42 protein-coding genes and 2 pseudogenes are annotated in these 40,594 nt (G+C 72.4%); 23 read left to right on the top strand and 21 right to left on the bottom strand.

Features of this window, described 5'->3' with window-relative positions:
- The 6 genes from ACZ7C5_RS37550 to ACZ7C5_RS37525 form a co-directional block, all read right to left on the bottom strand.
- Positions 1–157: biotin carboxylase N-terminal domain-containing protein (locus ACZ7C5_RS37550; RefSeq protein ID WP_470324422.1), on the bottom strand; the 157-nt coding region annotated here is incomplete at its 3' end.
- Positions 158–315: 158 nt separating this feature from the next.
- Complete coding sequence (locus ACZ7C5_RS37545; RefSeq protein WP_401091395.1) at positions 316–1,050, bottom strand: hypothetical protein; 735 nt, start codon at positions 1,048–1,050, stop codon at positions 316–318.
- Positions 1,051–1,108: 58 nt separating this feature from the next.
- A complete protein-coding gene (locus ACZ7C5_RS37540) occupies positions 1,109–1,711 on the bottom strand; it encodes a nucleoside triphosphate pyrophosphatase (protein ID WP_470324418.1) in 603 nt (200 codons plus the stop codon).
- A 34-nt stretch (positions 1,712–1,745) separates the two neighbouring features.
- Positions 1,746–1,886 carry a morphogenic membrane protein MmpB gene (gene mmpB / locus ACZ7C5_RS37535; RefSeq protein WP_316523819.1) on the bottom strand — a complete coding sequence of 47 codons (141 nt, stop codon included), beginning with the start codon at positions 1,884–1,886 and terminating at the stop codon, positions 1,746–1,748.
- 129 nt (positions 1,887–2,015) lie between these two features.
- Positions 2,016–2,237 (bottom strand): acyl-CoA carboxylase subunit epsilon, encoded by a 222-nt coding sequence (locus tag ACZ7C5_RS37530; protein ID WP_401091399.1) that lies wholly within the window; start codon positions 2,235–2,237, stop codon positions 2,016–2,018.
- Between the two features lie 30 nt (positions 2,238–2,267).
- Positions 2,268–3,857, bottom strand: coding sequence for an acyl-CoA carboxylase subunit beta (locus tag ACZ7C5_RS37525; RefSeq protein ID WP_401091401.1), 1,590 nt, complete (start codon positions 3,855–3,857; stop codon positions 2,268–2,270).
- Positions 3,858–4,104: 247 nt separating this feature from the next.
- Here ACZ7C5_RS37525 and ACZ7C5_RS37520 point away from each other — a divergent pair, with 247 nt between their 5' ends.
- From ACZ7C5_RS37520 to ACZ7C5_RS37510, 3 genes and pseudogenes are all read left to right on the top strand, one after another.
- Positions 4,105–4,998: a biotin--[acetyl-CoA-carboxylase] ligase gene (locus ACZ7C5_RS37520; protein WP_470324417.1), complete on the top strand. Its 894-nt coding sequence runs from the start codon at positions 4,105–4,107 to the stop codon at positions 4,996–4,998.
- Between the two features lie 185 nt (positions 4,999–5,183).
- On the top strand, positions 5,184–6,308 hold the full coding sequence (locus ACZ7C5_RS37515; RefSeq protein ID WP_317620270.1) for an adenylate/guanylate cyclase domain-containing protein: 1,125 nt from the start codon (positions 5,184–5,186) through the stop codon (positions 6,306–6,308).
- Between the two features lie 398 nt (positions 6,309–6,706).
- A pseudogene (locus ACZ7C5_RS37510) lies at positions 6,707–7,864 on the top strand (GGDEF domain-containing protein); the annotation flags it as partial.
- Between the two features lie 715 nt (positions 7,865–8,579).
- Here ACZ7C5_RS37510 and ACZ7C5_RS37505 read toward each other — a convergent pair.
- Positions 8,580–9,200, bottom strand: a complete 621-nt coding sequence (locus ACZ7C5_RS37505; RefSeq protein WP_401091406.1) for a TetR/AcrR family transcriptional regulator — start codon at positions 9,198–9,200, stop codon at positions 8,580–8,582.
- A gap of 98 nt (positions 9,201–9,298) precedes the next feature.
- Here ACZ7C5_RS37505 and ACZ7C5_RS37500 point away from each other — a divergent pair, with 98 nt between their 5' ends.
- Positions 9,299–10,489: a macrolide family glycosyltransferase gene (locus tag ACZ7C5_RS37500; protein ID WP_401091408.1), complete on the top strand. Its 1,191-nt coding sequence runs from the start codon at positions 9,299–9,301 to the stop codon at positions 10,487–10,489.
- Positions 10,490–10,601: 112 nt separating this feature from the next.
- The gene (hutH, locus tag ACZ7C5_RS37495; RefSeq protein WP_470324416.1) at positions 10,602–12,185 is read left to right on the top strand and encodes a histidine ammonia-lyase; all 1,584 of its coding nucleotides are present in this window, start codon (positions 10,602–10,604) and stop codon (positions 12,183–12,185) included.
- A gap of 28 nt (positions 12,186–12,213) precedes the next feature.
- Here hutH and ACZ7C5_RS37490 read toward each other — a convergent pair whose 3' ends face one another.
- A complete protein-coding gene (locus ACZ7C5_RS37490) occupies positions 12,214–12,639 on the bottom strand; it encodes a hypothetical protein (protein ID WP_401091412.1) in 426 nt (141 codons plus the stop codon).
- A 242-nt stretch (positions 12,640–12,881) separates the two neighbouring features.
- Between ACZ7C5_RS37490 and ACZ7C5_RS37485 the strand changes: the two genes are divergently transcribed.
- Both ACZ7C5_RS37485 and ACZ7C5_RS37480 read left to right on the top strand, forming a co-directional pair.
- On the top strand, positions 12,882–13,751 hold the full coding sequence (locus tag ACZ7C5_RS37485) for a MurR/RpiR family transcriptional regulator (protein WP_401091414.1): 870 nt from the start codon (positions 12,882–12,884) through the stop codon (positions 13,749–13,751).
- Positions 13,752–13,818: 67 nt separating this feature from the next.
- On the top strand, positions 13,819–14,139 hold the full coding sequence (locus ACZ7C5_RS37480; protein WP_401091416.1) for a hypothetical protein: 321 nt from the start codon (positions 13,819–13,821) through the stop codon (positions 14,137–14,139).
- 1 nt (position 14,140) lies between these two features.
- Here the strand turns inward: ACZ7C5_RS37480 and ACZ7C5_RS37475 are convergent, their stop codons facing one another.
- Complete coding sequence (locus ACZ7C5_RS37475; protein WP_401091418.1) at positions 14,141–14,713, bottom strand: Uma2 family endonuclease; 573 nt, start codon at positions 14,711–14,713, stop codon at positions 14,141–14,143.
- A 181-nt stretch (positions 14,714–14,894) separates the two neighbouring features.
- Between ACZ7C5_RS37475 and hutU the strand changes: the two genes are divergently transcribed.
- The 4 genes from hutU to hutI are packed head-to-tail and all read left to right on the top strand — an operon-like array spanning position 14,895 to position 20,323.
- Positions 14,895–16,565, top strand: a complete 1,671-nt coding sequence (gene hutU, locus ACZ7C5_RS37470) for a urocanate hydratase (protein WP_401091420.1) — start codon at positions 14,895–14,897, stop codon at positions 16,563–16,565.
- 17 nt (positions 16,566–16,582) lie between these two features.
- Complete coding sequence (locus ACZ7C5_RS37465) at positions 16,583–17,764, top strand: allantoate amidohydrolase (protein ID WP_470324421.1); 1,182 nt, start codon at positions 16,583–16,585, stop codon at positions 17,762–17,764.
- Entirely contained in the window at positions 17,761–19,113 is a 1,353-nt protein-coding gene (locus ACZ7C5_RS37460) for a formimidoylglutamate deiminase (RefSeq protein WP_470324420.1), read from the top strand. Before ACZ7C5_RS37465 ends, ACZ7C5_RS37460 begins: the two co-directional genes overlap by 4 nt.
- 34 nt (positions 19,114–19,147) lie before the next feature.
- Positions 19,148–20,323 (top strand): imidazolonepropionase, encoded by a 1,176-nt coding sequence (hutI, locus tag ACZ7C5_RS37455; RefSeq protein WP_470324415.1) that lies wholly within the window; start codon positions 19,148–19,150, stop codon positions 20,321–20,323.
- Positions 20,324–20,478: 155 nt separating this feature from the next.
- Here the strand turns inward: hutI and ACZ7C5_RS37450 are convergent, their stop codons facing one another.
- Both ACZ7C5_RS37450 and ACZ7C5_RS37445 read right to left on the bottom strand, forming a co-directional pair.
- Complete coding sequence (locus tag ACZ7C5_RS37450) at positions 20,479–20,646, bottom strand: hypothetical protein (protein ID WP_363588048.1); 168 nt, start codon at positions 20,644–20,646, stop codon at positions 20,479–20,481.
- 49 nt (positions 20,647–20,695) lie between these two features.
- On the bottom strand, positions 20,696–20,884 hold the full coding sequence (locus tag ACZ7C5_RS37445) for a transposase (protein WP_188295866.1): 189 nt from the start codon (positions 20,882–20,884) through the stop codon (positions 20,696–20,698).
- A gap of 254 nt (positions 20,885–21,138) precedes the next feature.
- Between ACZ7C5_RS37445 and ACZ7C5_RS37440 the strand changes: the two genes are divergently transcribed.
- On the top strand, positions 21,139–22,359 hold the full coding sequence (locus ACZ7C5_RS37440; RefSeq protein WP_470324414.1) for a helix-turn-helix domain-containing protein: 1,221 nt from the start codon (positions 21,139–21,141) through the stop codon (positions 22,357–22,359).
- Positions 22,360–22,533: 174 nt separating this feature from the next.
- On the opposite strand, the gene ACZ7C5_RS37435 is transcribed toward ACZ7C5_RS37440, so the two are convergent.
- On the bottom strand, positions 22,534–22,734 hold the full coding sequence (locus tag ACZ7C5_RS37435) for a DUF397 domain-containing protein (protein WP_470324413.1): 201 nt from the start codon (positions 22,732–22,734) through the stop codon (positions 22,534–22,536).
- A complete protein-coding gene (locus ACZ7C5_RS37430; protein ID WP_470324412.1) occupies positions 22,727–23,590 on the bottom strand; it encodes a helix-turn-helix domain-containing protein in 864 nt (287 codons plus the stop codon). Before ACZ7C5_RS37430 ends, ACZ7C5_RS37435 begins: the two co-directional genes overlap by 8 nt.
- A 285-nt stretch (positions 23,591–23,875) precedes the next feature.
- Between ACZ7C5_RS37430 and ACZ7C5_RS37425 the strand changes: the two genes are divergently transcribed.
- The 4 genes from ACZ7C5_RS37425 (at position 23,876) to ACZ7C5_RS37410 (ending at position 25,601) form a co-directional block, all read left to right on the top strand.
- A complete protein-coding gene (locus tag ACZ7C5_RS37425; protein ID WP_401091428.1) occupies positions 23,876–24,241 on the top strand; it encodes an ATP-binding protein in 366 nt (121 codons plus the stop codon).
- Complete coding sequence (locus ACZ7C5_RS37420; RefSeq protein WP_401091430.1) at positions 24,238–24,489, top strand: hypothetical protein; 252 nt, start codon at positions 24,238–24,240, stop codon at positions 24,487–24,489. Before ACZ7C5_RS37425 ends, ACZ7C5_RS37420 begins: the two co-directional genes overlap by 4 nt.
- Positions 24,486–24,608: a hypothetical protein gene (locus tag ACZ7C5_RS37415; RefSeq protein ID WP_470324411.1), complete on the top strand. Its 123-nt coding sequence runs from the start codon at positions 24,486–24,488 to the stop codon at positions 24,606–24,608. The genes ACZ7C5_RS37420 and ACZ7C5_RS37415 overlap by 4 nt, the downstream gene beginning before the upstream one ends.
- 180 nt (positions 24,609–24,788) lie before the next feature.
- Entirely contained in the window at positions 24,789–25,601 is an 813-nt protein-coding gene (locus ACZ7C5_RS37410) for an alpha/beta hydrolase (protein ID WP_470324410.1), read from the top strand.
- Here the strand turns inward: ACZ7C5_RS37410 and ACZ7C5_RS37405 are convergent.
- Positions 25,529–26,152, bottom strand: coding sequence for a hypothetical protein (locus tag ACZ7C5_RS37405; RefSeq protein WP_470324409.1), 624 nt, complete (start codon positions 26,150–26,152; stop codon positions 25,529–25,531). The genes ACZ7C5_RS37410 and ACZ7C5_RS37405 overlap by 73 nt on opposite strands.
- Before the next feature lie 132 nt (positions 26,153–26,284).
- On the opposite strand from ACZ7C5_RS37405, the gene ACZ7C5_RS37400 reads away from it, so the two are divergent.
- Positions 26,285–27,151 (top strand): aKG-HExxH-type peptide beta-hydroxylase, encoded by an 867-nt coding sequence (locus ACZ7C5_RS37400; protein ID WP_470324408.1) that lies wholly within the window; start codon positions 26,285–26,287, stop codon positions 27,149–27,151.
- Here the strand turns inward: ACZ7C5_RS37400 and ACZ7C5_RS37395 are convergent.
- From ACZ7C5_RS37395 to ACZ7C5_RS37385, 3 genes are all read right to left on the bottom strand, one after another.
- The gene (locus ACZ7C5_RS37395) at positions 27,148–27,819 is read right to left on the bottom strand and encodes a pentapeptide repeat-containing protein (RefSeq protein ID WP_401091444.1); all 672 of its coding nucleotides are present in this window, start codon (positions 27,817–27,819) and stop codon (positions 27,148–27,150) included. The genes ACZ7C5_RS37400 and ACZ7C5_RS37395 overlap by 4 nt on opposite strands.
- A 187-nt stretch (positions 27,820–28,006) precedes the next feature.
- On the bottom strand, positions 28,007–30,040 hold the full coding sequence (locus ACZ7C5_RS37390; RefSeq protein WP_470324407.1) for a prolyl oligopeptidase family serine peptidase: 2,034 nt from the start codon (positions 30,038–30,040) through the stop codon (positions 28,007–28,009).
- A gap of 171 nt (positions 30,041–30,211) precedes the next feature.
- Entirely contained in the window at positions 30,212–31,735 is a 1,524-nt protein-coding gene (locus tag ACZ7C5_RS37385; protein ID WP_470324406.1) for a peptide MFS transporter, read from the bottom strand.
- A 330-nt stretch (positions 31,736–32,065) separates the two neighbouring features.
- Between ACZ7C5_RS37385 and ACZ7C5_RS37380 the strand changes: the two genes are divergently transcribed.
- Both ACZ7C5_RS37380 and ACZ7C5_RS37375 read left to right on the top strand, forming a co-directional pair.
- Complete coding sequence (locus tag ACZ7C5_RS37380; protein ID WP_030058577.1) at positions 32,066–32,740, top strand: response regulator transcription factor; 675 nt, start codon at positions 32,066–32,068, stop codon at positions 32,738–32,740.
- A gap of 55 nt (positions 32,741–32,795) precedes the next feature.
- Complete coding sequence (locus ACZ7C5_RS37375; protein ID WP_401091450.1) at positions 32,796–34,040, top strand: ATP-binding protein; 1,245 nt, start codon at positions 32,796–32,798, stop codon at positions 34,038–34,040.
- A 42-nt stretch (positions 34,041–34,082) separates the two neighbouring features.
- Here ACZ7C5_RS37375 and ACZ7C5_RS37370 read toward each other — a convergent pair whose 3' ends face one another.
- A complete protein-coding gene (locus tag ACZ7C5_RS37370) occupies positions 34,083–34,598 on the bottom strand; it encodes a GtrA family protein (RefSeq protein WP_401091452.1) in 516 nt (171 codons plus the stop codon).
- 291 nt (positions 34,599–34,889) lie between these two features.
- On the opposite strand from ACZ7C5_RS37370, the gene ACZ7C5_RS37365 reads away from it, so the two are divergent.
- The 3 genes from ACZ7C5_RS37365 to ACZ7C5_RS37355 are packed head-to-tail and all read left to right on the top strand — an operon-like array spanning position 34,890 to position 37,852.
- A complete protein-coding gene (locus tag ACZ7C5_RS37365; protein ID WP_470324419.1) occupies positions 34,890–36,083 on the top strand; it encodes a 5-(carboxyamino)imidazole ribonucleotide synthase in 1,194 nt (397 codons plus the stop codon).
- Entirely contained in the window at positions 36,080–36,604 is a 525-nt protein-coding gene (gene purE / locus ACZ7C5_RS37360) for a 5-(carboxyamino)imidazole ribonucleotide mutase (RefSeq protein WP_401091454.1), read from the top strand. The genes ACZ7C5_RS37365 and purE overlap by 4 nt, the downstream gene beginning before the upstream one ends.
- A 33-nt stretch (positions 36,605–36,637) precedes the next feature.
- Positions 36,638–37,852, top strand: coding sequence for a dipeptidase (locus ACZ7C5_RS37355; RefSeq protein ID WP_401091455.1), 1,215 nt, complete (start codon positions 36,638–36,640; stop codon positions 37,850–37,852).
- A 7-nt stretch (positions 37,853–37,859) separates the two neighbouring features.
- On the opposite strand, the gene ACZ7C5_RS37350 is transcribed toward ACZ7C5_RS37355, so the two are convergent.
- The 3 genes from ACZ7C5_RS37350 to ACZ7C5_RS37340 form a co-directional block, all read right to left on the bottom strand.
- Positions 37,860–38,273, bottom strand: a complete 414-nt coding sequence (locus tag ACZ7C5_RS37350) for a CoA-binding protein (RefSeq protein ID WP_470324405.1) — start codon at positions 38,271–38,273, stop codon at positions 37,860–37,862.
- 40 nt (positions 38,274–38,313) lie between these two features.
- Positions 38,314–38,766 carry a hypothetical protein gene (locus ACZ7C5_RS37345; protein ID WP_470324404.1) on the bottom strand — a complete coding sequence of 151 codons (453 nt, stop codon included), beginning with the start codon at positions 38,764–38,766 and terminating at the stop codon, positions 38,314–38,316.
- Between the two features lie 152 nt (positions 38,767–38,918).
- A complete protein-coding gene (locus tag ACZ7C5_RS37340; protein WP_401091461.1) occupies positions 38,919–40,256 on the bottom strand; it encodes a UDP-glucose dehydrogenase family protein in 1,338 nt (445 codons plus the stop codon).
- 219 nt (positions 40,257–40,475) lie between these two features.
- On the opposite strand from ACZ7C5_RS37340, the pseudogene ACZ7C5_RS37335 reads away from it, so the two are divergent.
- Positions 40,476–40,594, top strand: a pseudogene (locus ACZ7C5_RS37335) (acyl-CoA dehydrogenase); the annotation flags it as partial.

The raw sequence follows: 40,594 nt of genomic DNA, 5'->3' as shown, positions 1-40,594 counted from the left end.
CACCGCCCAGCGCGTAAGCCTCGTCGGCCGCGCGGACGTGCAGCGCATCCCGGTCCGGCTCGGCGTAGACGGCGACGCTGGCGATACCGGCGTCCGAGCAGGCCCGAGCGACGCGGACAGCGATTTCCCCGCGGTTGGCGATGAGCACCTTGCGCACTGTGGCTCCCTTCTTGAACCTCGTCGAGTTTATGGATTCGAGGGCAGTACCGGCGAGTAGCCCCGGGTTGTGAACTATCCCACACGCTCGGTGATGCCTGGTGCGGCCCGGTGGACGGGTTCGCCGAGTGGCCGGGGCCACACTCTCGTCCGGGCCGCTCAAGCGGCGCCGGAGCGGGCGCCGGGCCGTTGCAGCGCCTCGGCCGTCACGTCCGCCACCGGCTCGACCATGTCGGGCCCGTACGCCTCCGGGTTGACCACCCGCAGGACGAGCGCGAAGGTGCCGTCGCGCCCGTACGTCCGGGCGAGTTCGCGGTGGTGCGCGACCAGGTAGCGCACTCCCGCCTGGTTGGCGATGCCGGTCTGGCCGGAGACCAGGAACACCGGGCGGCCGCCGTCCGGGGTGGCGATCCGGGCCAGCAGGGTGTGCGCCTGGTCGCGGTCGGCGGTGAAGTCGCGCCCGCCCACCACGATCACGTTGCTGCCCGGCCCCGGGCCCGAGGTGACGAGCGCGCCCGGCAGGCCCCAGGCCAGGTGCGCGGCCGTCCGCTCGTTGCTGACCGGACCGCCCAGGCACAGCTCGGTCTTGGCGCCCAGGCCGCGGTGCGCGGCGTCGTGGGCGACCAGTTCGGGCCGCGCCCCGCACTCCTCGACCAGGCCGGCCAGCCACATCAGCGCGTAGGCGTCACGCCGGGTCACGGTGTGCGCGTGCGAGCCCGTCCCGATGCTGCGCGGCACCACGACCAGGCACTCGCTGCCGCCCGGCAGCCCGAAGAACTCCCGCACCCGCTCGACCCTGCGCCGCCGCCGCAGCACCTGGGCCAGCCAGCCGAGGCCGGCGCTGATGGCGCTGGCCACCAGGCCGAGCACCACGTTGAGCACGCTGTCGGTCATCTGCCCTCCCCGTCCGAACGCCCGTCAGCTTAGGGGTGCGGGGCAGGCGTGCGGCAGGTCAGTCGGTCCACAGATCCGTGATGCGCAGATCCAGGTCGGCGAGCAGCCGGCGCAGCAGCGGCAGGGACAGGCCGATCACGTTGCCCGGGTCGCCGTCGATGCCGTCGATGAACGGCGCCGAGCGGCCGTCCAGGGTGAACGCCCCGGCCACGTACAGCGGTTCACCGGAGGCCACGTAGGCGGCGATCTCCGCGTCGTCCGGGGTGCCGAAGCGGACGGTGGTGGAGGCGGTGGCCGAGGACTGCCGGCCGCTCGCGGTGTCGATCACGCAGTGGCCGGTGCGCAGCACGCCGGCGCGCCCGCGCATCGACTGCCAGCGGGCCAGTGCCTCGGTGGCGTCGGCGGGCTTGCCGAGGGCCTGCCCGTCCAGCTCCAGGACGGAGTCGCAGCCGATCACCAGCTCGCCGCCGGTGAGTCCGGCGGCGACGGCCTTCGCCTTGGCCTCGGCCAGGACGAGCGCGAGCTCGGCGGGCGTGGCGGCGGTGATCGCGTCCTCGTCGACGCCGCTGACCACCACGCGCGGGTCGAACCCCGCCTGGCGGAGCAGCCCGAGGCGGGCGGGGGAGGCGGAGGCGAGGACGAGGGGGCGCTGGTCGGTCATGCCCACCAGGGTAGGGGGTGCCGGTGTCCGCCGTTCAGGTGAACGATCGGGAGATCATCATCAGTACGGCGCCCACCAGCACCAGGGCGGCGAGGACCCTTCCGGCCCGTTGCATCCGCTCCTGCATCCGACGGGCCTCGGGCGAGGGCTCGTCGCGGGGATCTGACCAGAGCACCCGTCCAGAGTGCTCCCGCGGGGGTCCCGGCGCCTGAGTATCCGTACTCATGTTCCGGGCAAAGCGGGCGGAGCGGGCCGTGCGGGGGGGCGGGCCGACGGACCCGCCCCCCCACCCCGCACGGGGGCGTCAGCGCGCCCAGCCCGAGGTCCGCCAGGCGTTGACGCCCGGGCGGACGGCGGGGCGGAGCAGCCGGACGCGGTCGTTCCAGGGGGAGGCCGGGCCGGCACCGGCCGGGCGCGCCGTCTCGGCGGCGGCCTGCGCGGCGGCGGCCCGGGCCTGGACCACCGCCAGGACGGTGGCCAGCTCCTCGGGGGTCGGCTGCCCGTGCAGCACGTGGATCGGGGACATGGCTGGTTTCTCTCCCGACAGGGACGGGGCCTACAGGGGGATGTTGCCGTGCTTCTTCGGCGGCAGCACCTCGCGCTTGCCGCGCAGCGCCCGCAGGCCGCGGACGATGTGCCGGCGGGTCTCGCTCGGAGCGATCACCGCGTCCACGTAGCCGCGTTCGGCCGCCAGGTACGGGTTCAGCAGGGTGTCCTCGTAGGAGGCGATCAGCTCGGCCCGCTTCTCCTCGGCGGTGCCGGCCGCCTCGGCCTCGGCGATCTCGCGGCGGTGCAGGATGTTGACCGCGCCCTGCGCGCCCATCACGGCGATCTGCGCGGTCGGCCAGGCCAGGTTGAGGTCGGCGCCCAGGTGCTTGGAGCCCATGACGTCGTACGCGCCGCCGAAGGCCTTGCGGGTGATCACGGTGATCAGCGGGACGGTGGCCTCGGCGTAGGCGTAGATCAGCTTGGCGCCGCGCCGGATGATGCCGTCCCACTCCTGCTCGGTGCCGGGCAGGAAGCCGGGCACGTCGACGAAGGTCAGTACCGGGACGTTGAAGGAGTCGCAGGTGCGGATGAAGCGGGCGGCCTTCTCGCTGGCGGCGATGTCCAGGCAGCCGGCCAGGTCCATCGGCTGGCTGCCGACGATGCCGACGGACTGGCCCTCGACCCGGCCGAAGCCGGTGATGATGTTGCCCGCGTACAGCGGCTGGGTCTCCAGGAACTCGCCGTCGTCGACGATGTGCCCGACCACCTTGCGCATGTCGTACGGCTGGTTCGCCGAGTCCGGCACGATGGTGTCGAGTTCGAGGTCCTCCGGCGTGACCGTGAGATCGGCCTGGTCGGGGTAGGACGGCGGGTCGCTCAGGTTGTTGGAGGGCAGGTACGAGAGCAGGCTCTTGACGTACTCGATCGCCTCCTTCTCGTCCGCGGCCAGGTAGTGCGCGTTGCCCGACTTGGCGTTGTGGGTGCGCGCGCCGCCCAGCTCCTCCATCCCGACGTCCTCGCCGGTGACGGTCTTGATCACGTCCGGGCCCGTGATGAACATGTGCGAGGTCCGGTCGGCCATCACCACGAAGTCGGTGATCGCGGGGGAGTACACCGCGCCGCCGGCGCAGGGGCCCATGATCAGCGAGATCTGCGGGATGACGCCCGAGGCGTGCACGTTGCGGCGGAAGATCTCGCCGTACAGGCCGAGCGAGACCACGCCCTCCTGGATCCGGGCGCCGCCGGAGTCGTTGATGCCGATGACCGGGCAGCCGGTCTTCAGCGCGAAGTCCATCACCTTGACGATCTTCTCGCCGAAGACCTCGCCGAGTGAGCCGCCGAAGACGGTGAAGTCCTGGGCGAACACGGCGACCTGGCGGCCGTCCACGGTGCCGTAGCCGGTCACCACGCCGTCGCCGTAGGGCCGGTTCCGCTCCTGGCCGAAGTTGGTCGAGCGGTGCCGGGCGAACTCGTCGAACTCCACGAAGGAGTTCTCGTCCAGCAGTTCCACGACCCGCTCGCGGGCGGTCAGCTTGCCCTTGGCGTGCTGCTTCTCCACGGCCTTCGCGGAGCCGGAGTGCACCGCCTCGTCGAGCCTGCGCCGCAGGTCGGCGAGCTTGCCCGCGGTGGTGTGGGGGTCGTACGGCGCCTCGGTCATCCGGTGGCTCTCCCTGCTCCATGGCCGCGACCTGTTCGAGTGCGCGCGGGCCGGGTGGCGGGCCCGCGCCTGAGGGCAGGGCGGCGCTACGAACTACCGCTGGGTAGCGTAGCCAGCGCGGAGGGCGATGCGTCATGTCCTGGCGTTATGGTCATCGACACAGTTTTGCCGGCGGGCGTTCTGCGGGACGATGGGTCGGCCTGCGTCCTGCCGCCCCGGGCCGTCCTCCAGGCCCTAGGGTTTCCCCATGACCGCACCCGACACCCCTCGCCGCAGCGGACTGCGCGGTTTCGGCCACGCCGGACCTTCGCCCTGGACCGACCTGGACCGTCCGCCGCTGGACGAGGAGGCGCTGCGTCACGACCTGCTCGTCCCCGGCGGCCTGTGGACCTCCCTGGACGTCGTGGCCGAGACCGGCTCCACCAACAGCGACCTCGCCGCCCGCGCCAGGGCCGGCGCCGCCCAGGGCGCGGTGCTGGTGGCGGAGGCGCAGAGCGCCGCGCGCGGCCGGCTGGACCGGCGGTGGACCGCCCCGGCCCGCTCCGGGCTGTTCCTGTCCGTGCTGCTGCGCCCCGAGGAGGTGCCGGTCGAGCGGTACGGCTGGCTGCCGATCCTGGTCGGGGTGGCCGCGGCGAGCACGCTCGACCGGGTCGCCGGGGTCGAGGTCGGGCTGAAGTGGCCCAACGACCTCCAGACCGAGATCGACGGCGCGGAGCGCAAGCTCGGCGGCATCCTCACCGAGCTGGCCGGCGGTGCCGTGGTGGTCGGCATGGGCCTCAACGTCTCGCTGCGCGCGCGGGAGCTGCCCGTCCCCACCGCCGCCTCGCTCGCGCTGGCCGGCGCCTCGACCACCGACCGGGGCACCCTGCTGCGCGCCCTGCTGCGGGAGTTCGCCGGCCTGTACCGGGAGTGGACGGCCGCCGCCGGCGACCCGCACGCCAGCGATCTGCTGCGCGCCTACGCGGACCGCTGCACCACGCTCGGCCGCCAGGTGAAGGTGCACCTGCCGGGCGACCGGGAGCTGGTCGGCGAGGCGGTCGCGGTGGACGGCGACGGACGGCTGGTGGTCCGCACGCCCGACGGCGCACGCCGGGCGGTCGGCGCGGGGGACGTCGTCCACGTGCGCCCCGAGCCCCGCTGAAACGGCCGTCCGCGCCTCTCCTTGCCTCCCCTTGACCCGGGCTGATGCCCCGGATCCGGCGATTCCGTGCGAACATTCCACCTGGCAGCGGTGTGAGGCGCGCCACTGCCCGCCCGGGTGGCGGACGGCGTGCCCGGACAGGTAGGACACGAGACGAGTGCGGCGGATCGCACGGGGACGGACCGGTGGCAGAGGACGGCAGCAGCGGCGCGACGGCGAGCGACGACGACCCCACGGTCGCGCTCGAACTGGAACGCCTGATCCTGGACGCGCCACGCCGCTACACCCCGTACCAGGCCGCGCGTGCCGCCGACGTCCCGATGGAGCTGGCCACCCGGTTCTGGCGGGCCATGGGCTTCCCCGACATCGGCCAGTCCAGGGCGCTCACCGACGGTGACGTGATCGCGCTGCGGCGGCTGGCCGGGCTGGTCGAGTCCGGGCTGCTCAGCGAGTCGATGGCGATCCAGGTGGCCCGTTCCACCGGCCAGACCACGGCCCGGCTGGCCGGCTGGCAGATGGACACCTTCCTGGAGAACCTCACCCAGTCCGCCGAGCCGGGGCTGACCCGCGCCGACGTCGCGTACCCGCTGGTCGAGCTGCTGCTGCCGGAGCTGGAGCAGTTCCTGGTGTACGTCTGGCGCCGCCAGCTGGCGGCCGTCACCGGCCGGGTGGTGCAGGCCGCCGAGGACAACGAGATCACCAGCGGGCGGCTCGCCGTCGGCTTCGCCGACCTGGTCGGCTTCACCCGGCTGTCCCGGCGGCTGGAGGAGGAGGAGCTCGGCGAGCTGGTCGAGACCTTCGAGAACACCTGCTCGGACCTGATCGCCGGCCAGGGCGGCCGGGTGATCAAGACGCTCGGCGACGAGATCCTCTACGTCTCCGAGGACCCGGCGACCGCCGCCGAGATCGCGCTGAGCCTGATCGAGGCGCTGGCCGGGGACGACACCATCCCGCCGCTGCGGGTCGGCATGGCCTTCGGCACGGTCACCTCGCGGATGGGCGACGTCTTCGGCACCACCGTCAACCTGGCCAGCCGGCTCACCTCGATCGCGCCCAAGGACGCGGTGCTGATCGACGGCGAGTTCGCCGCCGCGCTGGAGCAGAACGGCAGCGTCGCCCCGGCCGACTCCGAGGGGCCGGGGCTGGCCGAGGCGCTGTCGGCCGCGGCCGGGATGCCCGCCTCCGGGCTGCCGATACCGGGCCCGGACGCCGGGGCCAGGTTCCACCTCCAGCCGATGTGGCGGCGGCCGGTGCGCGGGCTCGGGCTGGTCGAGCCGTGGCTGCTCACCCGGCGGCCGAAGGCCGAATAGCGCCCGGCGCGCGGGGCAGGCGCGTGTGGAGAGCCGCGCGCCGACGGGCTTTCCGGTGCGGCGTTTCCCCGGGTCGTCCTCCTTCGCGGGCGGTACGGCGTTTCCCGTGGCCGGCAGGGCCTTCCGGGTTCCGAACGGTTGAAACCCGTACGTTCTGGTGGCGGGTCCGCCCGGGCAAACGGGGCATAACCGAATGAAACCGCCATAGTCTTGGTGCAAGCGGCCGGTCGGGTGCGGCCGGTCGACGGAGGTCTGGCAGGACCGGGCACAGGGAGCGAGGCGAGCCGGTGAGCAGTGAGGCGATCATGACGGACCGCGGCTGCGTCTGCGGCAGCCCGCGGCAGCCCGACCCGCTGCCCGACCTGAGGCTCCAGTCCGTGGTCGAGCTGGCCCAGGACATGGCCGCCGCGCTCACCCCGCTGGAGGCCGTCCGGGCCGCCGCCACCCGGGCCACCGAGGCGCTCGGCGCCACCATGGCCGCCGTCTCGGTCTGGGACCGCGAGTCCGGCCGGCTGCGGGTCCTGGTCAACCACGGCGACCTCGCCCCCGGCGAGGAGGAACTGCCCGAGGACGAGTCGTACCCGGTCGCCGACTTCCCCGAGATCGTCACGTACCTGGAGGAGCGCTGGACCACCGGGCGGCTGCCGCGCGCCTGGCTGCAGAGCGCCGAGAACAGCGAGCCGCACGCCGGGCACGCGCACCCGACCGCCGGCGCGTACTGCCAGGAACGCGCCGCGGCCCTGCGCCGGCGCGGGCGGGCCTGCTGCGTGGTCGCGCCGGTCGTGCTGCACGGCCAGGCCTGGGGCGAGCTGTACCTGGCCAGGTCGGCCGGGATGCCCGAGTTCACCGAGGCCGACGCCGACTACGCGACGCTGCTCGCCGCCCAGGTCTCGGCCGGGCTGGCGCAGACCGAGCGCCTCGCCGACCTGCGCAGGCTCGCCTTCTCCGATCCGCTCACCGGCCTCGCCAACCGGCGCGCGGTCGACGCCCGGCTGGAGAGCGCGCTGGCGGCGCACAACCGCGACGGCACCGTGGTCTCGCTGGTGGTCTGCGACGTCAACGGGCTGAAGCGGGTCAACGACCAGCTCGGCCACGAGATGGGCGACCGGCTGCTGGAGCGGTTCGCCCACCAGCTCTCGCTGGCCGCCGCCAAGCTCCCCGGCAGCCTCGCCGCCCGGCTCGGCGGCGACGAGTTCTGCCTGCTGGTGGAGGGGCAGAAGGCCGACGAGGTGGTCTCCGTCGCCGAGGAGCTGTGCGCCAGGGCGCTCGCGCTGTCCGAGGGCGAGGGCGTGGCCTGCGGGGTCGCCTCCACCGGGGACTCGATCGGGCCGGTCACCACCCCCGACCGGCTGTTCCGGCTCGCCGACGCCGCCCAGTACCGGGCCAAGGCGGCCAGGGCCGCCCACCCAGTGGTCGCCGGACGCAGCCACGGCCCCGGCTTCTCGCCCGACCCCACCGTGCTGCTCGCCGACGCCGCCGACCCGCACCACCGGGCGGACGGGCGGCGCGGGCCGACCGGCCGGGCCGGCGCGGCCGACCGGCGGCGGTTCCGCGGCGCCGCCCACAGCGCCGACCCGGGGCAGCTGCTCACCGCGGTGCTCGCCTCCCTCGACCGGGCCGCCGCCGCCAGGGCCGTCCACCCGGCGGACACCCTCGGCAAGCTGGTCGTGGTCGCCGAGGCCTCCGCCCGGCTGCTGGACGCCGTCGGCTGGTGGGTCTCGTACGTCCCGCCCGGCTCCCAGCTGATGCGCACCGCCCAGCACGCCGTCTACCGGATGACCAGCGGCCCCACCAGCAGCCGGGCCGAGACCCAGCGCGCCCAGATCGAGGCCCCCGACGCGGTCTTCGACCTGCGCCACTACCCGACGACCCGCCGCGCCGTCCGCGGCGGCGCCTTCACCCTGCGGGCGGGCGCGGCCGGCAACGACCCGGCGGAGGAGGCGATGCTCGTCGTCTCCGGCTACCGGGGCATGGTCGCCGCCGGCGGCCAGAACCCGGCCGGCGGCTGGCTGGTGGAACTCTTCGCCGACGACGCCACCCTGCCGCTGGGCCAGGCCGCCTGCGCCATGCGCGCCCTGGTCTCGGTCGCCCTGGCGGGGCCGGCCTCGCCGCCGGTGGTCTGAGGCGGCCGTTCCGTCCGGCGGCCCGTCCGGCGGCCCGGCCGCCCGCGCCGTGCGCGGATCCGGTGACCGGGGTGTCCCGGGTGGGTCGCGTGGTCCGCCGTGCTCCCGCTGCTCGGCGTGCTGGTCGCGGTACCGGCCGTGCTCTGCTTCAGGCGCCGGAACCGCCGTCGGCCGCAGGCGGGTTGAGGGCCCGCAGGACGGCGTCGACCAGGCGGTCGGCGTGCGCGTGGGTGAGCGGGCCGAGCCGGTACTGCCAGCGGTAGTAGAGCGGGCCGTAGACGAGTTCGAGGGCCAGGTCGAGGTCGGCGTCGGGGGCGATCTGCCCGGCCTCGCGGGCGCTGCGCAGCCGGTCGCGGGTGACCTCCAGCAGCGGGTCCAGCAGCCGGGCGCGGTAGTCGGCGTGCAGCGCGGGGTCGGTGATGATCTCGGCGATCATCATGCGGTAGGTGCGGTCGGTGGCCGGGTCGGCGAGTTCGTCGCTGGTGGGGCGCAGCACCGTCCGCAGGTCGGCGGCGAGGTCGCCGGTGTCGGGGAGCGCGAGGCTGCCCTCGTACTCGCTGCCGGCGAGGAAGGCGTCGAAGACGACGGCGCCCTTCGAGGGCCACCACCGGTAGATGGTCTGCTTGCCGACGCCGGCCCGGGCGGCGATCGCCTCGATGGTCAGCTTGCCGTAGCCGACGTCGGCGACGAGTTCGGCGGCGGCGGCGAGGACGGCGGTGCGGGCGCGCTCGCTGCGGCGGGCGGGGTCGGGAGCGGTTCTGGAGGCCATGGGAAAAAGTCTAGGCGAAATGGCGAGACGAGACGTATTGTCTCCCAAGACATCGCGAGACGGTCCGTCTCGTCTCACTCGCTATTCCGGAGGTGCCCGTGAACCGCCCCGCACACATCCTGATGGTCTCCATCCCGGCCCACGGCCACGTCAACCCCAGCCTCGCCGTGATCGCCGAGCTGGTCGCCCGGGGCCACCGGGTCAGCTACGTCAACGACCCCTCCTTCCGGGAGCCGGTCGAGTCCACCGGCGCCTCCTTCGTCCCGTACCCGACGAAGCTGCCGCTCGCCGACGATCCGGACGGCTGGATGGAGGACCCGGTGGCGATCCAGGAGGTCTTCCTGGACGACGCGCTCTCCATGTGGCCCGTCCTGCTGGAGGCCTTCGCCGACGACCGGCCCGACCTGGTGCTCCATGACATCGCGGGCTTCGCGGGCCGGGCGCTCGGCGAGCGGCTGGGGGTGCCGGTGGTGCAGCTGTCGCCCACCTACGTCGGCTGGGAGGGCTTCGAGCAGGACATGCCGGAGGTCTTCGAGGCGATCCGCAAGGCGCCCGGCGGGGCCGGGCACTACCGCCGGTTCGCCGACTGGCTGGCCGAGGCCGGCGCGGTGCAGCGCGACGTGGACGCCTTCAAGGGCCGCCCCGAGCGGGCGATCGCGCTCATCCCGCGCGCGCTCCAGCCCAACGCCGACCGGGTCGACGAGCGGCGGATCAGCTTCGTCGGGCCCTGCTTCGGCGACCGGGCCCACCAGGGGGAGTGGGAGCGCCCCGCCGGGGCCGAGCGGGTGCTGCTGGTCTCGCTGGGGTCGGCCTTCACCCACCAGCCCGCCTTCTACCGGGCCTGCGTCCGGGCCTTCGGCGAGCTGCCGGGCTGGCACACCGTGCTGCAGATCGGCAAGCACACCGACCCGGCCGAACTCGGTGAACTGCCGGAGAGCGTCGAGGTGCACCGGTGGGTGCCGCAGCTGTCGGTGCTCGCCCAGGCGGACGCCTTCGTCACCCACGCGGGCATGGGCGGCTCCAGTGAGGGGCTGTTCCACGCCGTGCCGATGATCGGGGTGCCGCAGGCCGCCGACCAGTTCGCCAACGCGGACGCCCTGGTGGGCCTCGGTGTCGCCCGCCGCCTGGACACCGAGCAGGCCACCGCGGAGGCGCTGCGTGCCGCGCTGCTGGAGCTGGTCGGCGATCCGGCGGTGGCCGGGCGGCTGCGGGAGCTGTCCGCGGCCGGCCGGGCCGAGGGCGGCACCGTCAGGGCGGCCGACCTGATCGAGGCCGAGCTCGTGAAGTGAGCGAGGGGGCGGGGCCCGGGGGCCGCGGTGTGCGCTGCCGGCCCGGAGGGCGGAGAATCCGGAGGGCGGACACCTGTTGTCATATCTTCATTCACCTGATGTGATGGTGTATATGGATATGCACAGTGCTGTGGCCCCCGACGCTCCGCTGGTCCTGGTCGGCAAGGCCGACGTCAGCGCCGACGACGTCCTGGCCGTCGCCCGGGGCAACGCCCGGGTCGAGATCGGCCCCGACGCCCAGGCCGAGATGGCGGCCTCCCGGGCGCGGATCGACGCCCTCGCGGCCGAGCCCCGCCCCGTCTACGGCGTGTCGACCGGCTTCGGCGCGCTCGCCGTCCGCCACATCAGCCCCGAGCTGCGCGCCCAGCTGCAGCGGTCGCTGGTGCGCTCGCACGCCGCCGGCATGGGGCCCGCGGTCGAGCGCGAGGTGGTCCGCGCGCTGATGTTCCTGCGGATGAAGACGCTGGCCTCCGGCCGCACCGGCGTCCGGCCGCTGGTCGCGCAGACCATGGCCGCCCTGCTCAACGCGGGCATCACCCCGGTGGTGCGGGAGTTCGGCTCGCTCGGCTGCTCCGGCGACCTCGCGCCGCTGTCGCACTGCGCGCTGGTCCTGATGGGCGAGGGCACCGCCACCGGCCCGGACGGCGAGGAGAGGCCCGTCGCCGAGCTGCTCGCCGAGGCCGGGATCGAGCCGGTCGAGCTGCTGGAGAAGGAGGGCCTCGCCCTCATCAACGGCACCGACGGCATGCTCGGCATGCTGGTGATGGCCATCGCCGACCTCCAGCGGCTGTTCACCACCGCCGACATCACCGCCGCGATGAGCCTGGAGGCCCTGCTCGGCACCGACAAGGTGCTCGCCCCCGAGCTCCACGCCCCGATCCGCCCGCACCCGGGCCAGGCGCTGAGCGCCGCCAACATGCTGGCCGTCCTCAAGGACTCCGGCCTCACCGGCCACCACCAGGACGACGCGCCGCGGGTCCAGGACGCGTACTCGATCCGCTGCGCCCCGCAGGTGGCCGGCGCCGGCCGGGACACCCTGGCGCACGCCCGGCTGGTCGCCTCGCGCGAGCTGGCCGCCTCGGTGGACAACCCGGTGGTGCTGCCGGACGGCCGGGTGGAGTCCAACGGAAACTTCCACGGCGCCCCGGTCGCGTACGTGCTGGACTTCCTCGCCATCGCCGCCGCCGACCTCGGCTCCATCTCCGAGCGCCGCACCGACCGGCTGCTCGACAAGGCCCGCTCGCACGGCCTGCCGGCCTTCCTGGCCGACGACCCGGGCGTGGACTCCGGCCTGATGATCGCCCAGTACACCCAGGCGGCACTGGTCAGCGAGAACAAGCGGCTCGCCGTCCCGGCCTCGGTCGACTCGATCCCGTCCTCCGCGATGCAGGAGGACCACGTGTCGATGGGCTGGTCGGCCGCGCGCAAGCTGCGCCAGGCGGTGGCCAACCTCGGCCGCATCCTGGCCGTCGAACTCACCGCCAGTGCCCGCGCGCTGGAGATCCGTCAGCAGGCCGACGGGGCGGGCGGGCCCGCCCCGGCCACCGCGGCCGCGATGGCCGTCGCCCGGGAGGCGGGGGTCGGCGGCGCCGGCCGTGACCGCTTCCTGTCGCCGGACCTGGAGGCGGCCGCCGCGCTGGTCGCCTCCGGCGACCTGGTGCGGGCGGTCGAGCGGGTCACCGGACCGCTGGCCTGAGATGGCGCCGCCGCGGGGTGACGGGGGTTCAGTCCCAGTCGCTCCGCGGCGAGCGCTCGGCGCGGGTCCGCCGGTTGCGCAGCTCGCCCAGGGCGGCGGCGAGGTTGACCCCGACGATGCCCGCCCAGCAGACCACCAGACCGGCGAAGCCGCCGTTCTCGGGGCTGCCCGCGATCGCCGTCAGCGGGATGCCGAGGGCCAGCGAGGTCACCGCGAGTCCGGTGTTGGAGCGCTTGCCGAAGCCGGGGCGGCGGGAGTGGCCCCGCTGCCGGGACGGCGACTCGTAGTCGTCCATCCGCTCGGCCACCGAACGTTCGACCCGGGCGTTCAGCCGGGCGTCCAGCCGCTTCATGAAGGAGTCGACGAGTTCGTCCTCGTACTCCTTGCCGAGCTCCTTGCGGGCCTGGAGGGTGGCGTCGAGGTCGCGCCGCAGTTCGTCCTGACGAGTGTCCATGGACCCAGAGTGGGGCCCGACGGGGTGTCCGGTCCATCCGTTCGCGGAGGAATCCGGGCCGGCTCAGGGACAAATCAGGGTTTCCCCGACCGGGAGCGGCCTCCCGAACCGCCCGAACAGTCCGAACCGTCCGATCCTCGGGACGTCCTACGGGGCGTCCCGCCGTACGAGACGTCTTTGCCAGCCGCGGCGCGCTGCTGCACAGTCGTCGTCCGAACCGCTCGCACCCGGAGGTACCGCTGATGACCGCCACTGATGAGACCGGCAGCGTCGGCCCCTCCGCCCGGCTGCTCCAGCTGTTCGAGGGCCACCGGCTGACGCCGACCCAGCGCCGGATCGCCCACTCGCTGGTGCGGCACGCCACCGAGGCGCCGTTCCTGTCCAGCGTGGAGGTCGCCGAACTCGCGGGCGTCAGCCAGCCGTCCGTCACCCGCTTCGCCGTCGCGCTCGGATACGACGGCTACCCGGCGCTGCGCAAGCAGCTGCGTGAACTCGGCGGGGGCGAGCAGGCCGCGCCGGAGACCCCGGACGACGCGGTGCGCAACGAGCACCAGCAGGCCGTGCTCGCCGAGATCGCGCACCTGCGCCACCTCGCCGAACTCCTCGCCGACCCGGAGCCGATCACCCGGGCCGCCCGGCTGCTCGCCGCCTCCAGCCCGCTGCCGGTGCTCGGCCTGCGGGCCGCCTCGGCGCAGGCGCGCGGCTTCGCCTACTTCGCCGCCAAGGTGCACCCGGACATCCGGCTGCTGGACGAGGGCGGCAGCATGCTCGCCGACCGGCTGGAGCAGGCCAGGGCGGCCGGGGCCAGCGCGCTGCTCTGCTTCGCGCTGCCGCGCTACCCGCGGGAGCTGATGGACGCGCTGACGGTGGCCAGGGAGTGCGGGCTGACGGTGCTCACCGTGGCCGACAGCGCCTTCGCGCCGGTCGCCAAGCTGTCCGACCTGATGCTGCCGGCCGCCGTCGGCACCGGGCTGGTCTTCGACACCGCGTGCGCGCCGATGATGCTCGGCCGGGTGCTGCTCCAGTCCATGTGCGACGAACTCCCGGGTGCGGAAGCCAGGTTGGAGGCGATCGAGCACTCGGCGGCGGCGCGCGGGCTCTTCCTGGAATAGAGCCGGCCCGGGGCGGGGGAGTACTCGCCACAGACCCGGGCATCCCCTACGGCAGGGGGTGCCGCCCATGCGCGTGATCCACGAGATGAAGTTCGTCGCCCGGCTGTCCTCGGGTGCCGACGAATGGTCCTGCCCCGCCTGCGGACGCCGCGTCACCCTGCGGCGGCTGCCCGAACCCGAACTGACCGTCCTCGACCCGGGGGACGAGTCCGCCGTCCACGTCGGCGTCATCGAGCCCGACGCCCGGGCCGCCGCGGCCGCCGAGAAGTACGGCCTCGGCCCCGTCCAGAACATCCCCCGCCCGCCGTCCCCGCCCGCCCCCGACGCCGAGGACCGCCGCTGGCTCGCCGAGATCGGCATCGACTGGGACGGCGGCGAGGCGGCCTGATTCAGTTGCGGGGCGCGTACAGCGGAAGGCCGGAGGTGTCCAGCTCGGCGGGCAGCGGCGCGGGCAGCGGGACGGGCTCGCCGTACTTGCCGTGCAGGATGCCCTGGTACGCCCCCTTGCGAGGGTGGGTGTAGAACGTCCAGGTGCCGTTGCGCGGGTCGAGCGCGAGCAGGGCCACGGCGCCGGCGCTCGCGTACCAGTCCGTCTTGGTGGCGACGGCCTTCACTCCCTCCGAATTGGAGATCACCTCGACGACGAGGGCTGCCTCGTGGGGATCGGCGAGCCATCGGTCGTCGTTCTCCCAGTCGACGGGGAGGACGATCAGGTCGGGTGTGGCGTAGTCCTCGTCGTTGCCCGGCATGTAGATGGACGACACTTCGTAGGTGCCCAGGTCGGCCGGCAGGCGGGGGTCCAGCTGGATGCGCAGCCGTCGCACGGTCCCCGCGTGCTTGCCGCGGGGTGTCGGGGACATCACCAGGGTTCCTCCGATGATCTGGGCGCGAAGTCCCGTGCTCCGCTCGATCTCCTCCGCCACATCCCGGAGTCTGCCGGGCCGCACGGTGATGGCCGTCATCGTGTCCTCCGCTCCCTGGTGCTGGGCCGAGTGGCTGGTGTTCGCCGGGTTCAGGCTAGCGCGCCGAGTCGGCCGGTGCGGTGGCTGATCGGATTGGTCCGGGGTCTGGTCGAAACCTCTCTGTTTAGTTATATTCAGTCGAACAAAGCTTGAATGAATTCATCCGCAGGGAGGCCGGGACATGGTGCAGCAGCAGGCGAGCGGGCCGCGTGAGGTGCGCGCGGCGCGGGGGACGGGGCTCACGACGCAGGGGTGGCAGCAGGAGGCCGCGCTGCGGATGCTGATGAACAACCTCGATCCGGAGGTGGCCGAGCACCCGTCGAAGCTGGTGGTGTACGGCGGCACGGGCAAGGCCGCGCGGGACTGGCGCTCCTTCGACGCCATGGTGAGGACCCTCCAGGGGCTGAAGCAGGACGAGACCATGCTGGTCCAGTCCGGCCGCCCGGTCGGCGTGATGCAGACCCACGAGTGGGCGCCGCGGGTGCTGATCGCCAACTCCAACCTGGTCGGCGACTGGGCCAACTGGGAGGAGTTCCGCCGGCTGGAGAACCTCGGGCTCACCATGTACGGGCAGATGACCGCCGGCTCGTGGATCTACATCGGCACCCAGGGCATCCTCCAGGGCACCTACGAGACCTTCGCCGCCGTCGCCGGCAAGCGGTACGGCGGCACGCTGGAGGGCACCATCACCCTCACCGCCGGCCTCGGCGGGATGGGCGGCGCCCAGCCGCTGGCCGTCACCATGAACGGCGGCGTGGCGATCTGCATCGACTGCGACCCGTCCCGGATCTCCCGCCGGATCGAGCACCGCTACCTGGACGTCGAGGCCAAGGACCTCGGCCACGCCATGGAGCTCGCCACCGCGGCCCGCGACAAGCGGCAGCCGCTCTCCATCGGCGTGCTGGGCAACGCCGCCGAGCTGGTCCCGCAGCTGCTCGCGATGGACGCGCCGATCGACATCGTCACCGACCAGACCAGCGCCCACGACCCGCTCAGCTACCTCCCGGTCGGCGTGGCCTTCGAGGACATGGCGGACTACGCGGCCGCCGAGCCCGCCGAGTTCACCCGGCGGGCCCGCGAGTCGATGGCCGCGCACGTCGAGGCGATGGTCGGCTTCATGGACCGCGGCGCCGAGGTCTTCGACTACGGCAACTCGATCCGCGGCGAGGCCCAGCTGGCCGGCTACGACCGCGCCTTCGCCTTCCCCGGCTTCGTCCCGGCGTACATCCGCCCGCTGTTCTGCGAGGGCAAGGGCCCGTTCCGCTGGGCGGCGCTGTCCGGCGACCCGCGGGACATCCACAAGACCGACAAGGCCGTCCTCGACCTCTTCCCCGAGAACGAGTCGCTGGCCCGCTGGATCAAGCTGGCCCAGGAGAAGGTGCACTTCCAGGGCCTGCCGGCGCGGATCTGCTGGCTCGGCTACGGCGAGCGCGACAAGGCCGGCGAGCGCTTCAACGACATGGTCGCCTCCGGCGAGCTGTCCGCCCCGATCGTGATCGGCCGCGACCACCTGGACTGCGGCTCGGTCGCCTCCCCGTACCGGGAGACCGAGGCGATGCTGGACGGCTCGGACGCGATCGCCGACTGGCCGCTGCTCAACGCCATGGTCAACGTCGCCTCCGGCGCCTCCTGGGTCTCCATCCACCACGGCGGCGGCGTCGGCATCGGCCGCTCGATCCACGCCGGCCAGGTCACCGTCGCCGACGGCACCGAGCTGGCCGGGGAGAAGATCCGCCGGGTGCTCACCAACGACCCCGGCATGGGCGTCATCCGGCACGTGGACGCCGGGTACGACCGGGCCGTCGAGGTCGCGGACGAGCGCGGCGTCCGCGTCCCGATGGGTGAGCTGTGACGGCGTCCTTCGAGGAGATGTGGGCGGAGCTGCTCCCGGTGGGCCGCGCCGCCTCCTCCGGCGGCTACCGCCGCTTCGCCTGGAACTCCGCCGACGCCGAGTGCCGCGCCTGGTTCGAGCAGCAGGCCCGCGACCGCGGCCTGACGTACGAGCTGGACCGCAACGGCAACCAGTGGGCCTGGCTGGGCGACCGGAACGCGCCGGGGGCGGTGGTCACCGGCTCGCACCTGGACTCCGTCCCGGACGGCGGCGCCTTCGACGGCCCGCTCGGCGTGGTCTCCGCCTTCGCCGCGCTGGACGAACTGCGCGCCCGCGGCGCCGAGTTCGGCAAGCCCCTGGCGATCGTCAACTTCGGCGACGAGGAGGGCGCCCGGTTCGGCGTGGCCTGCATCGGCTCCCGGCTGACCGCCGGGGTGCTCTCCCCGGAGCAGGCGTACGGGCTGCGCGACGCCGACGGCGTCCGGCTGCCCGACGCGATGGAGAAGGCCGGCTACGACCCCACCGCGATCGGCGCGGACGAGGACCGGCTGGCCCGGATCGGCGCCTTCGTCGAGCTCCACGTCGAACAGGGCCGCTGCCTCGCCGAGGGGCAGCCGGTCGGCGTGGCCGGCGCGATCTGGCCGCACGGCCGCTGGCGGTTCGACTTCCACGGAGAGGCCAACCACGCCGGCACCACCCGGATCGAGGACCGCCGCGACCCGATGCTGACGTACGCCAACACCGTCCTCGCCGCCCGCAAGAAGGCGAGGCAGGCGGGCGCGCTGGCCACCTTCGGCAAGGTCGCGGTCGAGCCCAACGGCACCAACGCGATCGCCTCGCTGGTGCGCGGCTGGCTGGACTCCAGGGCGGCCGACGAGCGCACCCTCACGGTGCTGGTCGCCGAGATCGAGCAGGCCGCCGCCGAACGCGGCGACCGCGACGGCGTCCGGGTCGAGCTGACCCGCGAGTCCTACACCCCGGTGGTGGACTTCGACGGGCCGCTGCGCGACCGGCTGGCCAAGCTGCTGGACGCCCCGGTGCTGCCCACCGGCGCGGGACACGACGCCGGGATCCTGGCCTCCGCGATCCCGACCGCCATGCTGTTCGTGCGCAACCCCACCGGCGTCTCGCACTCCCCGGCCGAGCACGCCGAGCAGGACGACTGCCTGGCCGGGGTCGCCGCCCTCGCCGACGTACTGGAGGACCTGGCGTGCCACTGACCCCGACGACGTACTGGGCGCAGCACGCCTGGCTGCCGGGCGTGAACGGCCCGGCGGTCGAGCGCGAGGTGCTGATCACCACCGGCCCCGGCGGCACGATCGCCGCCGTCACCCCGGACAGCGGCCCCTGCCCGCCCGGCGCCGTCCGGCTCGACGGGCTGCTGCTGCCCGGCCAGGCGAACGCCCACTCGCACGCCTTCCACCGGGCGCTGCGCGGGTACGTCCAGGTCGGCTCCGGCACCTTCTGGACCTGGCGGGACACCATGTACCGGTTCGCCGGCGCGCTGGACCCGGACAGCTACCTGGAGCTCGCCACCGCCGTCTACGCCGAGATGGCGCTGGCCGGCATCACCGCCGTCGGCGAGTTCCACTACCTGCACCACGCGCCCGGCGGCGCTCGCTACACCGACCCGAACGCGATGGGCGAGGCGCTGATCGAGGCCGCCGCCCGGGCCGGCATCCGGATCACCCTGCTGGACACCTGCTACCTGTCCTCCGGGTTCGGCGCCGAGCCGACCAGGCCGCAGCAGCGGTTCAGCGACGGTGACGCCGAGGCCTGGGCGGTGCGGGCGGACGCGCTCAAGCCGCGCGAACACGCCCGGATCGGCGCGGCCGTCCACTCGGTCCGGGCCGTCCCGGCCGAGCAGCTGTCCACCGTCGCGCAGTGGGCGGCGGCGCGCAGGGCGCCGCTGCACGTCCACCTGTCCGAGCAGGCCGCCGAGAACGACGCCTGCCTCGCCGCGCACGGCGTCACCCCGACCCGGCTGCTCGCCGACCACGGCGTGCTCGGCCCGCGCACCTCGGCCGTGCACGCCACCCACCTGACCGACGAGGACGTCACGCTCCTCACCGACTCCTCCACCACGGTCTGCATGTGCCCCACCACCGAGCGGGACCTCGCGGACGGCATCGGCCCGGCCCGCCGGCTCGCCTCGGCGGGTTCCCCGGTCACCCTGGGCAGCGACAGCCACGCGGTGATCGACCCGTTCGAGGAGGCCCGCGCGCTGGAGCTGGACGAGCGGCTGCGCACCAGGACCCGTGGCCACTGGACGGCGAACGCGCTGCTGCGGGCCGGCTCCGAGGACGGTCACGCCTCGCTGGGCTGGCCGGAGGCCGGCCGGATCGAGGCCGGGGCGCTCGCCGACTTCACGGTGATCGCGCTGGACTCCGTCCGCACGGCGGGCCCGCCGCCCCGGCTGGGTGCCGAGATCGCGGTCTTCGCGGCCTCGGCGGCGGACGTGCGCCACCTGGTGGTCGGCGGCCGGCACGTGGTCCGCGACGGCGTGCACCTGCTGGTGGCCGACGTGCCGGGTGCGCTGCGCTCCGCGATCGGCGCGCTGGACTGCTGACCTGTTCCCTGAAACCCCTTCGGAAGGCCTTGTCTTGAGCTCCAGGACCACCTTGATCACGGGCATCGGCAGCCTGGTCACCAACGACTTCGGACAGGGCAACGGGCCGCTCGGCCTGCTGACCGACGCGGCCGTGGTGGTCGACGGCGGCACCGTCGCCTGGGTCGGCCCGGCCGCGCAGGCCCCGGCGGCGGACGAGCGCTTCGACGCCGGGGGCCGGGCCCTGCTGCCCGGCTTCGTCGACTCGCACGCCCACCTGGTGTTCGCGGGCGACCGCACCGCCGAGTTCAACGCCCGGATGTCCGGGCAGTCGTACACGGCGGGCGGCATCAGGACCACGGTGGCGGCCACCCGGGCGGCGAGCGACGCCGAACTGGACGCCAACCTGGCCCGGTTCGTCCGGGAGGCGCTGCGGCAGGGGACCACCACCATCGAGTGCAAGTCCGGCTACGGGCTGACGGTGGAGGACGAGGCGCGCGCCCTGCGGATCGCCGCCGAGCACACCCCGGAGACGACGTACCTGGGCGCGCACGTGGTGGCGCCCGAGTACGCCGAGGACCCGGCGGGGTATGTGGATCTCGTCACCGGCGAGATGCTCGACGCCTGTGCCCCGCACGCCCGTTGGGTGGACGTGTTCTGCGAGAAGGGCGCCTTCGACGGCGACCAGGCCCGGGCGGTGCTGACGGCGGGCATCGCGCGCGGCCTCACCCCCCGGGTGCACGCCAACCAGCTCACGTACGGGCCGGGCGTGCAGCTGGCGGTGGAGCTGGGGGCCGCCTCGGCGGACCACTGCACCCACCTGACGGACGAGGACGTGGCGGCGCTGGCGGGTTCGGCGACGGTCGCGACGCTGCTGCCGGGGGCGGAGTTCTCCACCAGGGCCGCGTACCCGAGCGGGCGCCGGCTGCTGGACGCGGGAGCGGTGGTCGCGCTGTCGACGGACTGCAACCCGGGCTCCAGCTTCACGAGTTCGATGGCGTTCTGCATCGCGGTCGCGGTGCGGGAGATGGGGATGACCCCGGACGAGGCGGTCTGGGCCGCGACGGCGGGCGGCGCCCAGGCGCTGCGGCGCAGCGACGTCGGCGTGGTCGCCCCCGGCGCCCGGGCGGACCTGCTGCTGCTGGACGCCCCCTCGCACGTCCACCTGGCCTACCGCCCGGGTGTCCCCCTGACGGCCGCGGTCTGGCGCGCGGGGGTTCGGGAGGTCTGAGCCGCCGGGTGGTTCGCGTCGCCCCGTCGAGCGGTGCTCGACGGGGCGACGCGCTCAGGCGCTGGTGATTCGGGGGGGCGGACATCGAGAGTGGCTCGCTCCCTGCGCACAGGGAGCGAGCCACTTCGGTGTGCCTGTGCCTGTGCCTGGGCCTGTCAGCCGAAGCGCAGGACCTGGGTGCTGCCACCGGCCAAGACACGTTCGTAGTCGCACTCACCGTTGAGCGAGCGGTAGTTGATGACCGGATCGCCGGCTCGTACGAGGGTGGTCGCGCATCCGAGGCACCAGGGCTGTGGCGGGTGTACGTCGAGATCCTCGATCACTGCGGGAGCAGAGCACTGCGTGCAGTCCGCCATCGGATCCTCCCCGGGGTCAGGCCCAGGTGGAGCCGCACGCGGTGCAGCCCCATCGGCCGTCCATGGTCTGGTAGGTGGCGCTCGATCCGCAGACCGGGCAGGCGCGGGCACTCGGCTCGTCGGCCCGCTCCAGCAGCGTACTGGGCGTCGGGGCAGTGGTGGGCTCAGTCTCGGTGACGGGCTTGTCGAGCAGGGCGCTGCTCATGACGTCTCCCTCAGGATGGAGTGGCAGAAGTGCGCCGGCCGGGCACCACCCAGGAAACCCGGCTGCGGGTCCGGACACGGATGCCGGCGGGGGCTCCCGCACGCCGTGTGCGTGCCCCGCACACCTCGTGCACGCCCTGCCTGGCGGCGCTGGCCTGTCGATACGGTGGACACTCCGCGCAGTCGAAGGGCAATGCCATGTCACGGCAACGTCAGCTTGGGGCGGTCATCAGGGCCGCTCGGTGTGCGCGGCGGATGACACAGACCCAGCTGGGCCGGGCGTGCGGCTACTCCGCATCCGCGATCAGCCGGGTCGAGGCGGGCGCGCTCCGGCCGGCCGAGCAGGCGCTTCTGCGGATTGCCCAGGCGTTGGACCTGCCTCTTGACGCCATTGGGCTGGGCCGACCGGCTACGCTGGCGCGGGATGTGACCCCGGATCAGGAGGACGCCATGCTCCGCAGGCAGCTGCTCGTGGCCGGCATGGCGGCAGCTGGAGTGTCCGCGCTTCCATCCGCCTCGGCTGCTGCCGCGCGCCCGGACGCGTCGGCCCGGATCGTTGGGGCCCTGTACGAATCCGAACCGTCCGCACCCATGTCGTTGCAGCAGCTCAAGGCGTCGCTGATCTCGGCGCGCGCACATTTCACGGCGGCGCGCTACCAGAACCTCGGCGACTTCCTGCCCGGTTTGCTGGGCTCGGCGCACGCGACCCGTGAGGCCTTGTCCGGCCGGTCCCGTGAGGAGGCCCATGCTTGTGTGGCCCGCGCCTGGGTGCTGGCGACGGAGCTCGCGCTGAAGGCTCACTCCGATGTCGCGTGGCCGGCAGCGGACCGGGCTTTGGCGGCGGCCCAGGCCAGCGGGGACCCGGTGGTGCACGGAGAGGCGGCTCGGGTTCTGGCGATCACGATGCGGCGTTCCGGACGCCCGGCCGCCGCTGTCGATCTCCTGCGTCGCACCGCAGACTCGCTCTCGCGGGGCCAAGGCGACGTGTCCGGGGCCGTGGCGGCGACCCTGCTGATGACGGCCGCCTACACGGCTGCATGCGGACAGCGCCGAGGTGCCGCCCTCGACCTCATGGCAGGTGCCGAGGACGCCGTCGACCGTCTGACCAGCGCCAGGTTCCTGCCTGGCTCCCCGCTGTTCACGGTCGACGCCACCAGTGCGCAGGTGGACCTGTACTGGATCGGTGTACACACGGCACTGGGCACCCCCGACGAGGGCGTGCCGTATGCGGCGCGGATCGGGCCAGGCCGGCTGCCGACCGCTGAGCGTCGGGCTCGGTATGGCACGGACTGTGCGCGCATGTGGCACCGCCTCGGCGCCCATCGCAAGACGTTCACGTTGCTGCGGTTCACCGAGCAGGTTGCCCCGGAGGAGGTGCGCCGGCCTGCTCTGCGGGCGCTCACAGCGGACCTGCTGTACGCGCCGGTCACGGTGCCCGGCGTGCGGGAGCTCGCGGCGCGCACAGGCGTCGCATAGGGATGACGGCCCTTGCGAGGTGGATGCTGGTGGCGAAATCGATCAGCGGCGTCCGGCGGCAACGGTCAAGAGTGCATCCTCTGGCCGCAGGTGGAATCCAGCTCTGCCGACTTGGCCGCATTCTCCCTGCCGGCGGCCTCTTGCGGGGAGCAAGAGGCCGCCGGAACGATTCGCTCAGGGGGTGGTGGTGAGGTGGTCGAACTCGCCGGCCTTGGCGCCCTGGAGGAAGGTGGCGAACTTGAGGTGCGCGGTGCGGACGATGACGTCGCCCTCATCGGACTCGCGGAGTTCGATCAGCCCTCCACGTGCGCGCACCTCGACGCAGTTGCTGGCTGCTTCGCTGAAGCTGGATTTTTGCCACTCAGAGCTATTCATACCTGTCGTTCAGTTCCTTCATGATCGAGCGGATGTAATCTCGCGACTCGCTCTCCGGGAGCGCGACGGCTTCGATGCGCTCAAAGATTGCGCGATAGCCCGTCAGCTGGGCGGGCGAGTCGAAGATGTGGGAGCCGTGGGACGAGTCGGCCTGGACCGTATCCAGCTCTGGCACTGGCCCTTCCGCGTAGACCAGGTTCTCGCTGGGGCCAGGGAAGTCGGCCGTATCGAACGGTACGACTCGCAGCGAGACTTTCGGTAGTTCGGAGTCTTCGACGAGGGAGCCAAGCTGTTCCCTGAGTACTGCGGGGCCGCCGTACTGAATTCGCAGCGCTGCCTCGTGGACCAGTGCCACGTACGACGTTTCACCGGACCGAATATTTTGTTGCCTCCGGAGGCGGAACCCCACTCTGCGATCGACCTCGCGGCCGGGGAGGGGAGTGAAACCTCTCGCGAACACGGCGGCGGCATAGGGGGCCGTCTGAAGCAGCCCCGGGATGAAGCCGATGTTGAAGCTCTTGAGCCTCTTCGCATGTCCCTCCATTTCCGCCACATCGATGGGGGCGGCTGTGAGGGCGTTGCGATACTCATCCCACCAGGCCCGATCTCGCTCTCTGGCCATCCCAGCGAGCGCGTCGACCAAGGGTGCGTTGGCGCACATGCAAGCCTCCGCGATTTCATGCAGGCGCTCCACGCTGACGGCGGACTTCCCGTTCTCCATCTGCGTCACCAGAGCTGGAGTCACACCGAGCAGGCGGGCGAGGTGACTGCTTGTGAAGCCGGCCTGCTCTCGCATCCTCCGCAGTTCGGCGCCGAGTCGACGCTGGCGAAGGGTCGGGTTCTGGCGGTTGGCCATGGCGTCCTCTCTGCTGGTGCAGGCGCCAGTCTGCCGTGCCGCGAGCAGGGGTGGCCATCTGGGGGGACCACTCCATCGGGGGAACCCTTCGCACATCGCGCTTAATCTTAAGCTCTGATGCGCTATCGTCGTGCTCAGCTCGATCCGACGAATCGTCAGTAATGCCTGCATCCATGGCAGTAGGCGCCTGCTGCCCGCGTACCGAAGAGCAACCGCCGCCCCGGTCTGGCTCACGGCGACGACCGTCACCACCCCTCCCCACACCACAGCCTCACGGAGGTTCCCGTGTGCACCCGTAACACCCCCTCGCTCACCCTCTCCCGCCAGGCCCTGCGGGACGCCATGACCCGCAGCGGCGGCTGGGACGGCGACAGCATCTTCAACGCCGAACTCGCCCTGATGGAGCTCGTCGTCAACGCCTGGCGGCACGGCGACACCCCCGCGCCCGTCGTCTGGTTCTCCGTCCTCGGCCGCACCCTCCGGGTCACCGTCTCCGACGAGAGCGACGCCCTTCCCCGGCAGCGAACCCCCGCCGATTCCGCCGAGTCCGGCCGGGGCCTCCAGCTCGTCGCCGGGCTCACCCACCGCTGGGGCGTCGACCCGCAGAAGCGCGGCAAATCCATCTGGTACGAGCTGGACTCCCTCGCGTGACCCGCGACCCCATCCTTCCGGAGGACCCCCGGATGCGCGACTACACCAAGCCCCACCTCATGGACCTCCTGGGCGAGTTGCACCGGCGCGGCCTGCCGCACGGGCTCCTCTGGGGATCCGCCTCGCCCGGCGAAACGACCCTCGACGGCCGCATCCTGATCGACTTCGGGAATGCGCCGGTGAGCACCCTGCTCAACCTCCTCCACCTGCTCCGCGACCTGGACGACGACGAGGAGTGGCACCGGTGAAGCTCTTCATCGGCGCGGTCCTCCTCGCCCTCCTCGCCCTCGCGATCGCCACCGTGGCCCTCGGCGCCGTCGCGACCCTCCGGATGGCCCCTCCCCAGGGGTACGACGAGCAGCACTGAAACACGCGAAGACCCTCGCCCACCCAGGGCGAGGGCCTCGCGGGTGGCCGAACACCCAACGTCCCCGTCGGCGTCGGCGCCAACTGGGAGGCCCCCGCACGTTGATGCGGCGGCCCGTCAACGGTGACGAGTCGCGCCGTACGGATCCGCGACCGCACGGCCGGTGGCTACTATCAGTGCATGGTGGATCACGAGATGGCATTCCGATCCCTCGACGGCACCGCGCTCTACGGGACGATCGGCATCCCGGCAGCGCGCATTGGGGCACTCGCAGTCCTGGTCCACGGCTCGGGCGTCACCCGTGAAGAAGGCGGATTCTTCACCCGCCTCGCTGCCCGGCTCGCCGAGGCCGGCATCGCCAGCCTGCGCTTCGATCTTCGCGCGCACGGGGAGAGCGCGGGCCGCGAAGCGGACCTCACCATCGCGTCCGTCGCCAACGACATCCGTGCTGCGGGCGACCATCTGCGAGCACACACAGGCGCCGCCGGGGCCGTCCATGTCATCGCGGCTTCCTTCTCCGGCGGCGCGGCGGCCCTGCATGCCGCCCACCGGCCCGACGACGTCAACCGCCTGGTCCTCCTGAACCCCCGCCTGGACTACCGCGAGCGCTATGTCACCAGTCGCCCCGGCTGGAGTGACGACTACCTGTCCCCTGCCGCCGCGATGCTCCTCGACCGCCAGGGCTACACCGAGAAGTCGCCGTTCCAGCTGAATCGCGCGCTGCTGAACGAAGTCTTCTACCTCGACACCCCCGCGGTGCTCGCAGCCGTCCACGCCCCCGTGCTGATGGTCCACGGCACCAAGGACACGTTCGTCCCGATCGAGTCCACGTACCGCCATCGGCCGATGTTCGGCGGTCCGACGGAACTCCTCGAACTCGACGGGGCGCAGCACGGGTTCGCGGTCCATGACGACCCTGGCTATCTCGACCCCCAGTCGCAGGCATGGCAGCAACAGGTGATCGACCGGGTGCGGGAGTTCCTGGCTTCCTGACTAGCGGTGATAGCCAGGATCCACTCCTGGAAGTCCCGGACCGCCGGTCGCCGGGACCAGCGACGCAGCGTATCGGCGGTGCGGCTCAGCTCGGCGAGGGCCTGGCCGAAGCGAGCGCCGGCGGCGAGACCAAGGGCCTGGAGAGCGACGGTGGCAGCTTCATCAGGTTCACCGGCCTCGGCGAGGGCGCCGGCCAGTTGGGCGGTGAAGAACGCGCGGTCGCGTGGGGCGAAGGTGCCGTCGGACAGGTGCTGTCGGAAGAGCGTGACGGCGCGCCCGGGTTGGCGGGCTTCGCGATAACAGATCGCGCTTTGCACCATGAGCCGCTCGGCGGTGTAGCTCTCGCCGAGCGGTCCGGTGCAGGTGGGTGATGCCTGGGCTGGTTCGGCCTGGTCGAGGGCGGCGTGCGCGAGGTCGAGGACGCGGGCGACCTGGCCGCTGTTGGCGCCGGCCAAGGCGAGGGCCCTGGCTTCCTGCTGGTACGCCTCCGCGCGGGGCCGGGGTGGGAGCGTCCAGGGGCCGTTGGTGGCGGCGCGGGCGAGGTCGAGCATCCGGGCAGCGTCGGAGCGGTCGGTGGCCTGAGCCTGTCTGAGTAGGACGTATGAAGTAGTCGCGCGCCCGGCCCCACCTCAATTGGGGCCGGGCGCGCAGTTCCAAGCATCCCAGCGAAGGAGCGAGCGTCCATGCGATTCCTCAACATCCACCACGCCCGTGAGACGATCGGCGGACTCGTGAGCGCGGTCAACGAGCAGCCGCCGCCGACCGTCGAGGCCCTCCCGGCCGCGTACCGGAGCGTTGTCTCCGCCCTCCGCCCCCTGCCGGTCGAGGGCGAGGGCATCACGCTGTCCTTCAACGACAGCGAGTGGGGCAGCTACCTGATCGAGAGCAGGACCTTCGAGAACATCTTCGAGGGCCTGGCGAGTACCCCGGCCGACCTGAGGGAGCGGTGGAAGCGCGACTTCTCCGTCGCGCTCCTGCACACCAGGGACCTCGTCCCCGACCTCGGGGCGCTTGTGGACCTGGTGGTCACCGACGTCGTGATGTTCAGCTCGACCAACAAGGGCGGCGGCACCGGTTCGACGCTTCCGGGCCTGGTCAGCATGAGCCCCGGCGACGAGTGGCGGCCCCACGACTACGCCGAGTCCCTGGTGCACGAGACCGTGCACCTGAACGTCTTCCTGGCGGACATGGTGTACCGCCTCTACACCCGGCCGGCCAAGGAGCTGGAGGCCGACGAGCACCGGGTCGTCTCTGCGGTGAAGTTCGGGCAGATGCGCCCGCTCGACAAGGCGTTCCACAGTGCGGTGGTGGCCCCGCCCCTCATGCTCATGCAGCACCTGAGGGGCGAGACGGAGTTGGTGGACAAGTTCCGTCACTCGATCCGCGAGTGCACGGACGGTCTGCTCGGCAAGCTGGACCTGTTCACGCCGTACGGCCAGGGGATGGTGCGCGAACTCGCGGCCTTCGCTGAGACGATCGACTTCGACCTTGTCGTCCGGTCGATCTCGGGCCAGGAGTTCGCGCACTACGAGCTGCCTGTCGCCGCTTAGGGCTCGAACAGGATGCCGGCCTCCCTGGCGAGGCTCAGGGCCAGCTCCATGGATCCTGGGCCTCGCACAGTGGCGCCCTTGAGGTGCGAGGCGCCTCCGACGTCAACCAGCGTGCAGTTGTCGAAGCTGACACCGGGCTGAACGGCGACGTTGGCGAACTGGGCTCCGGTGAGGTCGCACTTCTCGAATCGAACATCGCGGAGTTCGGCAAACTGAAAATCAGCCTGGGAGAGATTGCACTCCCTGAAGATCACCATTTTGAACTTCGCGTAGCGGAACAGCGTGCTGTCTGTCCGAGTGCCCTCGAAGAGGACGTCACGGAAGCTGCCGTTGCTCCAGGACGACCCGGTGAGCCGGCACCCGGTCACCGTGCTTCGGAGGATGGACACGTCCTGTGTCCGTACCGTCGCAAAGTCGCAGGTCGTGAAGGCGATGTGAGCGAGCACCGACCGGACCAGGTGCGTTCCGGTGAACCTGACGTTCTCGAAGGCGCATTGCTCGACTTCGACCGCTTCGCCCGAGCGGCCGACGAGGCTCAGCCCGCTGTATTGCCTGCCTTTGATGGTGGCGTCGTCCTCGAAGTCATGGTCGGGCAACTCCGCAGGTCGCAAAGCCACCTGAAAGCGCGGGGTCAGGGGATTCTTCTGGCGAGGCGTGGCCTGAGTCATGACGGGCACCTCACAGTAGCCGCTGGAATGGAGGAAAAGAACGCTAGCATTCGACTGCCATATCCGGAAAGGCAGTTGAAATACATGGGCTGCGGAATCCGATAGCTATTCAGGCTGCCGAAAACTTCAGGATCCCTGCCTTGGTGGTGGAGCGGGGAGGGGCGGGCGTCCGGTGGCGCGACGCCGATCACTCCACGCCCAACGACCGCCGCAGGAAGTGCAGTTCGTGCCACAGAAGGTTCTCCACCGTCGCCTCGTCGGTGGGCCGGTGGCCGGTGGCGCGTAGCGGGAGGACCTCGTGTGGGCGGCCGGCGGCGAGCAGCGCGGCGGAGAGCCGCAGGGTGTGGGCGGGGTGGACGTTGTCGTCGGCGAGGCCCTGGATCAGCAGCAGCGGGCGGCGCAGCTTCGGCGCCTCGGCGATCAGCGAGCCGCCGTCGTAGTGCTCGGGGTGCTCGTCGGGGTGGCCGAGGAAGCGTTCCTGCCAGTGGGTGTCGTAGAGCCGCCAGTCGCTGGGGGCGGCCCCGGCGGAGGCGGCGTGGAAGACGTCCGGGCGCCTCAGCACGGCGAGGGCGGCGAGGTAGCCGCCGTAGGACCAGCCGCGGATGCCGACCCGGCCGAGGTCGAGCAGCCCGGGCCGCAGCCGGGAGGCCTCCCGCAGGCCGTCCGCCTGGTCCGCGAGCGGGAGCGTCGCCTTGTCGCCGTACACGGCCTTCTCCCAGCGCGGCCCGCGCCCCGGGGTGCCGCGGCCGTCCACCACGAGCACCGCGAAGCCCTGGTCGGCGAACCACTGCGAGACCTGGTCCCACCAGAGGCCGCCGGTGGTGACCTTCTGCGTCGCGGGCCCGCCGTACGGGTCGAGCAGGACGGGCAGCGGGCCGTCCCCGGGGCGGTGGCCCGCGGGCAGGAAGAGCGCGGCGCGCAGGTCGTGCGGGCCGAGCCGGAGCAGTTCGGGCGCGGCGGTGCGGTCCTGCGGTTCGGCGCGGGAGGCGAGCGGGAGCGCCGGGCGGCCCTCGCGCAGGACGGTGGAGCGGCCGCCGGGGTGGCCCGAGGCCCGGGTGGTGAGTACCAGGGTGGCGCCGCGCCGCACACCGGTGTGCAGGCCGGGGCCGCTGCTCAGCCGCCGTGGGCCGGTGCCGGGCCGGTAGGTCCAGAGGTGGGTCTCGGTGGGTTCGTCGGAGGCGGTGAACAGCACCTGCTCGCCCTCCGTGCCGAGCACCGCGCGCAGCTGGAGCCCGGGCGGGGTGACGGGTTCGCCGTCGACGGTGAGGTGCCGGGTGCCGTCGAGGTCGGCGGTGTCCACCAGGGCGCCGCCCGCGGTGCGCGCGGGCAGGCCGGGGAGCAGCTCGATCCAGTGGGCGTCCCGCCGCTCGGCGAGCACCCGGGTGGCGCCGTCCGGTCCGATCGCCAGGGTGCGGACGGTGCGCTGGTCGCGGCTCTGCACAGCGGCGTACGGGCCGTGGCCGTCCCAGCCGGCGGCGGTGAGGTACTCGAAGGCGGCGCGGTCCCAGCGGACCTCCGTGCGAGTGCGGCGACCGTCGAGGCCGAGCAGCCAGAGCGAGACCTCGGCGTTGGCGGTGCCGGCGAGCGGGTAGCGGACGGCGCGCGGCGGGCGGTGCGGGTCGGCGGGGTCGGCCAGGTGGAGCCGGGCGAGCGGGCGGTCGTCGACCCGGGCGACCAGCAGCGCGGTGCCGTCGGGGGACCACCAGTGGCCGCGGTCGCGGTACATCTCCTCGGAGGCGACGTACTCGGCGAGCCCGTAGGCGACGTCCTCGGCCTCGGGTTCGGCGAGCGGGCGGTCGCCGGTGCCGTCGGTGCCGACCACGCGCAGGGCGCCGCCGCTGACGTAGGCGATCCGGCGGCCGGCCGGGTCGAGCCGCGGGTCCTGCGGCGGGCCGGGGACGGCGATCCGGCGGACGGTGCCGGCGGCGGTGCCGGCCAGCCACAGGGCGCCGTCCAGCGCGAAGGCGGCGAGCGAGCCGGCGGCGTCGGTGCTGTACGCGGCGATGCCCTCGGCGGAGCCCAGGGCGGCCGGGTCGGCGATCAGCCGCTCCGCGCCGGTGGCGGTGTCCAGGGCCCAGAGGCAGGTGAGCGGGTCGGTGCCGCCCCGGCCGCGCAGGAAGAGCACGGTGGTGCCGTCCGGCGAGGGTTCCGGCCGGACCGGGACGCCCAGGGTGAAGCGGTGGCTGCGGGCCAGCCGGCGGGGTAAGGAGTCGGTCGTCATGCCGGGCACCATAGGCACGGCCGGCGCGTGGCTGTCGAGCGGAATGCCGCCGCGGCGGAGGGCGCGGTGCCGGCGCGGGCGGGAAAACGACCGGCTGGGAAAACGACCGGGGCCGCCGTGGATCTCAGGAATCCACGGCGGCCCCGGAGTCGTGAGCCGGAGACCGGTGCGTCAGTGCACGTCGCCCATGAGGGCCTGGACCTTCTTGCGGTAGGTGAAGATGGCGAACCCGGCGAGGGCCGCGAGCGACGCCTGCATCGCGATGATCCCGGTGCCGTTGAGGCTGACGCCGGCCAGCGAGAGCAGGCTGGTGGTGCAGTCGCCGGCGGTGACGGCGAGGAACCAGACGCCCATCATCTGGGAGGCGTACTTGCGCGGCGCCATCTTGGTGGTGACCGAGAGGCCGACCGGGGAGAGGCACAGCTCGCCGATGGTCTGGATCAGGTAGATCGAGACGAGCCACAGCGGGGAGACCAGGGTGCCGTTGTCCGCCATGGTCATCGGGATGATGAAGACGAAGAACGAGAAACCGACCAGGACCAGGCCGATCGAGAACTTCACGATGGTGTTCGGCTCCTTGTCCCGGCGGGACAGCCAGAGCCACAGCCAGGCGAAGACCGGCGCGAACGCCATCACGAACAGCGGGTTCAGCGACTGGTACCAGGTGGCCGAGAAGCCGAAGCCGAACAGGTTGTCGGCGGTCTTCTTGTCCGCGAACAGGGAGAGCGTCGATCCGCCCTGGTCGTAGATCATCCAGAAGATCGCGGCCGCGGCGAAGAACCAGATGTACGCGGACATCTTGGACTGCTCGTCCGAGGTCAGGTCCTTGTCGCGCTTGATCCTGGTCAGCACGGTGACCGGGATCAGCAGACCGGCGACGGTCAGCGGGACGAGGACCCAGTTCAGCGTGTAGAGGCCCAGGCCGACGACGGCGCCGTAGAAGACGGCGACGCCGAGCAGGGTCAGGCCGGCCTTCGCCAGCAGGCGCTTGCGCTCCTCGGGGACCAGCGGGTTGGGGACCTCGCTGCTCACCGGGTTCAGGTGGCGGCTGCCGAGCAGGAACTGGGTCAGACCGACGGCCATGCCGACCGCGGCCAGGCCGAAGCCCAGGTGCCAGTTGTACTCCTTGCCGATCGTCCCGATGACGAACGGGGCGACGAAGGCACCGAGGTTGATGCTCATGTAGAAGACGGTGAAGCCACCGTCGCGGCGCGGGTCCTCGGGGCCGTTGTAGAGCTGGCCGACCATCGTGGAGATGTTGGCCTTCAGCAGCCCGGAGCCGAGCGCGACCAGGAGCAGGCCGAAGAAGAACGCCGCCTGGCCGGGGACGGCCAGCGCGATGTGGCCGGACATGATCACGAACCCGGCGATGGCGACGGTCTTGCGGGCGCCCCAGACCCGGTCGCCGAACCAGCCGCCCGGGTAGGCCATGAGGTAGACCATCGAGACGTAGACGGAGTAGATCGCCGTCGCCGTCGTCGCCTTCATGGCGAGGCCACCGCCCTGGCTGCCGATGGCGGCGTCGGCGCCTCCGGAGACCAGGTAGTAGATGAGCAGGGCGCGCATGCCGTAGTAGGAGAAGCGCTCCCACATCTCGGTCATGAACAGGGTGGCGAGCCCCCGGGGGTGCCCGAGGAAGGTCTTGCCGCTGGGATTGGCCGACGGGACGTCGGTGTCCAGGGTCTTAGACGCCATGAGTAGTGGTTCCTTGCCTGACAGCGTCCGCCCGGGGGGTGTGGCGGCGGACGTGGACGAAACCACTCTACGTGGCGACATTTGGCTGTATCAGATGACAAAAGCCTTGAATCAGGTAGGGGAATGGCAAAGTTGGCCGCAGATCCGCCCGATCTATCGATGGTAGATGGGCGTGTCTTCCTTCGGTTTCAAGATCCAAATGGCAATTCTTCACTGAACGGCCGGTCTGTCGTGCGCCGTTGAGTCCAGTCGAAGCCGTATATAACGATCACGCTCTGTGAACTACCTCACAGGGCATCCGGGCATACCCCGGCGGACTACCATCACCCCATGACCTGTGTGCTGCTCGCCGAGGACGATCCGGCCATCTCAGAACCGCTCGCCCGGGCCCTGCGACGCGAGGGCTACGAGGTGCTCGTCCGCGAGGACGGTCCGACCGCCCTCGCCGCCGGCCTCACCGAGGAGGTCGACCTCGTCGTCCTGGACCTCGGCCTGCCCGAGATGGACGGCCTGGAGGTCTGCCGCCGGCTGCGGGCCGACGGCAAGAGCTGCCCCGTCCTGGTGCTCACCGCCCGCGCCGACGAGGTGGACACCGTGGTCGGCCTGGACGCAGGCGCCGACGACTACGTCACCAAGCCCTTCCGCCTGGCCGAACTGCTCGCCCGCGTCCGGGCCCTGCTCCGGCGCGGCAACGTCGACCAGCTCACCACCGGCGCGCACGGGGTGAAGATCGACATCGAGTCGCACCGCGCCTGGCTCGGCGACGAGGAGCTGACCCTCTCCGCCAAGGAGTTCGAGCTGCTGCGCGTCCTGGTCAGGGACGCCGGCCGGGTGGTCACCCGCGAGGAGATCATGCGGCAGGTCTGGGACACCACCTGGTGGACCTCCACCAAGACCCTGGACATGCACATCTCGTGGCTCCGCAAGAAGCTCGGGGACGACGCGGCGAACCCGCGCTACATCGCCACCGTGCGCGGCGTGGGCTTCAGGTTCGAGAAGAACTAGCCCCTGACGGACATCGGGCCCTCGGCCCGCGGCGGCTGAGCACCCCGGGAGCGGCGTGAAACGCAGGATGATCAACTCGCTGCTGGGCGTGGTCCTGGTGGTGGTCGTGGTGTTCTGCGTGCCGCTCGCCCTGGTCGAGAAGCGGACCATCGTCAACTCCGCCCAGGACCGGGTGGACGCGGCCGCCGTCCGGGTGCTCGCCCTGGTCGAGAGCCGGCTCGCCGCCGGGGAGCCGGTCACCGGGCGGGCCTTCGAGAGCCAGATCACCGAGGGCAGCTACGTCGAGGTGCAGGTGCCCGGCCAGCCGGTGGTGTCGGCGGGCGAACGCCCGCCGGGAAGCCACCTGCTGAAGGCCGTCGAGCGCGGCAACAGCGGCGAGACCGTCACCGTCGAGCAGTCCCGCGAGGACGTCGACCACGAGATCGCCAACAACCTGCTGCTGCTCGGCGTGGTCGCCCTGCTGGCCGTCCAGGCCGCCGTGGCGCTCGCCGTCTGGCAGTCCAAGCGGCTCGCCCGGCCGCTCACCGACCTCGCCGAGACCGCCGAGCGGCTCGGCTCCGGGGACCCCCGCCCGCGCGACCGCCGCTACGGGGTGCCCGAGCTCGACCGGGTCGCCGAGGTGCTGGACACCAGCGCCGAGCGGATCGCCCGGATGCTCACCGCCGAGCGCCGGCTCGCCGCCGACGCCTCGCACCAGCTGCGCACCCCGCTCACCGCGCTCTCCATGCGGCTGGAGGAGATCACCGCCCTCGCCGAGGATCCGCAGACGGTCCGGGAGGAGGCGACCATCGCCCTCCAGCAGGTCGAGCGGCTCACCGACGTGGTCCAGCGGCTGCTCACCACCCAGCGCGACCCGCGCAGCCCCACCGCCGTCGCCTTCGACCTGGACGAGGTGATCAAGCAGCAGGTGGAGGAGTGGGGCCCGACGCTGCGCGAGCAGGAGCGAGTGCTGTCCCTGGAGGGGCTGCGCGGGGTCACCGCGGTCGGTACCCCGGGGACGGTGGCCCAGGTGCTGGCCACCCTGATCGAGAACTCGCTGATGCACGGCGCCGGGACGATCACCCTGCGGGTCCGGCCGTCCGGCACCTCGGCGGTGGTCGAGGTCCAGGACGAGGGCGCCGGGGTGCCCGCCGACCTCGGCAACCGGGTGTTCGAGAGGGCGGTCAGCGGGCGCAACTCCACGGGCATCGGCCTCGCCGTCGCCCGTGACCTCGCGGAGGCGGACGGCGGGCGGCTCGAACTGCTGTCGCTGAAGCCGGCGGTGTTCGCGCTGTTCCTCGGGCGCAGCCACGAGGACTGAGCGGGTCCGTGCGCCCGGCAGGCCCACCCGGCCTATTCGGCCCTACTCGGCCTTGGCGAAGCGGATCCGCTCGGTGGCCAGCATCAGCTCGGCCTGGGCGGCCAGCTCCCGGCCGTCGGCGGTGTCGACGGCCTGCTCGGTCTCCGGCAGCGCCTTGAAGACCCACGTCCGGTAGGAGAAGAACCGGAAGGTCGTGCCGGCGATCAGACCGATCACGTTCTTGGCGATCAGCTGGCTGGTGGCCGAGTGGTAGCCGAGCACGTGCACCGAGAAGGCGTTGATGCCGTTCTCGATCAGCATGCCGATGCCGCTGAAGATCAGGAAGAGGGTGATCTCGCGCTTGCGGGAGGCCGCGTCCCGGTCGCGGTAGAGCCAGTAGCGGTAGCCGAGGTAGTTGGTGCCGATCGCGACGCTGGTGGCGATGTAGCCCGAGAAGGAGTTGACCGGACCGGTCGCCTTGAGGCAGACCCAGAAGACGCCGGCGTTGACGATCACGCCGGTCACGCCGACGATGGCGAACTTCACCACCTCACCCCTGAGCCCACGCAGTTTCTGCATGAGCGTGGGTTCCGAAGCTGCGGTCGTCGCCATACCGGGTGGCCTCCATGTGCCTGCGGGGAAAAGGGTGTCCCACTGGGCCGGAGCCACCCCTTGAGCCCTGCGTGCACGCACATGATCCGACCGCGCGGACGAGGACCTAGCCGTTCAGGCTACCCGCTTCCACCGAACGGCTCAGCCGTCCGGGGTGGGGGTTGACATCTACGCGCGTCCGCTCCGGTGGGCCCACCGGCGGCTCCACCGCCTCCGACCGGCCCGGATATCCTGGGCCGCGTGACTTCCCCGGGCAATGTGAATTTTCCAGTGGTGGGCATGATCGGTGGCGGGCAGCTGGCCCGCATGGCACACCAGGCGGGCATCCCGCTCGGGGTCAGGTTCAAACTCCTCGCCGACACGCCCCAGGACTCCGCCGCACAGGTGGTGTCCGACGTCGTCCTCGGCGACTACCGCGACCTCGACACGCTGCGCGCCTTCGCCGCCGGCTGTGACGTGATCACCTTCGACCACGAGCACGTCCCCACCGAGCACCTGCGGGCCCTGGAGGCCGACGGCATCGCCGTCCGTCCCGGCCCGGACGCGCTGGTCAACGCCCAGGACAAGGGCGTGATGCGGGCCAGGCTCGACTCCATCGGCGTCCCCTGCCCCCGGCACCGGATCGTCACCGACCCGGCCGACGTCACCGCCTTCGCGAACGAGCTCAAGAGGGACCGGGGCGAAGCCCCGTCGGCCGAGGGCGGGGGCGGGCGACGGGCGGGAGGCTACCCGGTCGTCCTGAAGACCGTGCGCGGCGGCTACGACGGCAAGGGCGTCTGGGTCGTCGAGGACGAGGAGCAGGCGCGGGCCCCGTTCCTGGCCGGCGTCGCCGTGCTGGCCGAGGAGAAGGTCGACTTCGTCCGCGAGCTGGCCGCCAACGTGGTCCGCTCGCCCAGCGGCCAGGCCGTCGCCTACCCGGTCGTGGAGAGCGTCCAGGAGAACGGCGTCTGCGCCGAGGTCACCGCCCCCGCGCCGGACCTCGACCCGGCCCTGTCCGACGAGGCCCAGCAGCTCGCCCTGCGGATCGCCGGGGACCTCGGCATCGTCGGCCACCTCGCCGTCGAGCTGTTCCAGACCAGGGACGGCCGCATCCTGGTCAACGAGCTGGCCATGCGCCCGCACAACTCCGGGCACTGGACCCAGGACGGCGCGGTCACCTCGCAGTTCGAGAACCACCTGCGGGCCGTCCTCGACCTCCCGCTCGGCGACCCCCGGCCCCGCGCCAGGTGGACCGTCATGGTCAACGTCCTCGGCGGCGACTACCCGGACATGTACCACCCCTTCCTGCACTGCATGGCCCGCGACCCCGGGCTGAAGATCCACATGTACGGGAAGGACGTGAAGCCCGGCCGCAAGGTCGGCCACGTCAACGTCTTCGGGGACGACCTCGAAGACGTCCGCGAGCGCGCCCGCCACGCGGCCGCCTACCTGCGAGGAACGATCACCGAATGACCTCTCCGCTCATTGGCATCGTGATGGGATCGGACTCCGACTGGCCGGTCATGGAGGCCGCCGCCCAGGCGCTCGACGAGTTCGGGATCCCCTACGAGGTGGACGTCGTCTCCGCCCACCGGATGCCCCGCGAGATGGTCGCGTACGGCGAGCAGGCGCACCGGCGCGGCCTGAAGGCGATCATCGCGGGCGCCGGCGGCGCGGCCCACCTGCCGGGCATGCTCGCCTCGGTCACCCCGCTGCCGGTCATCGGCGTGCCGGTGCCGCTGCGCTACCTGGACGGCATGGACAGCCTGCTGTCGATCGTCCAGATGCCGGCCGGCGTGCCGGTGGCGACCGTCTCGGTGGCCGGCGCGCGCAACGCCGGCCTGCTCGCGGTGCGGATGCTCGCCGCCTTCGACCCCGAACTCACCGAGAAGATGACCGACTTCCAGGCCGAGCTGAACAACCAGGCCACCGAGAAGGGCAAGAAGCTCCGCGCCAAGGTGGCCGGTTCCTCCTCCTTCGGCTTCGGCAAGTAATCCCACCGGCGGGCGTGGGGTAGAACAGCCCGTATGACTTCTCGGACGGACTCCCTCACCCTCCTGGACCGCGCCCGCGCCCTGCTGCGCACCGCCCCCGTGGTGGACGGCCACAACGACCTCCCGTGGGCGATGCGCGAGCAGGCCGGGTACGACCTCGGCGTGCTCGACCTCGCCGCCGACCAGAGCGACCGCCTGCACACCGACCTCGCCCGCCTCGCGGAGGGCGGGGTCGGCGCGCAGTTCTGGTCCGTCTACGTCCCGTCCTCGCCGGACGGCGACCACGCGGTGAGCGCCACCCTGGAGCAGATCGACTTCGTCCACGCCCTGGTCGATCGCTACCCCGACCGGATGCGGCTCGCCCGTACCGCCGCGGACATGGAGGCCGCCCGCGCCGAGGGCCGGATAGCGTCCCTGATGGGCGCCGAGGGCGGCCACTCCATCGACTGCTCGCTCGCCACCCTGCGCGCCCTGTACGAGCTGGGCGTGCGGTACCTGACGCTCACCCACAACGACAACGTGCCGTGGGCCGACTCCGCGACCGACAAGCCGGCGGCCGGCGGGCTGACCCGGTTCGGCGAGGAGGTCGTCCGGGAGATGAACCGGCTCGGCATGCTGGTCGACCTCTCGCACGTCTCCGCCGACACCATGCGCGACGCCCTGCGGGTCACCGAGGCGCCCGTCGTCTTCTCGCACTCCTCCGCGCGCGCGGTCTGCGACCACCCGCGCAACATCCCCGACGACGTGCTCGCCCAGCTGCCCGCCAACGGCGGGATGGCGATGGCCACCTTCGTGCCCAAGTTCATCCTGCCCGCCGCCATCGAGTGGACCAGGGCGGCCGACGAGAACATGCGCGCCCACGGCTTCCACCCGCTGGACACCACCCCGCCTGCCATGGAGCGCCAGCGCGCCTTCGAGGCCGGGCACCCGCGCCCGACCGCCACCACGGCCACCGTCGCCGATCACCTCGACCACATGCGCGAGGTCGCCGGCGTCGACCACATCGGCATCGGCGGCGACTTCGACGGCACCGCCTTCCTGCCGGACGGCCTCGACTCGGTGGCCGGCTACCCCAACCTGGTCGCCGAACTCCTCGGCCGCCACTGGTCGGAGGCCGACCTGGCGAAGCTCACCTGGCACAACGCCGTCCGCGTCCTGCGCGACGCCGAGTCGGTGGCCGCCGGGCTGCGGACGACCCGCCGCCCGTCCATCGCCACCATCGCGCGGCTGGACGGCGCGGACTCCTAGGGCTGCCCTAGCCGAGCCGGGGGATCTCGATGGCCGGGCACCTGTCCATCACCATGGCCAGGCCCGCCTCCCGGGTCCGCCCGTAGGCGGCCTCGTCGATGACGCCGAGCTGGAACCAGACCGCCTTCGCCCCGGCCCGCACCGCCTGGTCGGCCACCTCCCCGGCCAGCGTGCTGTTCACGAACACGTCCACCACGTCCACCTGGAACGGGACCTCGGCGAGCGAGGAGTAGCCCCGCTCGCCGAGGACCGTCTCGGCCTTCGGGTGCACGGGCACGATCCGCTTGCCGTACTGCTGGAGCACCCGGGCCACCCCGTACGCGGCCCGGGCGGTGTTGTCGGACAGCCCCACCACCGCCCAGGTGTCGCCCGTGCCGGTGAGGATCCCGCGGATGGTCGCGTCGTCGCCGTAGCTCGTCATGCCGGTACCAACGATGTCCGGGGGCAGCGGATTCCTGGGGTCAGAGGTCGGTGGCGTTGAGCTTGACCAGGGCCGTCGTGTCGTTCTCGTACGAGACTTCCAGTTCGACGAGCATGGCCTTCCCCCGGGGCCGGTTCTCGTTGGTCTCGTCGCGGTTCCTGAGGCTCATGCGGGACGCGCCCTCGTCGACCAGCCGGACGCGCGGGAAGGCGGCGGTCAGCCGGGCGGCCAGGTCGGCCCTGGGCATCCGGAACTCGGCCTCGTAGCCCTGCTCCTGCCAGCCACCGGTGTCCGTGCAGCGGGCTCCGGTGGCCTCTGCGGGCATCGACCCGCCCGCGAAGTCCACGACCTTCGAGCAGTCGGCCCTGACGGGCTGGCCGGAGGTCAGGTCGTCGACGGCGGCCAGGAGGCGGCTCGCGAAGAAGGCGAGAAGGAGGAGGACGACTGCCGGGCACGCGATGGCCGGCCCGATGAACAACCTGCGCCTGTGCATGAAGGACCCCCGGTCTCCAGAGTGCCGCGGACGGCGGAGACCCCGATCCTCGCACGAGGATTGAACATGTTCAAATGCCAGTGCCCGGGAAAACGGAAGCGCCCGCCCCCGGGGTCGGGGGCGGGCGCTTCGGGGGAGCGCGGGCGGTCGCGTCAGCTCGGGCGGCCGAGGGCGCGGTAGGTCCAGCCGGCGGCGCGCCAGGCGTCGGCGTCCAGGACGTTGCGGCCGTCGAGCAGGCGGCGTTCGGCGACGACGGCGCCGAGCTCGGCCGGATCCAGCTCGCGGAACTCGGACCACTCGGTGAGGTGGAGGACGACGTGGGCGCCCTCGGCGGCCTCCAGGGCGGAGCGGGCGTAGGCGAGGGAGGGGAACATCTTGCGGGCGTTGTCCACGGCCTTCGGGTCGTAGACGGTGACCTGGGCTCCCTGGAGCTGGATCTGGGCGGCCACGTTGAGGGCGGGGGAGTCCCGGATGTCGTCCGAGTCGGGCTTGAAGGCGGCGCCGAGCACGGCGACCCGGCGGCCCAGGAAGCCGCCGCCGCACTGCTCGCGGGCCAGCTCGACCATCCGGGAGCGGCGGCGCATGTTGATCGAGTCGACCTCGCGCAGGAAGGTCAGCGCCTGGTCGGCGCCGAGCTCGCCGGCCCTGGCCATGAACGCGCGGATGTCCTTGGGCAGGCAGCCGCCGCCGAAGCCGAGGCCGGAGTTGAGGAACTTGCCGCCGATCCGATCGTCGTAGGCGAGCGCCCTGCTGAGCTGGGTGACGTCCGCGCCGGCCGCCTCGCAGACCTCCGCCATCGCGTTGATGAAGGAGATCTTGGTGGCCAGGAAGGAGTTGGCGGCGGCCTTGACCAGTTCGGCGGTCGCGTAGTCGGTGACCATGAACGGCACCCCGGCGGCGATCGGCTCCGCGTACACCTCGCGCAGCACCCGCTCGGCCCGCTCGCTCTGCGCGCCGACCACGATCCGGTCCGGCCGCAGGGTGTCCTGCACGGCGAAGCCCTCGCGCAGGAACTCCGGGTTCCAGGCGAGTTCGGCGGCCTCGCCGACCGGCGCCAGCGCGGCCAGCCGCTCGGCCAGCCGGGCCGCCGAGCCGACCGGGACGGTGGACTTGCCGACCACCAGGGCGGGGCGGGTCAGGTGCGGTGCGAGCTCGTCGATCGCGGTGTCGACGTACGACATGTCGGCGGCGAACTCGCCCTTGCGCTGCGGGGTGTTGACGCAGACGAAGTGCACGTCGCCGAACTCGGCCGCCTCCTGGGCGGAGGTGGTGAAGCGCAGCCGCCCGGTCGAACCCTCGTGCCCGGCCACGTGCTTGAGCAGCAGGTCGGACAACCCCGGCTCGTACATCGGGACGCGGCCCGCGGTCAGCATGGCGATCTTGTCGGGATCGATGTCCAGGCCCAGCACCTCGAAGCCGAACTCGGCCATCGCGGCGGCATGCGTGGCGCCGAGGTAGCCGGTGCCGATCACGGAGATGCGGAGGGTCACGGGTTCTCCTTGGATGCGGACGCGACCAGTACGGATGCCCCTGATGCTATCCGCCCGGCGAGGACGCGCCGGGATCACCTGCACGCCCGGACGCTAGGCAGCCGCAGGTCGGCGCCCCTAGGATCTCTACTGAACGGTAGTTAACCGCGGATTCGACTCGGACCGGACGTCGATCGGACGCCGGTCGGACGTCGGCCACTGGACGACGAGGCAGGCATCATGGCGGGCAGCGCAGGGGCGGCTGACTTCGATCTCTTCCGTATCTCCGAGGAGCACGGGATGCTCCGTGAGGCGGTGCGTTCGCTGGCCGAGGCGAAGATCGCTCCGTTCGCGGCGGA

This window comes from Kitasatospora sp. NPDC036993 (assembly GCF_055607525.1).
Note: the sequence above shows the minus strand (reverse complement) of the source record. Positions and strands in the feature narration are given on the sequence as shown.

Coding starts and splice junctions, on each gene's coding strand:
- ACZ7C5_RS37545 (WP_401091395.1), bottom strand. CDS start 1,050: ATGACCGACAGCGTGCTCAACGTGGTGCTCGGCCTGGTGGCCAGCGCC.
- ACZ7C5_RS37540 (WP_470324418.1), bottom strand. CDS start 1,711: ATGACCGACCAGCGCCCCCTCGTCCTCGCCTCCGCCTCCCCCGCCCGC.
- ACZ7C5_RS37530 (WP_401091399.1), bottom strand. CDS start 2,237: ATGTCCCCGATCCACGTGCTGCACGGGCAGCCGACCCCCGAGGAGCTG.
- ACZ7C5_RS37525 (WP_401091401.1), bottom strand. CDS start 3,857: ATGACCGAGGCGCCGTACGACCCCCACACCACCGCGGGCAAGCTCGCC.
- ACZ7C5_RS37520 (WP_470324417.1), top strand. CDS start 4,105: ATGACCGCACCCGACACCCCTCGCCGCAGCGGACTGCGCGGTTTCGGC.
- ACZ7C5_RS37505 (WP_401091406.1), bottom strand. CDS start 9,200: ATGGCCTCCAGAACCGCTCCCGACCCCGCCCGCCGCAGCGAGCGCGCC.
- hutH (WP_470324416.1), top strand. CDS start 10,602: ATGGATATGCACAGTGCTGTGGCCCCCGACGCTCCGCTGGTCCTGGTC.
- ACZ7C5_RS37490 (WP_401091412.1), bottom strand. CDS start 12,639: ATGGACACTCGTCAGGACGAACTGCGGCGCGACCTCGACGCCACCCTC.
- ACZ7C5_RS37485 (WP_401091414.1), top strand. CDS start 12,882: ATGACCGCCACTGATGAGACCGGCAGCGTCGGCCCCTCCGCCCGGCTG.
- ACZ7C5_RS37480 (WP_401091416.1), top strand. CDS start 13,819: ATGCGCGTGATCCACGAGATGAAGTTCGTCGCCCGGCTGTCCTCGGGT.
- ACZ7C5_RS37475 (WP_401091418.1), bottom strand. CDS start 14,713: ATGACGGCCATCACCGTGCGGCCCGGCAGACTCCGGGATGTGGCGGAG.
- hutU (WP_401091420.1), top strand. CDS start 14,895: ATGGTGCAGCAGCAGGCGAGCGGGCCGCGTGAGGTGCGCGCGGCGCGG.
- ACZ7C5_RS37465 (WP_470324421.1), top strand. CDS start 16,583: ATGTGGGCGGAGCTGCTCCCGGTGGGCCGCGCCGCCTCCTCCGGCGGC.
- ACZ7C5_RS37445 (WP_188295866.1), bottom strand. CDS start 20,884: ATGAGCAGCGCCCTGCTCGACAAGCCCGTCACCGAGACTGAGCCCACC.
- ACZ7C5_RS37440 (WP_470324414.1), top strand. CDS start 21,139: ATGACACAGACCCAGCTGGGCCGGGCGTGCGGCTACTCCGCATCCGCG.
- ACZ7C5_RS37435 (WP_470324413.1), bottom strand. CDS start 22,734: ATGAATAGCTCTGAGTGGCAAAAATCCAGCTTCAGCGAAGCAGCCAGC.
- ACZ7C5_RS37430 (WP_470324412.1), bottom strand. CDS start 23,590: ATGGCCAACCGCCAGAACCCGACCCTTCGCCAGCGTCGACTCGGCGCC.
- ACZ7C5_RS37410 (WP_470324410.1), top strand. CDS start 24,789: ATGGTGGATCACGAGATGGCATTCCGATCCCTCGACGGCACCGCGCTC.
- ACZ7C5_RS37405 (WP_470324409.1), bottom strand. CDS start 26,152: ATGCTCGACCTCGCCCGCGCCGCCACCAACGGCCCCTGGACGCTCCCA.
- ACZ7C5_RS37400 (WP_470324408.1), top strand. CDS start 26,285: ATGCGATTCCTCAACATCCACCACGCCCGTGAGACGATCGGCGGACTC.
- ACZ7C5_RS37395 (WP_401091444.1), bottom strand. CDS start 27,819: ATGACTCAGGCCACGCCTCGCCAGAAGAATCCCCTGACCCCGCGCTTT.
- ACZ7C5_RS37390 (WP_470324407.1), bottom strand. CDS start 30,040: ATGACGACCGACTCCTTACCCCGCCGGCTGGCCCGCAGCCACCGCTTC.
- ACZ7C5_RS37385 (WP_470324406.1), bottom strand. CDS start 31,735: ATGGCGTCTAAGACCCTGGACACCGACGTCCCGTCGGCCAATCCCAGC.
- ACZ7C5_RS37380 (WP_030058577.1), top strand. CDS start 32,066: ATGACCTGTGTGCTGCTCGCCGAGGACGATCCGGCCATCTCAGAACCG.
- ACZ7C5_RS37370 (WP_401091452.1), bottom strand. CDS start 34,598: ATGCAGAAACTGCGTGGGCTCAGGGGTGAGGTGGTGAAGTTCGCCATC.
- purE (WP_401091454.1), top strand. CDS start 36,080: ATGACCTCTCCGCTCATTGGCATCGTGATGGGATCGGACTCCGACTGG.
- ACZ7C5_RS37355 (WP_401091455.1), top strand. CDS start 36,638: ATGACTTCTCGGACGGACTCCCTCACCCTCCTGGACCGCGCCCGCGCC.
- ACZ7C5_RS37350 (WP_470324405.1), bottom strand. CDS start 38,273: ATGACGAGCTACGGCGACGACGCGACCATCCGCGGGATCCTCACCGGC.
- ACZ7C5_RS37345 (WP_470324404.1), bottom strand. CDS start 38,766: ATGCACAGGCGCAGGTTGTTCATCGGGCCGGCCATCGCGTGCCCGGCA.